We start from the raw sequence: 57,671 nt of genomic DNA on the forward strand, positions 1-57,671 counted from the left end.
AATAATCTTTAATGGCAGCTAATTTTAATTCTTTAGAAAACATAAAAGAACCCCTTAAGTTAGATTTCTCCAACTCAAGGGGTTCAGTTCACGTTGCCAAATTGGCAACGTCTTTTTATTTTTATATTATAGTCGAGCAATTCGTTGAGCTTCATCTTCTAGTCTAAAACACAAATCTAATGCGTCCTTTTTGAAGTCCTCAATAAAACTTTCTCCATTTGATTTAAATTCAGCAATTTGACGACCGCTAATACCGGTAACTGTAAATGTTACTCCATCATCAGCAAGCTTAGAAGTGTCGTAGTGACCTTCTTCAGCTTCTTCAAGATAATCTTGGAATAGATCAGCAACCGCTTGGAAGATTACTTCTTCTTCGGTTACCTTGTGTCCATCGATTAGCATACGAGCCATCTTTAATTTTACTTCGTCCATGTTTTCTGGAATTAATTCACTCATTATTAACACCATCCTTAACTGTTATTTTATCATAATCCATATTCATTTTTAGAAAATAATGCGTTAAAAATGAAATCACTTTTTCAATCATGTTATTATCTTATTATAAAGGAGTGTTCGAAATGAAAATCGGAATTATCGGTGCAGGCCCTCGTGGTCTGTTAATGCTTAACAATTTGATTCAGAACTTTGAATCATCTGATCATGACAACTTAACAATTCATCTTTTCGACCGTGCCGTTGCAGGTGGCCGTGTCTGGAAAGTCAAACAACCAATTAGTCTAATTATGAATACCCCTGCGAATGAACTTTCATTATTTGATGATGGACAAAAAAATGCACTAAGTATTGCGCAATGGTGCCAATCAGATATTTCAAAGAAGTTTATCAACAATCTAGATGTTGATAACAAAGACGAGTTACTAACAGCTGTTGATAAGATTAACGACAGAAGTTATGTCCCTCGTGCCATTTGCGGTGCTTACTGTCAATGGTTCTTCCAACAATTAGTTGAGCAAATTAAGGACAATGACAGCATCAACTTGGCTGTTCACTTCAACCAAAATGTGGACAACGTCGAAAAGGTCAAGGGTGATTCTTTCGTCGTATCTGTGGGTGATGTGGATTACCCTGTTGATAAGCTAGTATTCAGTCTAGGTCAACAAGAAAACAAGTTAACCAAAGACCAAGAATCACTTCAAAAATACGCTAAGGACTGTGGGCTAACCTACATTTTACCTGGTGAAGCTGATGAAGCAGACTTATCAACAATTACCAGTGATCAAAATGTGATTATCCGTGGAATGGGTCTTAGTTTTAATGACTTCGTATCCCGTCTAACCGAAGGCCGTGGTGGATACTTTACCGACAACGGTGACAACACTTTAACCTACCACGCATCAGGTGATGAACCTACTATCTACGCTGGTTCAAGACGTGGGGTGCCTTACTATCCTAAGGCAATTAGTCAAAAGGCATTCAACGAAAACTATCCAGCTGTCTTTTTAACCAACGAAAATGTGGATAAACATCTCAAAGATGGTCACATTTCCTTTGAAGTTTTCCACATGTTATTAAGATTGGACATCGAATATCGTTACTACAGCTTCTTATTCAGTCTAAAACATCCAGAAATCGATGTTGAAGACTTCCAAAAGAAGTTCAGAGAAACCGATAACCACAACGCTTTAATCGGTAGTTACCATCTACCAATCGAAGAAGTTTTTGATTGGGATAAGATTTTGAACCCGGTAGCCGGTGTAAAGATATCAACATTGGATAACTATCAAGAACACATCAAAACTTGGTTAAAAGAAATGATCGACGATGCACTTCTAGGCTCTAAGACCGGTCCTGTCATCGGTTCACTAGAAATGCTACGTGATCTTCGTGACAACATTCGTTACGTGTTATCCAATCACTTATTCACAAACGACGATTTGGTGCATAAGTACCTAGGTCGTTTCTCTTCTGACATGAAATTCCTATCCCAAGGTGCTCCAGCGGTTCGAAGCCAAGAAATCTTAGCATTGATGGATGCAGGTATCGTTAAGATTATCGGCCCTCAAATGCAAGTAATCGGTGCCAACCACAAGTTTATTACTCGTTCAGCATTCTACGGTGAAGAAATCATTCATGGTGATGCTTTGATTGAAGCACGTACCAATGCTCCTGTTACCAAGGTTTCTGCAAACCCGGTTATCACCAGCATGATGGATAAAGGGTTAATCAAGCCGCTCCCAATCACTTTATCTGATGGTGAAGTTGTGGAGAACTCATCTGTGGATATCGATATTAAGACTGATCAAGTGGTCGGCCAACCAAACTTATACACATGGGGATTAAATACCGAAGGTTTATACTTCGTTACCTCAGCCATTCCTCGTCCAGGTGTAAATGATTCAATCTTACGTGCCGGGGACGATATCGCAAAAGGGTTATTAGACATCCCTGTTGAAAACCCAACTATTTACATGTAACTAAAAAGCCATTCTTTTCGAATGGCTTTTTTTATTTGAGTTCTTCTTTTCTATCGATAATAAACTTTGCAAAATGCTGACTGGCTATTGGTAGTTCGTCCTTACTCTTATACACAATTGCGACCGGTCTCGTTACGTTTGGTTCTACCGGCTTACTTACGATATTGAAATCAGTGCGACGGTAAACAAGTTCGGATAGGATACTTACCCCTAGTCCTGCTTCGACCATTGCCATGATCGTGTAGTCATCTTGAATCTTGTAGCGAACGTTTGGTGTCACACCTGAACGTTTAAATGCTTCAAGTGGTTCACTGTATCCACCACCCTCAACTAGGATGAATGGGTCATCGGCAAGTGCTTCAATTGGCACAGCATCGGCGTTGGCGTATGGATGGTCAACGGGAATGAATGCATTCATGTTGGTGTTGTGGACAATCGTCTTATTAAAACCTTCTCCGTATTCAGCAGTCATGATGGCAAAATCAATTTGGTCGGTTTTCAACCAATCGATGATGGTTCCATAGTCACCCTGATTTAAAACGAAATTAATCTGTGGATAAAGCGCCTTAAACTCTTTGAAGAGGTCTGGCAACCAGTAACAACTAACACTGGTAATTGCCCCAATTCTGACCGTTCCTGATTGAAGACCATTAATAGCGTTAGCGGTGTCGATTAATCCACGATATTGACGAAGTGCTTGTCTGATGTGTGGATAAAGTTTTTCACCATCAGGTGTCAATTCGACTCCTGATCTGGAACGCTTTAGGATGTGCATATTGAATTCTTTTTCCAGATTGGACATCATTTGACTCACGGAAGATTGGGTATACCCCAGTTGTTCAGCAGCTTTGGTGAAACTCTTATTCCTTAATACTGCTTCTAGTACAATAAATCGATTCATCTTATATCATCTTTTCTTATGTAAATATTGAATTTATTAATTTTACTTATGTTGGTACTCATTATATAGTTAATAGTACAAATAAACAAGAAAAGGTGTTGATATCTATGCAAATATTTAAAAAAGAATCGGTTAGCAATTATTTAGAGGCCGATTCACGATTATCCAAGTCCTTAACCACCAAGGACTTAATCGGTCTGGGTATCGGTGCCGTTATTGGTACCGGGATTTTTATCCTTCCCGGTCATGAAGCAGCTAGTCATGCTGGACCAGCCGTCGCAATTGCTTTTTTAATGGCAGCTATCGTTTCCGGATTAGTTGGTATGGCTTATGCTGAATTCTCGTCTGCGATGCCAATTGCTGGATCAGCTTATTCATTTGGTTCCGTTGTCTATGGTGAGATTGTTGGTTGGATTTTAGGATGGGCCTTAATCCTTGAATACTTCCTAGCAGTATCTGCAGAAGCAACAGGTTTTGCGGCTTACTTCAATAACAATATTTTAGATGCTATCGGAATTCATTTACCTACAGCATTGCAAGCTAGTCCCATGGAAGGTGGAGTAATTAATATTTCAGCTGTATTGATTGTTGTAATCATTGCAGGTATTCTTCTAATGGGTTCTGAAATGTCTAAACGAGTTGAAAACTTTGCTGTGATTGTGAAAGTCGCAATCATCATTATCTTCATTATTATAGGTGCTTTCTACATTAAGACAAGTAACTATGTTCCTTTCTACCCTGCACAATTCCACTCAACTCCATTTGGTATGGGTGGTATCTTCACAGCTGCTGCAACTGTATTCTTTGCCTTTATTGGATTTGACGCACTAGCATCAAACTCTGCTGAAACAATTGATCCTGGTAAAAACGTTATTAAAGGAATCATTGGAACAGTTGTATTTGCGGTAGTTTTATATGTTGCCTTTTCAATGGTTCTTACTGGAATTGTTAATTACAAAGAACTAAACGTGGATGATCCAGCAGCTTATGCACTTCAAATCATTCATCTATCAGCATTCAATAAATTAATTACTATCGGTGCTTTGTTCGGAATATTTACCGCTATGGTAACCATGTTTATCGGTGGTTCACGTCTTGTATACGCACTTGGTCGAGACGGTCTACTACCAAAATTCATCGGTCGAGTTCATTCCAAGCATTCTGTACCCAAAAATGCAATTATCATTGCAACAATTGTTCAAGCTATCTTTGCTGGTTTGGTTCCATTGACTCAACTTGCATCACTAATTAATGCTGGAACATTGATTGCATTTGCATTTATTTCATTTGGTATAATCAAACTTCGTCGTAGAAAAGATATTAAAAACACAGGATTTAAGATGCCATGGTATCCATTCCTACCAATCGCAGCTGGTGTATTCAGCATCTTCTTCATCATCATGCTTCCAGACGTTACCAAGATCTCAGTTGGTATCTGGATTGTGATTGGATTTATCTTCTACTTTGTGTACGGAGTTCACCACTCGAAACTACAAAAACAAGACTAAACGAAAAAAGCCCTGGATTAAATCCAGCGGCTTTTTATTTTTCGTTATAAATAAATGAATTATCCGGAATACGGATTAGAGTATAACTCTTGAACTGACGTCTTGCATGTAATCCGATTCCATTCCAAAAACTGTCTTTATACGTAACGGTTACGTCGGCAACCCACGCTCTTTGGTATTTCTTGTCTAGCATCTTAGCTTCATTATCATTCCATCTAACCGCTGACTTTTGAACATTAATTTCGCTATTAGTACCAACTAGCACACTTGATGCTGAGCTTGATACTGATAAACGCTGTCCATTAACCAAATATGAGTAAGACTGATTCAAAGATGAATTATTCCCACTTTTGACCTTCACATAGTAAGAGCTGTTCCCATTGGTATCCAAAATTAATGGTTTGAAGTCACGAGAAGTGACAACATTTGATCCATTAATGTTTGGATAGAATGTCTCAAAAGACATAAATCCAATCCCAGCAAATAACACGACGATTTGTGCAATCGTCTTTAAATGGTGAGTTAATGAAAAGTCGTAGTGCCCATTTATGATTAGCCTACTTCTTCTTACCCCGATGTTATGAATAATAAAAATTGCATAAATAAACAAAATTATCCAAAGAAGTAGGCCAACTATATTCCAGGCCGATTCCATAAATCTTCTCCTTTATACTAGTAATCAAAGATACTTTACCATTTTACACTATTTTAATAAAAATACAAAATTCTTATGCTAACTATTATTATTTCAATGATGAATCGTGATTATTCACTAGTTTTATTAACTTCGCAGTGTCAGAAAATTCAGCATAATCATTAACAACAACTGTAATCACTCGATCTTTTCCTGGTTGTTGAGCTGTCGCAACTAGACATAATCCAGCGGCAACAGTATATCCCGTTTTTAATCCATCAACATGCAAACTTTCATCGTAGAATGGTCTACCAGGTAGTAAACTATTTTCATTAAATAATGTTTGACCATCAACTTTTTCATATACTTGTTTGGCATCATCAATTGCCTTTGGATAAATTGATAGGACGTGATCGGCAATGATTGCGATACTCTTGGCTGAGATCATGTTGGCATCGTCTTTGCCACCGACTTGAGCGTAACCAAACTTAGCTAAGTCACTATTTTCTAGTCCTGATGATGACACAAAGGTAGCGTCTAAATGCCATGCCTTGGCTTGTTCGTTCATCATCTTGACGAACTTAACATTAGAACCTGCTACCCATTGACCCAACGCGATTGCCGCATTGTTGGATGATTGGACTAAAGCGGCCTTAAATAAATCACTAACGGTGTACTTGTGGCCATCCTTGAACTTAAAGCCACCTAGTTCAACGTCGTCACCTAGTTTCTTTAGTCCCTTGTTACTGGTGTCGACTACTTGATTCCAGCCGTTGGTCTTTTCGGCCTTTTGAATCGCTAGATATAAGGTCATTAGTTTAGCTAATGATGCGACCTTAATCTTCTTGTCTCCGTTTTGTGAATAAATTACCTTATTCTTGGTAGAGTCTAGTGCCACAGCAGCACTCGCGTTCTTTACTTTGTCCTGTGACACCTTAATTAAGTCGGTCTTATAGGTTTGTGAATCTTGTTGGTAGTCAGGTTGATAACCTTGTTTTGAGTTTGTTATTTTGGTGTATTCTTGGCGAATAAATGAGAATGGATTATTAAATTGTTCGTATGCCCCTAATCCAATCGCCGCGACGAATATTATTGTTAGTCTTTTCACTGATTTCTTCATTCATTTTTACTTCCATTTATCATAATTTCACTATCTAAAGTTACCACGAAATCGCTGTTACGACAAGGTATCTAGCGCTTTAAAATTATTAATAAAAATATAAGTATTGCATTTAATTTTAATAAATAGTATAGTTGATTTAAATTGATAATTAATGTTTGGGGTGCCGGCATTCGGCTGAGATTCATACCCATAGTACCTGATTCAGGATAATCCCTGCGAAGGAAAACAACCCTTTTATTTTTAATGCTTTACTAATTTATAAAAATAAATTGGACTCCGAACACATATTGTTTGGGGTCCTTTTTTTCTGGAGGAAACTATGAAAAACACATGGTCACTTAGAAACATCATTTTACTTACATTAATCTCAATTATCTGTGGAATTATCTTTTTTGCCACAGGATTCTTATACAACGCAGTAAGTCTTGCACTTACTCCTTATGGTCTAGCACCTCTTGCTAACGATCTACTACTTGGACTTTGGATAATGGCAGCCCCACTTGCTGGTTTTATTTTCAAACGTCCTGGTGCTCCATTCTTAGCTGAAGTGATTGGTGCCATCGTTGAAATGTTCTTAGGTGGACAATGGGGAGTTGAAACAGTTGTCACTGGTATCGAACAAGGTATTGCAACTGAATTAGGTTTCGTTGCCACTAAATACAAACACTTTGATTGGTTAGGTGTAATTGCAACTACAATCTCAACTACTGTTATTACATTTATCTATGACTGGTTCAAGAATGGTTACAATGCTTATGCTATTCACCTACTTATCATTATGTTTATTGTCAGATTCATTTCTATTTTCATCTTTGGTGGTGTGTTATCCAAACTTATCGCCAACATGTTGGAAAAGAGTCACGTTATCAAATAATAGGAGTGTCATTTTTTGAATAACTTATCGATTAACAATTTGACATACCAATACACTGGTACTTCGAAGCCGACTTTTAAAAGGGTTAGCCTGGACTTCGAATCTAATCAAATGTCGTTGATATACAGTCCTTCTGGATCTGGTAAATCAACGCTTTTGAAGACAATCGCAGGATTTTATCCACAATACAACGACGGTACAATCAACGGCGTTATCAATTTTAATAATCAAAACATCTCAGAATTTTCAGAATGGCAATTACGTCAGACTATTTCCATGATGTTTCAAGATCCAATGCAACAATTCTGTATGACTACCGTGGAAGACGAATTCATCTTCACACTTGAAAATCTTCAGATTCAACCTGATAAAATGAATCAAATTATTGAAGATGCTCTTTCTTTTACTCATACTAATGATTTAAGAAAACGTGATTTCAAGACTCTTTCCGGTGGAGAAAAGCAAAAAGTTGCGCTAAGTATTATCGTAGCAATTAACGCTCCTGTGATTCTATTGGACGAACCATTCGCTAATGTCGATATCAAATCTCGTCTGGAACTCATTAGTCTATTGAGCCAGCTAAAAGAATCAGGCAAGATTGTCATCGGTATCGATCACGATCTTATGGGATACGAAAATCAAATCGATCAGTTAATTGGTTTTGATGAAGACGACACAACGTTTAAACCATTAGATGATGCGGCAGTTTTTAAATTATTCAATCAATTTAACGACTCCACAAATCGTCCACTAACAAGCGAAGTTGTTGGAGAAACCATAATTAACTGTTCAGATTTATCAATTGCCAACTATGACATGAATTTAATAAATCATTTAGATTTAGACTTAATTAGAGCAAAGACAACCTTAATTACCGGTCCAAACGGATGTGGTAAATCAAGTTTGTTCAAAACATTTATCAAACAGCACGATTTTGATGGTGAAATTAATTTTAACCACAAATCAATTCGCAAAATCCGTTTAAATAAATACTTACAAAACGTTGGGATGATTTTCCAAGAATCAACCAAGCAATTCATTAAAATCACTGTTGAAGACGAATTAGAACTATCCAAGAAGAATGCATTCAACAACTGGTTTAACGACAAACAAATCGCAGAATTCACTCACCGTCTTGGCCTAGACGAGTTGTCCGATCGTGTCATTTACTCTTTAAGTGATGGCCAAAAAAAGCGACTACAAATCCTAAGCATGGTTATGATGGGACACTCACTTCTTCTTTTAGACGAACCTTTTAATGGTATCAACATTGAATATATTGCCGTGGTTGTTGATTTATTGAATCAAGCAAAGCAAAATGGTCAAACTCAATTACTTATATCTCACCAAACACATGGTCTAGAAAACTTAATTGATTACCATTTAGCCTTTGATAATCACAAACTATCTTATCAGGAGGCCTTTTAATGAATCCCGTATTAAAACTACTGATGATGTTAGTGATTGCACTGGAAATCTCATTTACAACATCAGTTAGACTAAATCTAGTTATTTTTATCGTTAGTCTAATTTATCTAATCTTTTTCGCTTCTTTCAAGCGAATTATATACTTATTATTTGTTACATTAATTCCTGCGATTGGAATTTATTTCGCTCAAAAGATTAATGGTAATTATCAATATGGTATCTTATTGGTGACACGTCTATATGCGTTTGTCACCCTTGGTGGCACGTACACTTGTAAAACATCCATGGAGGATTTGGCTGGAAGTCTAGAACAAAACTTTCGCGTACCCAGCAAGTTTGCCTACGGAGTCATGGGAGCCTTTAACTTGATTGAAACTATCAAACAAGAAATTATTGATATCAAGTTAGCTGCTAAAATGAGAAACGTACACTTATCGTATGTTTCACCTACCCTTTACTTCAAGTCAATCCTGGCTGCGATGAACTGGTCCACCCTACTAGCCCAAGGAATGAATTCACATTTATTTGTTGAAGGAAGTAGCAGAACCCATTTTAAAAAAATTACAATTAAAACCACTGACTACCTAATTTTTATAGTCGTACTTATTGCTATCCAAATTATCCTGATTTTTTAGATTTTATTTTTCTGCTTATACTAAAATAAGTTATAATGTAATTGTCGGATGGATTTTGTTAGGAGGGTTCTTATGAATCGTAAATTGAATAAGATTGCTGAAGAAATTGTTACTTATCAGAAAAATAATGATATCCCAGATACATTATTGGCTTATAACCTACATTTTAGTGTAGAAGAGTTGCATGATATTAAAAGCATGCGTAGATCTCCAAATCAGGATGAAGTAAATATAATCAAACAAAAATTAGGCTAAGCAAAAAGGAACCCGAAAAATCGGGTTCCTTTTTTATTTAAAGCTCATTTTAAAAAGTTTTCTAACAATCACAAAAACAACAATTGTGATTATAACTGCCGATATATACAAGCTAATATATTCTACAAACTGATTTTTGTTACTTACAATGTTAACTTTAAACAAACCAATAGTTCTAATTTGCCATGCCCATGGTAAAATTATCCAACTTTTATCAAAAATAACTGTCTCAGACAGAGCAGATAATATAAATCCCATAAATCCAAAAATTAGAACCCCTGTCGTATTAAACATTTTAGCAATAATAAATGACATGAAATATTGTATGATTGATAAACTAGAAAAAAATATACAAAAAAGAATACAATAGTAAAAGGGTAAAAACATGACATTAAAAAACAACCGTAAAATTATCCAGTAAATAACAAAAGATAATGTTATTTCACAAAAATACAATATTATATAAAACAAAATTTGAATCTGAATGACATTTACAGGATGATATGGAGTACTTAATTCATTTTTATATTCTCCTGCCTTTACCTCTCTATCATTAAACATTGCGGCTAAAATAGAAATCATAACGGGACTGGCAATTGATATAATAATAAAAAAATCTACCATGATAGTTTGTTGTGTTTTCATATATCTATTAAGGCCTAATAAAACAGATAATAAGACTGGATAAATTATCATAGTCGCTATGTGAATATATCCAATATAGCTCCTCTTTAATTTAATAATTTCCGACATGAATATATTAAACATTGCTTACCTCCTGTTTGGTAAACAGGTAACTTTCAATAATAATCATTAATATGAAAAACAATAATGAAAACAAAATGCTTTCGATTGGAAATGATGTGATTTTATTGGTATCCATGGGAACACCGTTTACATTCATTTTTGTAATAGAAGAAACTGTTATAGAAGACCAGCTAAAAGGTATAAAACCGGCATAACTACTACCCGCACAAATGACTCCTACAATCATTCCAAAAAAAGCGATCAATATGCTAAAGAACATATTCAGTAATCTACTAATCATTAAGAAGAATGGTATCATCCACATACTGCTTATATACATAACAATAATAGCGAGAACTAAATGAGACAAGCTAACAGTACTTTGTAAAAAAGTTGATGTTAAAAAAACTAAAATTAATAATATTAAATTACCAATTAGAAACATGATATCAAGTGATATTATTCTACAAAATTCGTACTTAAATAAGTTATTGGATGAGCTTAATATCATTTTATATTGAGTAGATACATTTTCCCTATGATGTGAAAGTCCCGATATTAATGAAGATAACAAAATAATCCATAAGATACTCCATTGATTTAACAAACTTTGCAAGGCAAATGTATTATTACTGAATAAAAATGATACTAAAATGACTGACAAAACAGGTACAAATATTAATGTCCAAATAATTGAAGAACGCTTGATTTTTAAAATTTCCATATCAATTAGTCTTATCATTTTTACACCTCGCTAATCGTTTTTAGAAATAAATCTTCCAAATCTTCATCGCTATCATATTTTTTCTCAAGTCTAAGTTTTCCCTTAACAATGATTCCAATTTCATCAGCCAAATGACTCATTTCTGAGAGAGCATGACTAGAAATTAAGACAGTAATATCCTGCTGAGTGAGTTTCTTTATTAATTCTCTTAATTCTTGAATTCCAACAGGATCCAACCCGTTAGTTGGTTCATCCAAAATTAATAACTTAGGATTAGATATAAGAGCTAATCCGATTCCTAGTCTTTGTTTCATTCCTAAAGAAAAATCTCTGGATTTCTTTTTATTATTGTCTAATCCTACTTGTTTTAATACCTTATCAATTCTACTTTTAGGGACATCTCTAAGTTTGGCTACTACTTCCAAATTTTCGTATGAAGTCAAATTTCCGTAAATAGGTGCATTTTCAATTAATGATCCTATATCATTTAGAACCTCTCTATTCCAATCTTTTCCATTAAAGTAAACTTTTCCCGATGACGACTGCATCATTCCGGTTATTATTTTCATTAATGTCGTTTTTCCTGCTCCATTTGGTCCTAGCAAGCAATAAACTTTTCCCTCAGGAATATGTATAGATACATTATCTAGAGCAATTTGATTATGAAATTTTTTGGTTAAACCATTTGTTTCCAATATATTTGACATAATAATATCCCCCTTTTCTGGGTCATTATAGCATCACTTTTTCATATATTTTTATAAATTTTCCTTAATAATATAAAAAAGGAACCCGAAATATCGGGTTCCTTTTTTTATTACATATCGCCTTTTCTTCTTAGACGTTGTTCGTCTAGATAAGCATAGATGTATTCAAAACCAACTTCAACGATGTCATTTAACGGAATCTTTTGTCCGTAAATGAAGAAGTTAACTGTTTCATCCAATAGACTGAACTTCATTGATTCAGGGCCAATCTTTTCCGGGTAACCCAAGAAGTTACTGCCGGACTTTAATTGCAAGCGAATCAATTGATGCTTGTTCATGGATTGCGTCAAGATGGCGTTTAAATTATCTTCGGTACTGTCGAATTCACGAGAATCGTTTAATACCGGTTGTGATGCATTATGATCTGCGATGTTTTGATCCTTCATTAGTTGAACCAATTCAAGATAATCGTTGCCAACGGTGACTCTTTGAATGCCATTCATTCGAATGAAGACATATCCACCGAATTGTCCTGACATGTCGACCACCTTCAGGATGGCACCACTGTCGTTTAACATGATGACCTCACCGACATAGAAGAAGTGGTCATTGTATCGACAACGAACTTCGACTAGGTTGTGATGATGGAATGAATCGTTCAATAAATCGATGATGTTGTTGATTGATTCGGCGGTCTTGGCAATGTTTTGTTCCTTAACCTTTCCCATTACCTTACTCATGACACTTAGTTCACGACCTTGGAATTCAATGATCATGCTTTGGTTAAAGCCCATGGTGACCAACTCGTTTTGCATGAAGTCAAACTTGTTAATGCGTAAGAACTTAAAGGAATCATTGCTGATTTTCTTAACCATCCCTGTGTAGAAACGTTCCGCTTCATTGTCGTGAATTAGGATAACCTCTTGGTTTAAGTATGCTTGAATTAGAATTTGTGGGAACAAGTTGTTGTTGGAATCAAAGTGTAATTCGCTGGGTTTGGATTCCATTAATCCCTCGTCCTTTGCGATTAACATCTTTTCTTTGATGCTGTCTAGGTCTTCACTTTGGCGTTCCACACTCTCGATGATGGAAGTCTTCATTGCGACGTATCCATCGGCCAGACCACTGGATTCGTATGTGGCAATGATGACCTCGTCATCGTTATAAGTTTCAATATAGCCGGTGTAAAAAATATCACCAGTGTTTAAGTAGATATTCACCAGTTGTTTCTTGCTCATTGCTGCATTTAAATCTGCAATGATAGAGTTCATAAACATCCCTCACTCTATGATATTGCGTTACTCATAAATCTAGCTAACTCTTCACCAGACTTGTGCGCACTTAACGCAATGATTAATTTAATACGTGCTTTTTGTCCGTTTAGACCGTGACAGAATTCTAAGCCCATTTCTTCCAGTTGAATTCCTCCACCTTCGTAGGCGTAGATGTCTTGGGCAACCCCACTTAGACATCTGGAAACCAAAATGACTGGGATGTTTCTGTCGACTAAACGTTTTACTGAATCTAATGTTTCAGGAGGTAGGTTACCAGCACCTAGTCCTTCGATTACTAGACCGTTGGTTTGATCATTATCTAAAGCGTCAAACAAGGTGCCGTCCATGCCGGCAAAAGCCTTGATTAGATAAACGTGGTCCACTAGTGAATTAACGTTGACGACTTCACTTTGGATTAGTTCTTGGTAAAATGTTGGTTCATGTTTGGAAATAATTCCGATTGGACCAAATGTTGGTGTTCTAAAAGTCGCCACGTTGGTAGTGTGGGTCTTAGTAACGTATCTGGCGGTGTGAATTTCATCGTTCATCGCCACCAAGACACCCTTGTTCTTAGCTTGTGGGCTAGCAGCAGTTGCTGCAGCATTCAATAAGTTGTATAGACCATCTGAACCAATTTCGTTTGATGAACGCATGGCACCAGTTACGACAACTGGAAAATCATTGGCCAAAGTTAAGTCCAAGAAGTAGGCAGTTTCTTCTAGGGTATCGGTACCGTGGGTAACTACGACACCGTCGTATCCTTGCTTTCTTGCTTCCTTAATTCGATTAGCGATTTCAAGCATTCTATCAGGGGTCATATGTGGAGATGGTAAGTTAAAAATCTCCTCATTAGTAATATCGATTCCTTGATCTAATAAATTATCTTGTTGATTGGCGATTGGATTTTGTTCGTTTTGAACAACTTCCCCGCTTTCGTCTTGAGACATTGAAATAGTTCCACCGGTGTGAATTGCTAAAATATGCTTCAAGATTATCCCCCCTCGTTTGTATCAAATAGTACTTTCCATTGTACATTATATTTGTGAAAGTGAACAATTATATTCATTATAAGGATTGCTTTTTTTTAGAAATTCGTCTAATATTGAATTACAAAATTAAATCAGTTATTGCCTATATATTTACCATAATAAGGTTGGTAAGTTTCTACCCGGAACCGTAAAGTTCGGACTATAAGCAAAAAGATGAAGGTCTCTTTGCTTTTTCTAGCATTGAGGCTTTTTTATTTTTCAGGGTAATAATTAAATATTAGGAGGAATTTTGTTTGGATAATCATGAAAGCAATTTGCAACAGGTATCCCAATTTAAGGCTGCCATTTTAGGTTTCCAACACTTGTTAGCAATGTATTCAGGTGACGTTATCGTCCCATTGCTAATTGGTGCTTTCTTACACTTCAATGCAGCTCAAATGACTTACCTGGTTTCTGCAGATATTTTTATGTGTGGGATTGCCACACTATTACAACTTAAGAAGACCCCACTTACGGGGATTGGTCTTCCTGTTGTATTGGGATGTGCGGTACAAGTTATCACACCACTTGAAACTATTGGTGGTACTTTAGGTGTCGCATATATTTATGGAGCTATTATTTGTTCAGGTTTATTCGTATTTTTAATCTCAGGACTTTTCGCGAAACTACGTAAGTTCTTCCCACCAGTAGTTACTGGTTCACTAATTACCATCATTGGTTTCTCATTAGTACCAGTTGCCGTTCAAAACTTGGGTGGTGGAAACGCTTCAGCTAAGAACTTCGCCGACCCTCACGATTTAATCGTCGGTCTAATTACTATGGCCGTTATTATCTTGATTAACATCTTTGGAAAAGGTTTCTTCAGATCAATCTCTGTATTGGTTGGGATGGTAGTCGGAACTGTGATTGCTTATGCACTTGGCATGATTTCATTTGCTTCAGTCGCTCAAGCTAGCTGGTTCCACTTCCCACAACCTTTCTACTTTGGTACACCACACTTCAGTTGGTCAGCTATTCTAACCATGATTTTAGTATCACTAACTACCATGGTGGAATCAACCGGTGTCTTCTTGGCACTTGCTGATTTAACTGGTCGTAAGCTAAGTGAAAAGGACCTAGCTAACGGTTACCGTGCTGAAGGTATCGCCGCTATGCTTGGTGGTGTCTTCAACACCTTCCCATACTCAACTTTCTCAGAAAACGTTGGTGTGGTTCAACTATCAGGTATTAAGACTAAACGCCCAATCTACTACGCCGGATTATTCCTATTAATCTTAGGTCTACTTCCTAAGGCTGGTGCTGTGGCAACTGTCATTCCAAGTTCAGTACTTGGTGGTGCCATGGTTGTAATGTTTGGTATGGTTGGGGTTCAAGGTATCCGTATTTTACAAAACGTTGACTTCAACAAGAATGCGAACCTATTAATCGTTGCCCTATCAGTTGGTACTGGTATTGGTGTAACAGTTTACCCACAAATCTTCAGATCACTTCCACAAGCTGCTCAAATCATCCTAGACAATGGTATCGTTGTTGGTGGTTTCCTAGCTGTCCTATTAAGTTTCTTATTCAGCTTAACTGGTCAAATTGAATTGGAAGACTAATCAATGTAAAATGATAACCATCATGTATAATATGCATGATGGTTATTTTTTTGGAGGCAATTATGGATAATAACGAAAGATTTTACGAACCCAAAAACTCAAAAGACGCAATGCGTTTTATCGAACGCCTATTCAACTCATACAAGGACTCTCCTTTGACCCAATCACTATTGGTCTACCACCAAAAGTTGATCAATCAATTGAGAGATAATATCGAACCAGCTGCTAAGACCGAAGGCATTGAAAGCCGCGTGAAAGCAGCGCAAAACATGCAACGCATCATGGCTGACTGGGTACAAATAAAGATGGCTGGCAAACCTTACAACGGTCGTATGCATCACTTTGATTTCCAACCAGATTCAGCTCAACAAAAGTTCAAACGAAACAACATTAAACTTTCAAATAACGGTGGTCACCAATCCAGTCGCCACTAAAAAAAGCCGCTTTTAAAAGCGACTTTTTTATTTACTCTTTTTGTTTCTTACACATAACAAGATGTAGCAAAGAATTCCGGCAACGATAAAGATGAAACCATCTGTAACCGCCACGCTATCAATTCCTCGATAAAAGGCATTGTGGACAATCGATAACAATGATGAGTTATGCATCTTTTCAGCGATTTCACTTCCAGCAAATGGTCCAGCGTTTTGGAACACGTGCATCAATGAATCACCCATCTTAGATGTAACTAAGTGATCGTTATAAGTGTCGGTTAAGGCTAATCCTAATACGACTAGTCCTAGACTGGTTCCGAATTGCTTCCCAACGTTTAGTAATCCAGATGTCATCCCAATTTCCTTTGGTTCAACGGAACTAACGGCAATGTTAGATGATAGCGGATTAACGAACGCATTGGCCAAACCTAGTGTTACGAATGTAGGAATCAAACCGTACCAATGGTTTTGGTTACCCAAGAAGATTGGTAGGACAAACATCCCGACACCGGCTAAAATTAATACAAAACTGATGATTAGTCCCGGATTAATCTTAGTGGAAATCTTGCCTGAAATGGGGCCAATCACAAGTGAAAACGCACTAATCAACATTAGTTGCGCCCCACTTTGTAGTGCGGAATAGCCCATGTAGTTTTGTGATAGCACGATGATGTAGCTAAATGCTGCATAGATGGCAATTCCCAATGTTAAATTGGAAATGGCACTTCCAACTACCTGTCTGTTTTTTAGCAAACTTAGATCTAGCATTGGACTGGAAAAGTGCTTTTCCCAAACGGCAAAAATGGCGATTAGAATAACCCCAGCTGCCAACAAGGCAAATACGTGCATATCGAACCAAGAGTATCCATAGTGGGTTTCTTTTTGAATTAAGCCTAAAATAATGCAGAACATAAAGGCAAATGATAATAGCATTCCAATAAAATCGATTTTGCCACTATTGAATGTCTTGGAGGTTGGAATGTATCTGGCACTCATAAATAGTGCAATCACTCCGATTGGGATATTCATCCAAAAGATGGATTCCCAACTAAAAAAGCTAAGTAGAATTCCCCCGAACAATGGGCCAAGTGCGGTGGATAGCCCAGCGACACTTCCCCAGATTCCAAGAGCTAGTCCTCTTGATGGGCCTTCAAAGATGTCGGCAATGATACTCATGGAAAGGCTAAGCATTCCGGCACCACCGATTCCTTGAATACCACGGAAGATGATTAACCAAGTAATACTTGGTGCGACACTACATGCTAGTGAGAAAGCAGAGAACAATACCAAACTAATGATAAAAATGCGTTTTCTCCCTATTAAGTCCCCTAACTTAGAAATTAGGAACAACACGGCCGCAAACATTAATGTGTAAGCATTAATGACCCATTGCAATTGACTAAAACTACTGTTAAAGCTAGTTTGAATGGTTGGTAGAGCAACGTTTACAACGGTCACGTCCAAAAGACCCATGAAGAATCCTAGACAGACTGCGACCAATGCAAACCATTTATTTCGACTTTGCATAACAAGTCTCCTTCGTATAGTATTTCCTTCGCGCCTATCTAACGCGAGCCCACCTGTCGATATGCCTATCGATTGTTCCCGCCGAGGAATACCATACTAATTTAACTAATATAATATATTACCGTATTATTATATTTTCGACTAGTAAAAGCTATTTGCTAGCAAGTTTTCCCACCTATTTGTATAATAATCTTCTATTAAAGATTAGGTGGTGGATTGATGAATTACGACAAATACTTGGATGATTTAAATTACGAGGACGCCGATACTGTCTTGGGCAGTGTCATGAGTGCGGCTGGTTTTCCAGCAATTGAAAACATCGAGGATGCCTGTGACGTCGCCTATCTATCGGGAAACGTTTCCGATCGTAAAATCATCGAACAACATCAACCCATGTTTTATAACACCTTAGAACACCGTCTCGTGAACAAACAAGACGTTATCAACATCATTAACCAACTAAACGCAAACAAAAAGTGAAACCAAGAAATGATTTCACTTTTTATCTGATATGGTTTTAATTTTATTAAGATTAGTGATAATGTATCAGTTGTAGACAGCTAAAGGAGGGATGGAAATGAAACTATTATTAGGCGAATTTATCGGAACCTACATAATGTTATCCTTGGGATTAGTAACCAGTGTTATCATTAACTACTTCTTATTCCCCAAAGGACAAAACCGTTTTATTACCGGATTTTACTGGGGTATTAGTATCCTGCTTCCATCCCTTATAACGACTTTCTTCTTTGGGACCGCCGAATACAATCCGGTTGTATCTCTCACCCTAGCCGTTAACCACCAAATTCACTGGTGGCTAATGATCGGTGAAGTGCTTACCCAAATCCTCGGTGCCTGGCTAGCATCACTAACCGTTAAGGCCGTTTGGTCAAAATGGTTGGCTAGTCTTCCCTTGAACTTGAACTTCTATGCGACCGTCCCTCGCGACGTCAACAATTGGAAGCGTAACTTCAAGTGGGAAATCATCGGGACCTTCTTGATTATCGTTAATACAGAAATGCAAAATGACATCAATGCTCAATGGTGGATCAAGACCTTATTCTCATCATTACTAATGATGATTATCATAAGTATCGTTGCTCCAATCACTGGGGCCGCATTTAATCCAACTCGTGATTTAGTTCCTCGTTTCTTCTTTTCCAGAACTTACGATAAACGCCTATCACAATGGAGATATGCAGTGGTCCCTTTCTTAGGACCTATCATTGGTGCCATTTTAGGAATTATCTTTTCAGTTATCTTTAGTCATCTTGTTTACAAGTCATGATGGCAAATGCATTTTCACCGGTATGAACTGAAACAATTGATGAAGTATATTGAACTAATACGTTGACGTTTGGGAATTGTTCTTCCAGACGTTTTTTTAATGCCATCGCAAATTCGTCACTACCAGTGTAGCTGATACCAATGAACTTGTAGTTGGTGTTAGCGTTAGTTTCAAAGAATTGGTCTAACCACTTGGTGATGGTCTTCTTACCGCGACCCTTTAGTTGTAGCTTTAGGTCATCTGGTAGTAGTTTGAAGACAACGTGTAGGTTCATCATCTTTGAAATGATACCAGTTGCCTTACTGATACGACCACCCTTTACTAGATTTTCCAATGTACTTACACCGATGTATAGTTCGGAGTTTTCAATGTCGTGGTTCACGTGGTCGATGATTTGATCACGGGTGTAATCACCTGATTGAGCCATCTTAGCTGCTTGAACCACTAGAAAACCTAGACTTTGGTCGATGTAGTGAGTGTTAACCACTTTAACGTCGCCATCAGCAATTTCACTAGCTTGGCTGGCGGCGTGAACAGTTCCACTTAATAAATCGGTCATGTGTAGTGATAAGACAGTGTCGCCATCCTTGGTTAGTTCGTTGTATACTTCAACGAATTGACCGATTGAAGGTTGACTGGTAGTTGGAAAGTCACCCTTGGGATTGTCTTTGATGTGTTGAATTAGTTTTTGACCATCCATATCAATGCCATCTTGGTAAGCTTGAGTACCAATGTTGACGTTCAATGGGATTACTTTAATGTCGTACTTATTAACAGTTTCTTCTGGAATTAGAGCTGTTGAATCCGTCACAATTTTAATCATGTTATATCTCCTCGAATTCTTATTCTACCTATATAATAACGGTATTTTGAATATTTTTCAGTAATTATTTATCTAAATTTAGATTTAATCAAGGAAATAAAAAAAGCCACCGTATATCCGGTAGCTTTTCATGATTATTTTTCATCAATTGCGGCTTGAATCTTACCTAATAGTAAGCGACAGATTGGTCCAACAATCACTAATTGTAGTGGTAATGCTAGGCATAGGTTTAAGATCCATGCACGACCATACATTGCCCATGTGATGTTTTCAAAACCAAAGGTAACGATGATACCAAATAGTGACATTAAGGTCACCATGCCAAGTACCATCATGGTTGAAATGCATAGCGCAATCTTAATTGGTGTTTGTTCCCATTCTGGTTTGAATATATAATTGAAAAAGATAGCTTTAACGACTGGGCCAACTAACACTAAATCTAAGATGGCGGCAACTACTAATGCAAGTGGGTAGCCCACTAGTACTTCGACGATAAAACCGGTGTGAATTCCGCTGGCCATCGCGATGTTATATGCTTCCATAACGATAACCATAAGTCCGGCCATCATCCCTGTAAACATTAATTCTTCTTTAAATCCTCTAGGCATAAATATACCCCTTTCTTTTATCTCTATAATTTAGCCTAGCACATCAAAAATTTTTTCATAAGTTACAATTCTGTTACAAATTACATATCAATGCTAAACGAAAGGAGGAACCATCTTGAATCGAATCGGAATCAGAGACTTAGTCGAATTCACACTACGTAGTGGTGACCTAAACGCTCGTTTGAATAGCTCCAATACTGCGCGAAAAGGCGCCCAAATTCACCGCAAACTCCAAAAGAGCAAGTACATGCACTTTGAGAGTGAATACTATTTGGATACCAAACTCAAAATTAACGACATCGACTTTCACATCGAAGGCCGTGCCGACGGTGTCTTAATCGACGGTAAGGATGCCGAAATCGTAGAGATTAAAACGTCCGACGTTGAATTTAAGGACTTACCGGAAAGCATCATGACGCTCTACTGGGGGCAAGTGAAGGTCTATGCTTATTTCTTGATGCAAAAATTCGACGAACTAGATGCGGTCAAGCTAACCCTTACCTACGTTCAAACGCCAGATGAAATCATCACTGATAACGAAATCACCATCAGTCGAGATGAGGCCCAAAAGTTCTTCGACAACCTTATCAGCGAATACGAAGAATGGTTGAAGTTAAGAACCGATATCATCAAGGAGAGAAACAAGACCGCCAATCAAATGGCCTTTCCGTTTAAAGAATTCAGATACGGCCAACGCAACTTTTCCGCAGTCGTCTACAAAACAATCGCCAATCACAAGCACTTGTTTGCCCAAGCCCCTACTGGAACCGGGAAGACGATTTCGACACTCTTTCCCGCCGTTAAGTCAATGGGCCAAGAACTAGCCAACCGCATTTTTTACCTGACCGCTAAACAAAGCACCCGTATCGTCGCCAAGGAAGCGATGGACTTAATGATGGATAAAGGGCTAAAAGCCAAGACCATCACACTAACCGCCAAAGAAAAGATTACCTTTGAGGCCGAAAAGGATTTGAAACCAGAGGATAATCCCTACATGATTGGTTACTACGACCGTTTGAAACCGGCCATCAAGGATGTCTTGGAACACGTTGATCAAATCGACTTTGACGTCATTCAACAATACGCCGAACAGTACAAGATTGACCCGTTCGAATTCTCCCTCGACCTCAGTCAATTCTGTGACGTCATCATTTGTGACTACAACTACCTATTTGATCCACAAGTGCACCTCCAACGTTTCTTCACGGTCGAAGACCCCAGCAACATCTTCTTAATCGATGAAGCCCATAACCTGGTCAATCGTTCCCGCGACATGTACTCAGCGGCAATCTCCAACAAGGTGTTGCCCGACTTAATCAAGGCCACCAAGGACCGAGAGGACAACGAAAGACTGCATAAGGCATTGAAATCATTCCGCCGTTCATACACATTAAACGTCAAGCCGCTAACCGAAAGTGACGAAGAATACGTCCACTTGGATAATCCACCCAGTGCGTTTGTCAAACAGCTCAATAAGCTTTGTGATGTCATCTCAGATTGGCTGGGTAAGGACGAAAAAGATGAAGAATTAAACGACGCGATTGTCGATTACTACTTCACCTTGCTTAGTTTTCAACGAATCGCAGAACTATACGACGATACGTTTAAGACCAGAATGTTTTACGACCGTGACCAAAACGTTATCATCAAACTATTCTGCATGGATCCCAGCCCATTTATCGGTGAGTCACTCAAACTCGGTGGTAGTGCCGTCTTGTTCTCAGCCACCCTTTCACCAATGGACTACTATCAACGTGTCTTGGGGGATGAAGAGGACAGCCTCGTCTATGAAATCGATTCGCCGTTTAATCCAAACAACCAACAGGTGATTATTACCAACTACATTCAAACCACCTACGCCAAGCGAAAGAGCAGTATTCAACCAATTGTTGATACTATCAACGCCATGATTAGCAGTAAGAGTGGTCACTACCTCATCTTCTTGCCATCTGGTAAGTATCTAAACGATGTCGTCGAAGCGTTTGAAAAACAGAATCCAACCGTCGACGTTTTAGTTCAGGAAAGTGAAATGAGTCAAGAAGAGCGCCAATCATTCATCGATACATTTAAACGTGATGACAATGACACTTTGGTCGGCTTTGCCCTACTGGGTGGTATTTTCTGTGAAGGAATCGACCTTAAGGGTAGCCACCTCATTGGGGTCGGGATTGTCTCAGTTGGATTACCTGGATTAAATCCAGAAAACGACCTCATCAAGTACTTCTTCGATGCCGAAAACGGTCATGGCTTTGACTTTGCATACCAACTACCGGGATTAAACAACGTTTTTCAGGCGGCCGGTCGATTGATTCGAACCAACCAGGATGTCGGAAACGTCATTTTAATGGATCAACGATTCAAACAAAATCGTTACCAAAAGTTATTCCCAAGAAATTGGCACCAGGGTCAACTATCGACTGCATTTAACATCAATCAAACCAAACAAAAATTGAATCACTTTTGGCAACAACACTAAAAAAGACTTACGGAAAATCCGTAAGTCTTTTTATTAATTCATTATTTTTCGCGTGCGACACAGACACCTTCTGGAACATGAACGTCTTTTTGCACAACAGTTAACTTACCGCTGTTAGCATCACGTTCGTATAAGGTAGCGTCGTTAGTGTTTTGGTTAACAACAACCATGAACTTTTCATCGCTACTGAAGTTAAAGTCACGTGGAAAGTCACCTTCAGTGCTTGCTAGTTGAATTAGTTCAACCTTGCCATCGTCTTTAACTTCAAAGACCGCAATACTGTTGTTACCACGGTTTGAAACGTAGACAAACTTACCATCACTTGATAGACGAATGGCAGCGGCACCGTTGTGTTCTGTCCAGTCATCAGGGATAGTTGCGACGATGTGGTCTAAGTGGAAGCTACCGTCATTTTGATCGTAGTTCACAACGGCTAGCTTACTGCTTAATTCACCAACGATGAATGCAACATGTTTTTGTTCATCGAAGACAACGTGACGAGGACCAAAACCAGCTTCCATCTTCAATGTAGAAACTTCAGTTAATGCACCATCGTCTGCGATGTCGTATACGTAAACCATGTCTTGACCTAAGTCGACAACCACTAGACGGCCATCTGGAGTTAGGTCAGCATAGTGGGGATGAGCACCACTTTGTTGTTCTGGACGTGGACCCACGTTTCCTTCATGAACAACCTTGTTTAAGTAAGTTAGTGATCCGTCTTCTTCAATCTTGTATACCATTACTTCACCGGTGTGGTAGTTGGCGGTGTAGACAAATTGACGACCTTCATCAACAGTGATGTATGCTGGGTTGGTATCTTCGTTTAAACAAACGTTGATTTCCTTAGCAGGACGAGTTGAGTTATCTAGTGCTAATGCACCACCCTTACCGTTTTCGCCCTTATCGATGGCGTATAAACGGTTGGCCTTTGAAACAGCTACATAGGTTGGGTTACCGGCTTTGGCAACCAATTGTAGGTTTTGTAATTGCTTTTTGTTTTCATCTAATTCGATTTCATAGATTCCTTCACTTGTATCTCTAGTGTAAGTACCAATTAAGAATTTTTCAGTCATAATTAAATCTCACTTTCGCTTAAAATTTAATATCTCCCCTCTATTATTGCATATTTTGCCAATAATGCTAAACAGTTATTTCAAAAAATTTACCCTTGAAAAATTTTATAATGTATCTATAATTAAAAATACATAATAATATATTAGGTTTTGATGAGAAAAGTACATAACGGATGATTGCCAAGAGAGTTCATGGTTGGTGGAAATGAACGTTTCAAAGTTATCGAAAATGGTCTCTGAACCTTCGGGGGTGAATTGTTTAGCTCTCGACATTTGTGTATGTTACAACACGAAGGAATCAACAGGTTCTAGATAAGATAGTTAATGATATTAATGTATCATTTTAGCTATAAAACTAAGGTGGTACCGCGAAGCATTCGCCCTTTTTGTAAGGGCGGGTGCTTTTTTTATTTCTAAGGAGGTTTATTTATGAGTTCGCATCAGTTTTCAAAAAATCTAAAAGCCAGAAATCTTATCACCATGTCACTAGGTGGTGTGATAGGAACTGGTATCTTCATGAGTACCGGATACTCAATCCAAACTGCAGGTCCAATTGGGACCATTTTCGCCTACGTGATTGGTTCAATTCTGGTCTGTATGGTAATGGCATGTCTGGGTGAATTATCCGTTCACGATCCAAACACGGGAGCATTTCATACATACGCAAGTAAATACATAAATTCCGGTGTTGGTTTCATTACCGCCTGGATGTATTGGTTAACCTGGACAATTGCGCTGGGTTCTGAATTCATCGCCCTTTCAACGATTGGCCAACAATACTTCCCAAGCATCCCCGTTTGGGGCTTTAGCCTAATCTTCACCGTTATCATTTTGTTATTAAACATTATCAACATGAACCTATTTTCTTCCAGTGAATTCTGGATGTCATTGATTAAGGTACTTGCGTTAGTCGTATTTTTAGGCCTTGGGATTCTAATCATCTTTAAGATTATTCCAATTCACCACACCCATTTCAAACCATTCTTCGGACAACTAACCGCTAATGGGATTTTTCCAAATGGTTTAATCCCCGTTATCTCAATCGTGCTATCAGCCAACTTCGCCTTCTCAGGGGCGGAAATGATTGCCGTCGGTGCCGGTGAAAGTCAAAACCCAGAAAAGACAGTGCCACAATCCATCAAGCACACCCTAATCATCTTGGTAATTTTGTTCATCGGAACCATCGTGGCGTTGGGTTCCATCTTGCCACAAAGTGATTCATCACTCGCACAAAGTCCATTTGTAACTATCTTATCCAATATCAACATTCCATACGCGTCAGACATCATGAACCTAATCCTCTTTATCACCATCTTTTCCGGTGCTAACTCGGGAGTCTACGCTGCTTCTAGAATGCTTTGGTCACTAGCCGACAAGAACACCCTACCAAAGGGATTGGCAAAATTATCCAAAAACGGGATTCCGGTCTATGGATTAATTCTAACCATTGCCGGTGGATTATTAGCATTGTTCTCAAGCATCTACGCACCAAACACTGTTTATCTTGCATTAACCGCGATTTCAGCGTTTGCCGTTGTCTTCGTCTGGTTGGTGATTGGTTGGGCCCACTTCAACTTCAGACGCCAATTTATTAAGGCTGGTCACTCCACTAGCGAGTTGAAATACAAAGCACCACTATTCCCACTCCTACCAATTTTAGTCATCATCATCTGTTTGCTTTCATTGGTCGGAATCGCGTTTGACCCCAACCAACGTATCGCCATCATTATCGGAGTGCCATTCGCCATCATCTGCTACATCTGGCACGCATTAGTATATAGAAAGAAGGATCATCATGAATAAAGTAACTAATTGGATTAATCAACAAGACCACATCTTAATCGACAGCTCCATGTCAACCGGTTTGGAAGAACGTGGCTTAAAACTAAACTCAGACCTATGGACCGCAGCTGCCTTAGAATCACACGAAGACCTAATTGTCGACGTTCACAAAAAGTACTTTGACGCCGGGTCATCAATGACTACGACTAACACATACCAAGCCAGTGTGCCTGGTTTGGTCAAGGCCGGATACAGTGAAGATCAAGCCATCGCATTAATTAAAAAAGCCGTCGAATTAGCCGACCGTGGCCGCAATGAATCAACTAATCCTAACCCCAAGTGGCTATTGGGCGGTGTCGGCCCTTACGGTGCCTTTCTGGCCAACGGTTCAGAATACACTGGTGACTACTCATTGACCGATGAAGAATACATCGCCTTTCACGAGGGTCGTATCAAGGCCATGGTAGAAGCTGGCATCGATGTGTTAATCTTGGAAACATTCCCTAACATCAACGAACTAAAGTCAATCACCGAATACACCAAGCAATTCGATATTCCGGTGATTGTGGCGGCGTCATTGAGGGATGAATCACATCTAGCAGATGGTAGCTCACTAACCGATGTTGCGTCATTCTTGGAATCACAAGAACACGTGATTGCTTATGGTTTGAACTGTACCAAACCACAACTAGTGACCCCTGCTCTAAAGGTGTTGAAACAAAGTCACCCTGCGCACAAACCTTTCATCGCCTTTCCTAACTCTGGTGCGACCTACAATCCAGAAATTAAGGAATGGAATCACGACGATTTATCATTTGAAGAATTCGACGAACTAATTGCTCAATGGTTCGACTTAGATCTTAAGTTTGTCGGTGGCTGTTGTTGCATGACAGAAGCCCAAGAACAACACATCTACGAGAAGTTTTTCAAGTAGTTTTCTCGGCTGATTTCTTTGAAATTTAGTTTTTCTCTACTATAATAAAGGCTAGTAAATTTAAGGAGACTTATTATGCGTAGTTTTGAAGGATTAAGACCAATCATCACTGAACACTTTTATATGGATTGGTTAACAGAATTTAAGCTTCAATCAGTAATTGATTTTCAAAAGCAACAAGATGAAAAAGCAGATATCATGAGCACTTCCAACTTTATCAATGCCATCATGAACGACATCATGAGTCAAAAGGGCTTGCTATGGGGTGTCATGGATAAGGAAACTAAACATTTCGTCGGTGTCGCTGGTATCTCAAACCTACCAAGCGATGCTCCAATCGTCTACGTGAATGTTTTAAACATTTCTACTGATGCCGAATTAGAATTAATTAGACGAATTGTCCAATTCAAGCATCAATACTGGCCTGACAAGACTTCTCAATTCAACATTTCACCATTAAATGATGAAATTAAGGCCGCAATTGACGCTTTATAGTTGATTTTATTTGCTTTATTTACTTTTTAATCTTATTATTAGGATAGAATAGTTATAAAGTAATAATCAAAGGAGGTAGAGTGTTTGTCTAACGAAATGTACGAAAAGGCCTTAGAAGCCTTACGCAATAATAATGTAAGAATTACACCTCAAAGACAGATTATCCTAAAGTATTTAATTAATCATGATAATCACCCTTCCGTAGACACTATCTACGAAGCTTTGAAGCAAGAATTTTCTAACCTAAGTATTGCAACCATTTACAACACGTTACAATTATTTGAAAAGTTAGATATTATCATTGCACTACCTGCTGAAGATGGTGGAATTAGATATGATTTCTTCGGTTCTCCTCACTTCCACGCTATTTGTGATAATTGCGGTGAAATCGAAGATATCGACTTCCCTAACTATAAGCAATTAAAACAAGAACTAGCCAAGGAAGCGATGGATCAAGCCGGTTTCCAAACCAACAAGATTCATATTGAAGTCTTTGGTCTTTGCAAGAATTGCAGAGAAGAATTAACTAAAAAAGATAATTAATAACAACAAAAAAGAGTCACATTCAATCGAATGTGACTCTTTTTATTTTTCCTTTTTTAACCACGGTAGTAGTCTTCTGGGACGCGAACTAAATCACGCTTTACTAATTCTTCAGCGTTTTGAACAGTGTTCCAAGCGGCACCCTTTAACAAGTTATCCGCTACCACCCACATGTTAAAGCATCCAGGATTTTCTTGGTCTGCACGAATGCGACCAACGAAAGTTGAACGCTTGCCTTCTGCGGTAATTGGTTGTGGATATACTTGATGATCTGGATCGTCTTGTAGGACTGCACCATCGAATTGATCGATAACGCGTTGAATATCTTCCTTAGTAGCTGACTTGTCTTCTACTTCGAAGTATACTGATTCACCGTGAGAAATGGCAACCGGTACACGAACACAGGTAGCGTTAACCTTGATGCCAGTAGCATCCATGTCGTTTAACATAATCTTCTTAGTTTCGTGAACCATCTTCCATTCTTCATGAGTAGAACCGTCTTCTTCAAAGACGTCAATTTGTGGTAATAAGTTAAATGCTAGTGGATAGTGCTTCTTATCACCCTTGGTAGGTAAGATGTCTGCGCTCATTTCCTTACCATCTAGGTAGTCTTGAGCTTGGCCGTAAAATTCATTTAATGCTGATTGTCCAGCACCTGAAGCGGCTTGGTAAGTGGATACAACGATTTGGCTTAAACCAAACTTTTCAAAGACAGGTTGTAAGGCAACCACCATTTGAATGGTTGAACAGTTAGGGTTGGCAATAATTCCGCGATGGTTAGCTAATTGATCAACGTTTACTTCTGGAACAACTAGTGGGACATCTGGGTCCATACGGTATGCACTGGTGTTATCGATACATACAGCACCGCGCTTTACAGCTTCTGGTAGGAACTTCTTGGAAGTACTACCACCGGCTGAAGCTAGCACAATGTCGACTCCTTCAAATGAATCTGGAGTAGTTTCTTCAACTTCGATTTCTTCACCCTTGAATTCAATCTTAGTTCCAGCTGAACGGCTTGAAGCAAGTAACTTCAAGTTCTTAACTGGGACGGTGGAGTCCTCTAGTTGTCTGACCATTCTCATACCTACTGCACCTGTTGCTCCTAAAATTGCTACGTTATACTCTCTCATTTTTTACAAACCTCACTTTTTATCTATTTTGAATAGACATCTGTCTTTTATATGCATACACTTTATTATTAATATACTTTATTTTTCAGATTTGTCAATTCATTTTCCTAATAATTGAATAAATTTATTTAGTCGATCAAGACCGGCTGTTAGTTTTTCTTCACTAGCGGCGAAGGAAATTCTGATGTAGCCTTCACCACTCTTGCCAAACATGCGACCGGGAATTACCCCTAGGCCAACCTTTTCGGCTAGATCTAAACCAAATTGATAGTCATCTTTACCATAACTATCATCGATTTTGATGAAACAATAGAATGTTGATGTTGGCATCACGTATTCAACACCCATTTCGTCTAACCTATTTGAGACTAAGTCACGACGTTTTTGATAAATTGCCTTAGCTTCATAGGCGTCTTCTTGACCGTTTGTCATTGCTTCTAGCGCTGCGTCTTGCACGTTGTCGGCAACACAGGTCACCATGTAGGCGTTAATCATTTTAACTCGTTGCATAATTTCGCTTGGACCACATATGTATCCAAAACGCCATCCTGTCATCGCATGTGATTTTGATAAACCATTGATGTATAGCACTTGGTCTGGAATTTCGCGTGCTAATGAGTAATGGTCGTGATCAAAGGTTAATTCACCGTAAATTTCATCTGAAAGTACCCAGATTGGTGATTTTGCGATAACTTGTCCTAACTGTTTAACTTCGTCTGCGGTGTAAGATACACCGGTTGGATTATTAGGGTCGTTAATTACTAATGCAACGACACCTGGATGTTGTTTTAGGGCATCTTCTAGCAATGCTGGTGTCAATTTAAAACCAGTGTTACTGGTATCAACATCAACCGCGTGACCACCCAAGATTTCAATGATTGGTTCGTACAATGAAAAGATTGGGGTTGGAATGATAACTTCATCCCCTGGGTTCACGATTGCTTGTAGCGCTGAATAAATTGATTGAGTCGCACCGTTGGTAACCACGACTTCTTCAGCATCGTATTCTAGGTTCCAGCGGGTAGATAAGTAATTGGTAATTGCTTGTCTTAATTCGACCTTCCCAGCTTGGGCTGAGTAATGTGAGTCATTGTCGTTAATTCCTTGAATCGCAGCTTGTTTGATATGTTCAGGGGTATCTAAATCAGGTTCCCCTAAAGTTAACTTGATTAAGTCTTCGTTTTTTGAAATCGTGTCATCGAAATGACGAATTCCAGATGGTGCGATTCCGTTTAAACGGTGGTTATAAGTTCTCAAAAGCTGTGGATTGGTTCTTGGCATACAATCACTTCCTACAAAATATTTTCTAAACCATCGACTAAGCCGTGTAGTTCTGGAAGCTTTTCTAGTGCTACCCATACCCCTTGCATGAATGATTCACGATCAAATGAATCTTGTCGAATGGTTAATGCTTCACCGGGACCACCGAATAATACTTGTTCGTGGGCCACGTAACCAGGTAGTCGAACAGCATGAACGGGAACACCCTTGTAGTACATCCCTCTAGCTGGTTCATCTTCTTGGTTGATGTTGTCACCTTGTTTGGTTTCACTCATCATGTCGACTGTGTGAATGGCAGTCCCTGATGGTGAGTCAGTCTTGTCTTCGTGGTGCATCTCAATTACTTCTACATCTGAGAAGTATTTAGCAGCTTGTTGAGCAAATTGCATTAATAGGACTGCTGATAAACCGAAGTTAGCGGCGATTAGACCGTTGACGTTTTCACCGTCAGCTAGACTGATTAGTTCTTGTTTTTGGTCTTCTGATAATCCACTGGTCCCAACGATTGGTGAGATTTGATGTTCAATTGCGTATTTGATGTTATCGAAGACAACGTTTGGTTGAGTGAAATCAATCCAGACATCGTAGTCACCTTCGATTGCATCTAAACTGTTAAAGACTTTAACATCGTCAGATAGGTTGTAGTCACTTGGGTTCACGTCAGTTTTAGTGGTTAGAATCCCTGTGATGTCGTATCCTGGTTTATCCGCTAGTAAATGAACCACCTTTTGGCCCATTGATCCGGTTGCTCCTGCTAGAAAAATATTCATTAGTTTCTCATCTCCAAACCTAAATCATGTAGTAATGCGTCTTCTGGTAGTTCCAAATGACGCGCTAAGTTTCTGCGTTCTTCGTCATCCAATGGCAAGATTGGTAGACGGCATCCACCAACTGCAAAACCTTGTGCGTTTAACACGGCCTTAACTGGTGATGGTGATGGATACATGAATAATGCATTCATACGTGGGGTTAACCATCTTTGTAGTTCACCGGCATGACGGTAATCTCCGTTTTCTAATGCTTCATACATTTCACGCATTTGAGCGCCATAGATGTGTGAAGCTACGGAAATGATTCCATCTGCGCCGATAGCCTTGGCGAATAGTGATTGAGCATCTTCACCACTGTATACGTGGAAAACATCTTCGGTATGGTCAACCAAGTATTCTAGGTCTTCCATTGATGTACATTGCTTTACACCGATGATGTTTTGGTGGTGTGATAGTTCAACGACTGTGTCGTTAGCCATGGTTACTCCGGTTCTGCCAGGGATGTTGTAGATGTAAATTGGTAGTGTTGCTTGATCAGCAACTGAGGTAAAGTGAGCAATCATTGAACGTTGGTCGGGCTTGTTGTAGTAAGGAACAACTACTAACAAGGCGTCGATACCGTCGATGGTTTGCACTTGGCGGTTAAATTCGATGGTCGCTTCTGTGTTGTTACTACCGGTTCCGGCGATTACGTATGCGCTATCGCCAACCATTTCACCGAATCGAGTGTATAGTTCAATCTTTTCTTCAGTGGTAAGTGTTGGTGTTTCACCTGTGGTTCCACCAATCACAAATCCACGACTGCCATTTTCTAGACAGTGTTGAGTGACTCTTTCTAATGCAGCGTAATCAATGTTGCCATTGTCATCAAACGGTGTGATGATGGCGGTCATAATATCAATATTTTGTGTCATTTTAATCGTCTTCTCTCATTTCGAATTCTAAAAATGAACTAATTGCGTTAATGCCCTTTTCAATGCAGCTTTCATCAGGATTGAAAGTGTCGGTGTGAAGTGCTGATGTGTTACCAACACCTAGCCAAAACATGGTTCCATCGAAGTGATGAAGAATGTAACCGAAGTCTTCTCCGGTCATTGCTGGCATTGTGACTGTGAAATCCACATCTGGATTTGCTTGCATAAAGTTCATAAAACGGTCGGTCAACTTTTGGTTATTGTTAACTGGGTAGTAACCACCTTGGTTGATATCAACCTTCACTTGGCAGTTGAACCCAACTTCAATTCCCTTACATATTTCAATAATTCTGGTCTTAACAGTTTGAATCATTTCTTGGTTCAAACCACGAATTGTTCCTTTAATATCTACCCTACCGGCAATTACGTTTCTGATGGTTCCACCGTTGATTTGGCCAAAGGTTAGTACTGCTCCTTGGATTGGATCAACGTTTCTTGAAACGATGGTTTGTAGTTGGGTGATTAGCATTGCTGAAGCCACCACCATGTCGTTTGCTTGGTGTGGATAAGCAGCGTGCCCACTCTTACCGATTAAGGTAATGTCGACTTCACTGGTTCCGGCAAACAAGGTTGGATAACAGCATCCAATGGTTCCGGCTGGTAGTTCTGGCGTGTCGTGTAATCCGTAGAATTCATCGACATGCCAATCACCTGAAAATAGGTTACTGTCGACTGCTACCTTGGCGCCACTTTCACTTTCTTCAGCTGGTTGGAAGAAGAAAATCAAGTCGTCAACTGGTTGGTGTTGAGCAAAGTGTTCCAACAACCCGATTGCAACCGTCATGTGGATATCATGTCCACAGGCGTGCATCACATCATCGTGCTTTGATGAAAACTCTAACCCAGTTTTTTCACTAACCGGTAGGGCATCCATATCACAACGGTAACCAATGGTTTTACTTGAATTGCTTCCGTGAACCTTTACCAAAATCGCAGTTGGTAATTGTTCTGGAGTAAAAACTTCCATATTATCTGTAGCAAATTCGTTGATTAATTCTAATAGGTATTGATGGGTTTGACTTTCGTGCATCGCCAATTCTGGAATCTGATGCAAGTGGCGTCTCACCGCAATTAAATCTAAGGTCATATCATCACAACTTTCTTAGTGCGTCTTCTAATTGAGTCTTTCCCTTGGTTTGATCGTCAATATCTTTAATTTTTCGTGCTGGGTTTCCGGCAACTAATGTGTTTGGTTCAACGTCGTGTAAAACAATTGATCCGGCTGCAACAACGGCACCTTCACCAACGTGAACTCCTTCGATTACAACGGCGTTAGCACCGATTAATACATTGTCGTCAATGCGAACTGGAGTAGCTGAAGCTGGTTCGATTACACCTGCTAGGACTGCACCGGCACCGATGTGACTGTGCTTACCAACGATGGCACGTCCTCCCATGACAACTCCCATATCAATCATGGTGTCTTCACCGATTTCACAACCGATATTAATAACGGCACCCATCATGATAACGGCACGGTCACCAATCTTAACTTGGTCTCTGATAGTAGCACCGGGTTCGATACGAGCGTTAACGTTTTTGATGTCTAATAATGGTACGGCTGAATTTCTAGCATCGTTTTCCAATTCGTATTCAGTCACTAAATCTGACTTCAAAATTGGTTCGATGTCTTTCCAGTCTCCGAAGACGGTTGCGCTTTGATCATTTCCGAATACCTTTACTGATTGTGGAAAATCAATTTGTGCAATTCTTCCATTAATATATGCCTTAACTGGTGTCTTCTTTTCTGCGTTTTGAATGTAGCTAATAATTTCTTGTGCGTTTAGTTCTGCCATAATAATTAATCTCCTAATTCTAAGTTATTATCTAGTTCGTATAAGTTTTCAAATGATTGACGCTTTGTTACTAATTGAGCCTTACCCTTTTCAACAAAGACAATCGCTGGCTTTAGGTTCAAGTTGTAGTTGGAAGCCATTGAGTATCCGTAAGCTCCGGTATCTAAGACAGCGACAACGTCACCGGCGTTTAGACTTGGCACGGATGCGTTCTTGATTAAGACGTCTCCTGATTCACAGTACTTACCAACTAAGCGAACCTCTTCAACTGGTTGTGCGCGTGGGTTGTTTGCTGAAACAACTTCGTATTCTGCATCGTATAACATTGGTCTGATGTTATCGCCCATTCCTCCGTCGACTGCGACGTATGGCTTGATTCCGTCGACTCTCTTTTGTGATCCAACGGTGTAAAGGGTTAAACCGGCTGAACCGACAATGCTTCGACCTGGTTCAATCCAGATAGCTGGAATTTGTAGGTTATATTGACAGGCTTGTTCCTTAATGGTGTTGATGATACTTTCAACAAACTTTTCAGGAGCTAGATAGCCGTCGGTTGAAACATATTGAATTCCAAATCCGCCACCCAAGTCCAAGACTTCAGTAGTGAAGTCGTATTCTGTGTTGAACTTGTTAGCTAGTTGCATCATCTTAACAGCTAATGCGTTGAAACCATCTGGTGATGAAATTTGTGAACCGATGTGAGCGTGAAAACCTAATACGTGAACTCGTGGGTTCTTATGTAGTAGTTCAAACCCTTCTTCAACCTGGCCAGATGCAAGATCAAAACCAAACTTGCTATCGACCTGACCTGTTTGGATAAATTCATGAGTATAAGCTGTAATTCCTGGAGTAATTCTCATGATGACGTTGGTGGTTTCATCCAACTCTTCAACGACTTGGTTGATTAGTTCGATTTCATGGAAGTTATCAACCATGATGACACCGACGTGATTTTGAATTGCTAGTCTTAATTCTTCTAAAGACTTGTTGTTACCGTGGAAACTCATCTTTGCTGCTGGGAAACCGGCATGCAAAGCAACTGCAATTTCACCTCCGGAAACAACATCGATATGTCCGCCCTCTTGGTTCACCAATTGATACATCGCTGTATTGGCGAATGCCTTACTGGCGTATGAAATTTCGTAATCAATATCGTTTTGTTCAAAAATCTTATTGAATTGATGGAATTGATCACGGATAGCTGAAACGTTGTAAACCATCAATGGAGTACCAAATTGGTGAGCAAGTTCAACTGCATCGCAACCATCTATCTGCAAATGTCCATCTGCATTAATGTCATTATCTGTAATTTGATTTGTCATAATAAACAGCCTTTCTAATCGAATGATCTTTAGGTCGTTTTAAACTCGACAGATTGAAAACAAAAAAGGTTCTTTTGGATGAGTGGGCACACTATCCAAAAGAACCTTTAAAATTTTTATTAATCAATTTCTAATTTTAGGATTCAATTGTCGAAAGCGCTCCACAAGACATATTTTCTTGTGACAGTCCGTGCATTCTTCACACACGTCCCAGAAAATGATCTCTGCAAAAAATCATTAACTTCGGCAAGTTCACCTTTCAATAAAGCTCGTAGTCATTGCAGTGACTGACTTTATCTACTAATCTCGCTTGCGACCTCTTCGATTACTTTTAATAATATTCTAATAGTTGGATTACGTCAAGGAGTTTTTTAAATAAAATTTTTAAAGTTTTTTTTTACCATATGAGCGACTTAAATTTCGTTAAAATTTCAAAAATGATAGCTTGTCTAATTATTTTTTAATGTTAAAATACAAATCAATAATTTAAGATTGCGAGTTGATTTACATGTCCAAGTTAGTAAAATTTGGTGGAAGTTCACTAGCCAATAGCGAACAATACGCCAAGGTTATAAACATCATTTCAGAAGATGAGCAACGTAAAGTCGTTGTCGTTTCCGCTCCCGGAAAACGCTTTGATGATGATGTCAAAATCACAGATTTATTAATTCAATACGCAACCCAAGTAATCAACAAGGAAGACTATCAAGCTACCCTAGATGAAATCATTAGCCGTTACGCTGAAATTGCGAACGCCTACGAAGTTGATGAAGGTGAATTTGCCGGCATCAAGGACACATTCACCAACCTAGCAAAGAACGATTACAAAGACGACGAATACCTAATGGCCGCATTCAAGGCCAATGGTGAAAGAATGAACGCTAAGTTGATGGCAGCGGTATTAAACAGTCGTGGAATAAAGGCTCGTTTCGTCGATCCTAAGGAAGCTGGAATCGTTTTAGACGACATTAATCCAAACGCAGCTAACCTACTTGATGAGACCTATACCAATTTAGAAAACTTCGAATATTCTGACGATGAAAAATTAGTTTTCCCTGGTTTCTTTGGATACACCAAGGAAGGAAATATCGCTACATTCGCTCGTGGTGGTTCAGACATCACTGGTTCAATTGTCGCTACTGGTTTACATATTGATGTATACGAAAACTTCACCGACGTTAGTTCCATCTATGCGATTAACCCCCACCTAGTGGATAACCCATACCCAATTACTAAGATGAGTTATCGTGAAATGCGTGAATTGGCCTACGCAGGTTTTTCAGTCTTTAATGACGAAGCAATCATTCCCGCCATCAAGGGTCACGTGACCATCAACGTTAAGAATACTAACCGTCCAAACGACAAAGGAACATTGATTGTCCCAGAAGACGAAGTAAAGCATTCACACGTCATCACCGGGATTTCAGCCGATGATCGTTTCTCAGCTTTATACCTTCACTCATACCTATTAAACAAGCAAATTGGTGCTACCTTAACCATCCTTTCCATTTTCAAGAAGTACGGGATTTCATATGAACACATGCCATCAGGGATCGATGACTTGACTATCATCTTCGATAGAAACCAAGCTTCCGATGACACTATTCATGCCTTATGTAAGGAAATTTCAGAAGCCATCCATCCTGACAAACTAGAATGGATTCACAACTACGCACTAATCATGGTAGTTGGTGAAAACATGGCCGTATCAGTTGGTTCAATCAGCCAAATCATCAAGCCATTAGCCGAAAAGAAGATTCCAATTAACATGATTAACCAAGGTGCTTCCAAGATTGCGATTATGATTGGAATCGACCAAGAATACACAGATGAGGCTGTTGTAAGCATCTACAACCAATTCTTCAAGGAGGATTAATATTATGACAAAGTTACATTATGTACACGGTTCAGAGAACCATTTCTTCTTATTGGATGTCGATGAACTAAAAGATTCACTAGATGACACTCAATTAAGTCATCTAGCCCAAAAGCTAGCACAAAGCGACGTTTTACCATACTCAGATGGTTTGTTAGTCGTTGATCACTCAGACCATGCTGAATGCATCGGTCAAATGAAGGTCTTTAACTCTGACGGAAGCGTTGCTTCAATGTGTGGTAACGGTCTTCGTTGTGTTGGCCGTTACTTAGCCGAAAAATTCAACCAAACTGACTTTAAGGTCCAAACCATGCAAGCAGATTTAAACGTCCACGTCTTTGACGACATCGCAAAGGGTGTTTCATGGGTCGGCGTTCAAATCGCTCCAGTTAAATTTGCACCCGCAGATTTACCCTATACCAATTTAGATTTTGACCAAATTATTAACGAAGAAATTCCAGTATTTAGTGACCATCTAAAGTTCACTTCAATGGCTGTTCCTAATCCACACCTAATTAGTTTTGTCGAAGATGATAACGATTTAGAAGAACCCCTATTCAATCTAGGAACTTATCTAAACCAACCAAACGACTACTATCCAGACGGCGTCAACGTTAACTTCGCCAAGATTTTAGGTAAGAACAAGATCTTCGTTAGAACTTTCGAACGTGGTGTTGGTTTCACCAACGCCTGTGGAACCGGAATGTCTGCCACTTCAATGGCATTTGCGATGAACTACCCCGAATTAGTCGACGTTAACGAACCAATCGACGTCTTCAATCCCGGTGGTAAGGTCCAAACTAGAGTCCACACCGAACCCGACAACCGTTGGATTCAACTAATGGGAAACGCGACATTCGTTGGTTACATTGAAGCAGACGAAGTCGACTTATTATCTCAACCAATTCAAAACAACTTAAAAGAATCCGGTGAAGAAGCTGATTACCTCGCTTTCATCGATACCATTAAGCAATAAAAAAAGACTAGCTGATGCTAGTCTTTTTTAGTCTTTAAAGTATAAATGTTCATGTAGTTCGCATTTCGGATTAAACTGTGCAAAGCAATATGGACAGACCTTATCTTGGTATTGTTGAAAGGTTAGTTTGTGTTTACAACGGCCGCACATGACCGGCTTAGTATCCTTGGTACTAATTGGCACAAAGTCGTGATCAACCACTAAATTATGGCATTGATAACACGCAAAGTATTGGTGACACTGACCACATTCCATGGCCGCAATGTCGTGAGGCTGATGGTAGTGAATGCAGCGACCATCACTATCTAATTGAATTCCGTAAATCATCGAATCATCTCGATTTCTGTTTATTTATTATTTGATTCTGGTTTTTTTAACAAATACTGCTCGTATAAATGATTGTTCTTACTCAAGAAGTTAATCTCGGTGGTCTTATTAATTCTAATTGTCGTATTACAGTTCTCGTGCTCATTTAAATCAGCAAGGTACTCGGATTCATTGAGCGTCATGACGTTGTCGGTTAATAGGACAATCTTGCCATGCTCGACGTATTCGCCCTCTAATACGCAAACGCTTATCACCTTTTCGGCCTCAAAGCAGTTCAATAAGACCTGTTGGATTGTGTTGGCGTTAAATGTATCCCACTGGTTCATTAAATGATAAGGATCGTATAAATCACTTTCCATATTCTGTTCAATATAGGAATTCAGCATGTCGGTATAAGCAGTTTCATACCTTATTTCTAAAATGTCACTTTTTAAAAATGCTGTCACTGTGTCTAACGCACCATTCAAATCGATGGTCTTCACAACAACAAAATCACCTAAGTCTTTTAAAAAATAACCTAATGAAAAGCTGTCTAATTCATATCCATCCCTGGATTTGAAGTACCATTCAGCTAATCGGCTATCTCCGATATATTCATCGTTTGTGACTATGTCCATGGCGACACCTTCTTTTTATCATTTACGATACTATACTCCATAATTTTTCTTTTGTCGCTCATCTGATACAATTAATATTATCAATTAAAGGAAGTGTACATATGAATCGCAAACAGTTTTTCATCATCCTGTCAGTGGCATTAGTTTCCTTTCTAGGAACCGTTGACATGAGTATCGTAAATACCGCTTTACCGCAGATATCTAAAGACCTACATATTCCAATGAACCAAGCAGAATGGATATCTTCAGCCTACTTAATTCTTATCTGTATGTCGCTTATTTTATTCGGTAAACTAGGGGATCAAATCAGCAAGGCGAAAATATTTCAACTTGGAACTTTAATCTTTACCATCAGTTCACTAATCTGTGGACTTTCGGAAAACTTAATTATCTTATTGATTGCTCGTTGTCTACAAGGGCTAGGTGCTTCCATGACCATGGCAACTAATTTGGGAATTATCACCGAATCGGTACCGTTTAACCTTCGTGGTCGTGCATTAGGAATCAACACCACCATCGGTCAGCTAGGATACATTGCCGGTCCTGCCGTTGCCGGAATTATTCTTTCCATCGCTAATTGGAACTGGATTTTCCTATTCAACGTGCCAATCGGCATCTTTGCCTACGTCTTTGGTGAATTCGTCTATCAAAAGAAATCAATGAAGGAACGCCAAGTCATTCATATCGATTGGCCAGGCTTCATTATTTTGGCCGTCTTAATCGGTTTATTCTTTATTGGTATATTTACTGGTCAACAAATTGGCTTCGCTAATACCAGCGTTATTTTGGCATTTATCGCTAGCCTAGTTCTACTAATCGCATTTATCGTAGTAGAACGTCGTGTTGACGATCCAATTCTAGCATTGAGCCTATTTAAGAACCCCGGTTTTTCAATCAGTATCATCGCTTTGATGTTCATGTACATCATCATCTACTTCAATAACGTCTTGCTTCCTTTCTACATTCAAGACACCTTAAAGTTCTCACCATCACACACCGGACTACTAATGAGTGTCCTACCGGTGGTAAACGTCTTTACCGCCTACTTAGGTGGTGTGCTATGTGATAAGTATGGTGCTGTCATTATGTCACTTCGTGCTTCACTTTTTTTTGTGGCTGCCGAAGTCATTTTTGCCATCATGCAACCTAACTGGACATTAATGGTCATGCTATTAGGATTCGTGGTCTTCTCCACTGCCAACGGTTTATTCCAAAACAACCCAATGGTAATGGAAAACGCAACCAAGGATCAACAAGGCATTGCCGGTTCAATCTTAGCGTTAAGTCGAAACATTGGTTTCACCCTGGGATTATCAATCTCGACATCAATCCTATACGGTGCAATGAGCTTTAAGAACGGAAAAAAGATTACCACCTACCCATTTGGTAATGATTCCCTATTCGTTTATGGAATGCACTTCACCTACTGGGTTGCAGCAGTAATCATGTTAATTGTTACTGTCATGTTAATCTGGCTATTAAAACACAATCAAAATAAATACGCATAATAAAAAAGCTAGTGAGTAAATTCTCACTAGCTTTTTTGTTTGGAATTAACCTAAGAAATGTCTTAGACGTCCCATCTTTTCAATTAAGATTTCACGAACTTCTTGGTCATCAATACGAACTAAATCGTTTGCTAACTTAGCGTGTTCTTTTTCTTCTTCGTTAGTAGGGCCAGCCTTGATGTCGAATGCATCTTCGATGGCTTGGATATCTTCTTTAACACCCTTCCATGCAGCATTCTTTTCGATTAATGACTCTAGAGCATCAGCACTGTAGTACTTCAAGACATGAGCAAAGTCATGCTTCATGTTTGGATAGTATTGCTTCAATGCTCTGATTTCATCATCAGTTAATTGGCTTAACACACGACCAGTACCTAATACTTCAGGTGGAACCCCAACTGAGTATAGTGAACCAGTAAATGTGATGGCTCTTGGCATCTTGTATCCATCAACATCTCTAGAGTATCCGATGATACCAACGTGTTGGTGTCTATCACGACGCTTAGGGAATGAATCAAAGACTGATTGTAAGTCGTTGATTAGTGGATCTAGAGTTTCATGGTATTGTTTTGCCGCCTTATCAGCAACTGATAACAATGTCTTTTGGTCATCGTCGTTGATGATTCTAAAGGCATTGTGTTGTAGACCATCACGTAACTTAGCTACAGCTGGTTTTACAACAGTTTCTAAGTCAAAGTCATATCTGAATGCTGATTGGATGGTAGCAGTCTTTAGACCTGGGAATTCTTCTAGGTATCTGTCGACCATTAGTGGAGATAGTCCCCCTCTAAAGATGGCACTACCAGTACCTGCGATTGGGTATACATCGATCCCTGTTTCGTTTTCGAATTCACCTAATTTAGTTAGGGCTAACTTGTTACCAATGATACTGTTTAAGAAACCATTTGATAAAGCTGAATCTGATCCGGCTAAGAACACACGTAGGTATGTTAAGTCTTCGCCAAATTCGTCTTTGTAAATTTCAACGTACTTCTTCAAAATGTCTGGAGCGTTAAATTGAGCTTCAAAACTTTCGAATAATGGAATCATTCTTAAGCGGTCGTTGTTTTCGTGACCATTTTCAAATTCCTTTGATTTGAAGTGAGCTAAGCTTGAGAATTTTTCTTCCATGTTAACCAATTGTTCAGCTGTTCTAGCCATTGGTAAGATTGCTTCGAACAATGGACGGTCTTTGAAACCTAAGTCTTGAGCAAAATCTTCAGCTAATAAGATAGTAGTCATAGCTTGCATTAAGCTGTAACCAGTTTCTTCCCAGATGTTTGGTAAACGGAAAGTTAAGAACTTGTCGTTACCAAGTGGATGTTTACTGAAGTAATCGTAATGTTCAGAATACAAGCGATCAATTACGGAAGAGTCAGCATGTTTTCCTTCCCAATCCCACATATATTCATCTGCATCTAATGTGGAATAGTTTTGATACGCTTCGTTAATTTCATTGAATGCGGACACGAACTTGTCGTTATCGTTCTTAAAAAATGGAACGTTAGCGTTGTCCGGGTGTTGAGTCCCCATGATGTTTGGAATTCTTCTGTCCATGTTAATTACCCCTTTATTTCATAAAAATTTGTAATCGTTTTAGCGCTTCTAAAATAACTTCTTTAGATGAAGCATATGACAATCTAATGTAACCTTCTCCACCAGGTCCAAATGCACTACCTGGAATAACACCAATCTTAGCTTTCTTAGCTAATTCTAGTGCAAAGTTTTCATCGTCTTTACCGTATTGTGCTGGAATCTTGGCGAACATGTAGAATGCTCCCTTTGGTTCTGGCATTGAGAAACCTAATTCAGTTAAACCTTTGTATAAGATATCTCGTCTTTCTTGGTAAATCTTAGCCATTTCAACTGGATCATTTTCACCGTTGATCAATGCTTCAGCCGCCGCAACTTGGGCAGAATTTGTAACTGATGTAACTACGAACGCGTGAACCATTCCAACCTTCTTAATGAATTCTGCTGGTCCACAAATGTATCCAACTCGGTAACCTGTCATCGCATGTGATTTTGATAAACCACTTAGATAAATTGTTTGTTCAGGTAACATGTTGGCAATTGAGTAGTGCTCTACTCCATATGTTAAGTCGCTATAGATTTCATCTGATAAAACATACATCGGATGTTGTTTAATTACTTCTGCAAGTCCGGCTAAGTCTTCTTTAGAATATTCAACTCCGGTCGGATTACTTGGATAGTTCAATAGTAAGGCCTTCACTGAGTCACCATGTTCATCTAGGATGGCCTTTAGTTTTTCTGGTTTTAAGATGAAGTCGTCTTCAGATACATCGACCTTAATGACTTCTCCACCTAGGATTTCGATAATTGGGAAGTATAAAGCAAAAGTAGGTGTTGGAACGATTACCTTATCTCCCTTATTAATAATTGTTTGAAATGTTGAGTATAAGGCTTCTGTGGCACCAACTGTCACAATCACTTCACTATCAGCATCATATTTTAAATCGTACTTATTTGATAAATGATTGGAGATTGCATCTCGCAATTCTTTTTTACCAGTTTGATCAGCATAATGGGAATCGTTATTCTTAATGCTATCGATTCCTGCTTGTTTAACGTGTTCTGGAGTATCCAAGTCTGGTTCTCCAATTGTCAATTTAATTAAACCATCAATGGAAGAAATCTTTTTATCAAAGCTTCTAATTCCTGATGGAGCTAATGCATTCAATCGTTGGTTATGTCTACCAACAAGTGATGATGATAAGTTGGGCATTACAATTCCTCCTAAATATGCAAAAAAGGACCAATTGATTGTTTCTAATCAATTAGTCCAATTTTCAATGAGCATCATATTGTTAAATACTATAATATAACTTCATTAAAATTACAATATAATTTTTAATCATTTTCTAATTTTATCGATCATATAAGATATTGATATATCAATATCTCAGATAAATATTTTGTTAGTTATTGAAAAAATAATTGTTCGGTAGTACCTTAAAAATGAAGGGTTTACTTTATAAAAAAAGTGAATTATAATTATTATTAATTAATAACCATTCTAAACTAGAAAGGGCCTTCAATATGAAAAAACAAACTTTAGCACAACGTATTAATATCATTCGTGCCGGTGTGATGGGTTCTAACGACGGAATCCTATCGGTTGCCGGTATTGTTATCGGTGTTGCCGGTGCCACTAGCAACACCTTCTCAATTTTTATTTCAGGGATTGCCGGCATGATTGCCGGAACCGTTTCAATGGCCATGGGAGAATATGTCTCAGTTAATTCTGAAAGTGATTCTCAAAAGAACGCCGTTGAAAGACAAAAGGTTGCCTTAAGAGACAACTATGACTCAGAATTCAAAATCGTCAAAGAAAAGTACATGAATAGTGGTATCTCAGACGAACTGGCTACTAAAGCCACTACCGAAATGATGAACAAAGACGCTTTGGTGACAACCGTTCGTGAAAAATACGGTTTCAACGTCAACCAATTCACCAGTCCATACGCGGCTGCCATCGCGTCAATGATTTCATTTCCAACCGGATCAATCCTACCGCTAGTCGCTATCTCCCTTTTCCCTGCTAACATCAAGGTTGTAGCAACATTTATCGCGGTTCTAATCGCCCTATCGCTGACCGGGTACGCCGCCGCAATGTTGAGTAACGCCAACCGTTTGAAATCAACATTAAGAAACGTCGCATCCGGAATGTTAACCATGCTAGTAACCTATCTAATCGGTTTGCTAGTCGGAAGTCTAGCCTAGGGAGGAATAACAATGGAAAAGAAAAAACAAACCGCCACAATGGACGAAAAGCTAAACACCCTTAGAGCTGGGGTATTGGGATCTAACGATGGAATTCTTACCGTCGTTGGTGTCTTGTTCTCAGTTGCCGTGGCCACACCAAACATCTTCACAATTTTTATCGCCGGGTTATCAGACCTATTAGCCTGCGCCTTCTCAATGGCATCCGGTGAATACGCATCCGTTAGTTCACAACGTGACGCCGAAAGCTCATCGGTAGAAAAGGAACGTTACCTATTAAAGAACGATCTAGCAGGTGAAAAGAAGATTGTTCAAGAATTCTACATGAGTCGTGGAATTACCGAGGAAACCGCCAAAGAAATCGCCGATGAATTGATTGCTAAAAAGCCATTGGAAACAATGGTTAGCATCAAGTACAACATCGAGTTAAACCACTACATGAATCCGTGGTCTGCAGCATTCTCATCCCTATTTTCAGCCGCACTAGGTGGATTATTCCCACTTCTTGCAATGAGTCTAACTACTGGAATTTACCGCTGGCCAGCGACGATTTTAGCAGTTATCGTCTCAGTTGGTCTAACTGGTTTTATGAGTGCCAAACTGGGTGACGGTAAGGTTAAGGTCGCAGTAATCAGAAACATTATCATTGGAATTCTAACCATGATCATTCACTATGCCATGGGGAAATTAATGAACGAATTCTAAAATAAAAAAGCCCAAGCATCTTCGCTTAGGCTTTTTTATTTACTTTAAATAGTTAATTGCAATTTGTTTATATAGACGTATGAATGAATAAAATGATTCTAAATCAACGTATTCATCCGTTTGGTGCGCAGTGTCATTTCCGGGGCCTAGGATGATAACATCCAGGTCTTGATTACGTTCCTTAAATTGAGAAGCATCGGTTCCCATTGATAAAGTCTTCAAATCAAGTTTGTTGCCCAGGATTTCTTCACTGGCAGCTTGAGCAGCGTTCACAATTGATGAATGTGCATCGTTTTTGACTGGATAACCACTGAAGTTTACTTCTAGTTCTAGGTTATAGCCATCCTTTTGGTTAAATGAATCAATCAATTCTTGCAAATCAGCAATGATTTGATCGTTATTTAATTGTGGAATGGTTCTAACCATGACCTTTTGATAGGCAAAGTCAGGAATTGAGTTAACCTGTTTACCACCCTCAAAGATATCAGGTGTGTAGATGGTCTTACCCAAAGTATCATCCTCACCGGTTTGTTTAACAAAGTATTGCTTTTCTGCCTGGCGATAGTTGATAAGGTTATCAATCGCATCGATTCCTAATTCTGGTGTAGAGCTGTGAGCTGCCTTTCCGACACTCTTAACGGTGTAAATAAGTGCTCCCTTGTGAGCATAGACAATATAATGGTGGTTTTGATTGCTTTGTCTTTGACCGGTTGGTTCACCAATCACGATTGCATCGACGTCATCAACATCCCCTCTCTTTGAAAGGAAGTTGGCACCACCCTGGGTTAATTCTTCAGAGATGGTTGCTAGAAATCTTAGTTGACCGGATAAGTCAGCATGTTCTTCTTTTAACTCGATTAAAGCAATGACCTGAGCTGCTAGACCAGACTTCATGTCAGTCACACCACGACCATAAATCTTGTCGTCTTCGACATATGGAATAAATGGATCGTGGGTCCAATCGTCCAAGTTGTTTTCGTGAACGGTATCCTCATGACCAGCAAAGGCCAAAACCTTTTTCGAAGAACTACCAATGTGAGCAACTAGATTACTTCTATTATCAAATTGGTCCACAATTTCACTTGCGATTCCGTGCTTTTTAAATAGTTGGCTTAAATAATCTGCGATGTCTCTTTCGTTGGCATCTACCGTATTAAAGGCGACTAGGTCCTTTAATACCTGTAATTGTTCTTCTTTTTCCATTAGTATCTACCTTCTTATTTTGCGTTTTCGTGATCAGTTAATCTGGCTAAGATATCACCGATAATTTGAATGACGAATACCAAAATCAAAATTAAGATTAATGATACAAAGGTAACGTCATTTTCATATCTTTGGTAACCAACCATGACGGCTAGGTTACCAAGTCCACCACCGGCAACGGTACCAGCCATTGCAGTTAAACTGATTAGACTAATTAATGTTACCACGGATGAACGAATAATTTTAGGTAATCCTTCCTTTAGATATACTCTAAAAACAATTCCCCATGTTGATGAACCCATGGCTTGGGCTGATTCAACGATTCCACTATCCACGTCTAGTAGTGCGTTTTGCACTTGTCGGGCGTAGAAAGGAATGACGGCGATTACCAATGGAACGATACAAGCGGTGGTACCGATTGCAGTTCCAACGATAATTCTGGTGAATGGAGCAATCACAGCTAATAGAATAATGAAGGGAATGGCACGGAAGAAGTTCACAATCTTATCTAGAACAGTGTAGAAGGGAATATTTTCACTGATTCCTTCTGGTCCAGTTAAGACTAGTAAAACACCGATAAACAAACCGATTATTCCACCAATTAGTGCTGTTACGAATGTCATGTACAATGTTTCGATTGTGGCTTGTTCAAAGTCTGGAATCATTGTCATCACGTTTGGTAAGTAATGTGTTAAAAATGAACTCATCTGCTATCCCTCCTTACTATTTCTGATTTTTTCTTGATCCAAATTGATGTTGGTTAAATGAACATCCTTTGAAGCAAGGTATTCTTTGATTTCTTTGATAGTTGATTCTTCAGCATCGATTGCGATAATCAAGTTACCTAATGGCACGTTTGAAATGAATTCAATGTTTCCATATACGATGTTAGCGACGGCACCAAACTTTTGATACAAATCAACGATGATTGGTGTTTCAGTAGAAGCACCGATGTAATGCAATCTGAATAGTTGTTGATTACGTGATAATTCAACAAAATGTTCTTGAGCACTTAGTGTGTCTACTGCTTCTTTCACGTTGTTGGTGGTATCGATAAAGTCTTTGGTTAATTGTGTCTTAGGGTTACTGAAGACCTCTAAGATACTTCCTTTTTCGACCACTTTACCAGTGTCCATGACAGCTACCTTATTACATAGTGACTTAACTACGTCCATTTCATGGGTAATTAAGACAATCGTAACTCCTAGTTCTTTGTTAATCTTCTTTAGTAATTGCAAGATTGCTTGCGTGGTCTTTGGGTCCAACGCACTGGTTGCTTCATCACTAATTAGGATTTGTGGATTATTTGCCAAAGCTCTGGCAATGGCCACTCTTTGTTTTTGTCCACCAGATAGTTGGGCTGGGTAGAACTTTTCCTTCCCATTTAGACCAACTAGATTGATCAAACGTTGAACACGTTTTCTTCTTTCTTCATTTGAAGTCTTAGTTCCAACCATTGGGTATAGAATGTTATCTTCAATTGTTCTTGCGTTCATTAAGTTAAAGTGTTGGAAAATAAATCCAATGTTCTTTCTTAATTGACGAATTTGCGCATGGCTAAATTTATCAATATCTTTGTTATCGATAATCACTTTTCCGGCACTTGGTTTTTGCAGGTGGTTAATTACTCGTACTAGAGTACTCTTACCAGCCCCTGAATAACCAACGATACCGTAAGCGTCACCCTTTTCAATTTGTAGCGATACGTCTTGTACCGCCTTTGAAACTTGGTGTTTTTGCTTAAAGGTGACATCGATGTGCTCTAGACTAATTTGTGCCATAGTTTCACCTCTACCTCTATTTTGTTTCTAAACCTTACTTGTTGAAGTTGATGTCCCATGCAGGAATGTCTTCACCCTTGTAAAGTTTCTTTAAAAGATCCTTAGTAGCTTGAGTTTGGTAAGCTTTTACAACCTTCTTGTAGTACTTGTTGTTAGCTTCACTCTTGTTAGCTGAGATGATGTTGATGTATGGGATTGAATCCTTGTTAGTTGGTTCCTTAAATAGAACATCCTTTGAACTTAGGTTTGAATCTAATGCAAAGTTACCGTTAACAACAGCAGCGTCTTCGTCAGATAGAGCTCTTGGAGTTTGGGCAGCATCTAGAGGAACAATCTTTAGGTGCTTCTTGTTTTCACTAATGTCACTTGGAGTTGGTAGTGAAGTGTTCTTTAGCTTGATTAGACCGGCACTAGCAAGTAGCTTTAATCCACGAGCTTCGTTAGTAACGTCGTTTGCAACAGCAATTGATGCGCCATCTTTAAGATCCTTTAGGCTTGAAACCTTCTTGGAGTATAGAGTTAATGGAGTAAAGATAGTCTTACCAATAGCAACAATCTTAGTGTGGTGAGCAGTGTTCCAGTTGTCTTGGAATGCGTAGTTTTGGAATGCGTTAATGTCTACTTCTTTGTTAGTTAAAGCATTGTTTGGTTGTGAGTAATCAGTAAATTGAACTAATTGTAAATCAACGCCTTCTTTTTTAACACGTTGTTGAACAGCTTTCCAAACACGTGTGTCTCCACCCATGATACCAATCTTAACTGTGTGTCCTGAATCCTTACCACAACTTGCTAAAAGGGTTAGTGGTAATACCAATAAAAATGTAAAAGCCAATAATAATTTCTTGTAATTCTTCTTCATAAGAATAACCTCCTAAAAAATATAAATGTATGTAACGGAATTTTTAACTTAGCCAACAAAAAAACTCCGCTTCTAGATTAAATCTAGAAACGGAGTTCCGTGGTACCATTCTAATTCAGCGGAAGCTTGCACTCCCACCCTCAATAACGTCTATATAAACGCGTGCAATTAATAATGGTTGCCACCCCATCATCGCTTAATTATCAGCGATGCCAAATTACAGGCCATATTCATTATCTTCTGATTCATTCACTTTCAGCAAACGTGAACTCTCTGCGCAATCATTGGATAACTACTCTCCTGATCATCTTGTTTTATTCGTATCGGTTAAGTTGTTTTATATACTACACCCATTTTCTAATATTGCAACATATTTTTATCATTATTTTCTAATTTAATATTTTCTTAATAAATAAAAAGGAGCCTAATTGAGGCTCCTTTAGTGTTTTATAGCAATCTTACATTCTGAGAAAATAGTAATTCAATGATTAAAATTAACACATCTACGGCTACGAAGAAACCGATGAATGCGAAAAATGTTAGACGAATTGCTTGTAGACGTTTCTTTAAAACATCCCCGGTAAATTCACCATGTTTCTTTTCTAGGCTAGGTAGTTTTAACCCTAGGAAGATGTAAATTGCTTCTAGTACAAATAACACGATGATCAAGTAGTTGTTGGCCATTTCTGGGAAGATGATGCTTAACACAAATGCTGTAGCGACGATTGCTAAGATTACGTATTGACCAGTAATGACGTTAAGCTTCTTTTCACCAGACTTAAATGCTTCGATTTGTTTCTTATCTCCGCCAAATGAATCAAGTGTCTTTTGGTTGATGGTTTTATTCAACTTGTGAATCTTTGGTAGTGTTTCGTAGGCACCGAATAGTAATAGTGCGATTACAACAAAAAATAAAATTAAATAAATAACAGTATCCATTATCAGTCCTGCTTTCTTTATGTAATGACTTTATTATGTCATTTTTTATTTAATAAAAAAAGCTGAATGTTTCCATAACAGCTTTTTTTAATACTATCTTAAATATTTATCAAACCATTCATAGATGTCTGATAGACGTTTGATTCGAAGGTTTGGTAATCCGTTTCTTGAGAATCCGTGGAATGATTGTGGATAACGAATGTAGTCCACAGGTGTTCCGGTTTGCTTGATCGCTGTGAATAGCGCTTCACTTTGGTTAACCGGACAACGCATGTCGAATTCACCATGTTGAATTCTAGTGGGTGTCTTGACGTTGTGGGCGTACTTCAATGGTGAGCAATCCCAGTAGTATTCCAATCCGCCCTCATCGTATAGATCCTTGCCAAGTTCTTTTCTAATGAAACGAACTCCGATGTCGGATGTTCCATATAATGAGTGCCAATCAGATACAGGTCGTTGCACAATCGCAGCGTTGAAACGGTCGGTGTGACCAATTGCCCAACTAGACATGAATCCACCGTATGATCCACCGGCAATGAAGGTGTTTTGTTCATCTAGGTCGGCGAACTGACTCAAGGCAGCGTCTAGACCAGATTGAACATCGGCAAAGTCTTCCTTACCGTATCTACCGATGACGCCGGTTTCGAATTCTTGACCGTAACTGGTAGAACCACGAGGGTTGACGTAGACGATGGCATAACCACGACTAGCTAGGACTTGGAATTCATGGAAGAAACTTTCACCGTAGTTAGCTTGTGGACCACCGTGGACATATAGAATTACTGGAAGATGGTTAGAACTACCGGTGTACTTCAATACCCATCCTTCAACAGTAGTCTTACCGTCTTTGGATGGTGTTTCAAAAGGTGTCACGTCAGCGTAATCATGTTGGGCTGAGAAGTTGGCGTTAGGGTCAAACTTCACGTCTAGTTGTTGGTCAACTAGTTGGACTAATTGACTTGGTGTATTTGGTGTTGAAAGGCTGAAGTAGATCTCACCATCGATGGCGGTTAGGTCAACGACATGACAGTGGCCTTCAAATAACTTGGTGATATCGTGACCGTTGTATTCAAAGACAACGCTGTGGCCGTGAGTCACGCCACTAAAGACAAAGTTGGTGTCTGACATCCAAACTAAATGACTACCCTCATTTTGAATAAAGTCGGCGGTAATTGAACCGAATACTTCACCCTCGAAGTCCTCGGTAGCATCGGTTAACTTATCGCTTACTTCATCGTAGATGTATAACTCATTGACGGTTGCGTTTGGATACTTGGCATCATTTCCGACAACGGCGATTTTTTTACCGTCTGGTGAATAACTAGCGTAGCTAAATTCACCCTTGGCGATACTTGCTGTAACTTGTTTTTCCGTATCCTTGGTCAAGTCAACATCGTAGACCGCCCTAGTTTCATCTGATTCGGTTTCTAAGGTTGGATTAGTTGGTTTGATTACCAACAAGCGATTTTGTTTGGCATTGGCATCTTGCAAACTCAAGTCGTACTTGGAGCTGTAGACAGCGTTTCTTTGGTTCATCTTAATGTTGTAACGGTAGATGGTATCAGTAGCTTGATCATCGACCCACCCAATGCCGTCATGACGGTTATCAAAACGGTGGACCCTTCTAGTTTCTGGGAACTTGGCGGTTTCAAACTTAGCGGGCACCTTACTATCTGATGATTGATAGAAAACGGTTTGGCCATCTTTTCCACTAACCAGTTTGGATATCTTAGCATCCTTGGTAAGTTGTTCGGCACTACCACCGGATAGTGGCATTCTCATTAAATCACCATTATGTAGATAGACTAGGTAATCGCCCACTTGCACGGGGCTGACGTTCTTGCCACCATCGGTCCATTTCTTTACTTCATTCTTGTTGTTAATGCTGATAATATCAGCAAAATAGGTATTTTCTTGCTTGTCGACACGGTTTAAAACAGCGAAAATATTTCCATTAATAGCAGTAACTTGGGTAATGGATTTCAATTCAAATAAGTCATTTGATTCTATTTTTTTATTCATTAACAACGCCTCTTTTCAATTTAAGTCTAGTATTAATTTTTATCGGCATAAATGCAATAAAAAAGCCCTAACAATGTTAGGACTTTGTTTGTTTTTGATTTTTAAATTGCTCGGTAATGACAAACGATGTAATTGGAATCGTGATGATAACACCGATTAGCGAGAATAAGATGATGATGAACTCGGCATCAAAGACCTTGTCGTTTAAGATGTCACCCAGTGAGTAGGATAATCCGTGGAACCAGACAAATAATGATAATGATCCACCGAATAGTCCAAAGAATAAGGTATTCAATGTCGTTCCAATAATTTGTTTTCCTACATAGACCCCATCGAAGAACAAACGGTTAGGTTTGATTTCCGGATGTTGTTCCTTAATTTCATCCAAACCAGACGCAATCGCCATGGTTGCTTCGGCAATCGCACCCAGTGTACTTAGGATGGCTGTGGAAATCGCAATATCGATAAAGCTAATTCCGATTGGTAGAGATAGCCCTTCTAAGTCATCACTATCTTCTAGACCGAATCCTTGCACCTGTGCCCAGTGTTCGACTGGCACAATCAATAAGACAAGCGCTAGTAGCACCAATACGGAAGCGATAAAGGCTAGACGACTGGTTTCATCATTGGTCCCACTCAAGAAGATGGTCAAGGCCAATAGAATCACTCCGGCAATCAAAGTGACGACGATTGGTGGGAAGTGAAATGCCATCAAGACAATCGCGAAGAATAAGAAGCCAAAGTTAAGCACCAAACTTAGAAATGATTGAAAACCCTGTTTACCCCCTACCAATACCATTAGTACTAATAGGACAAGGCCTAACGCGATAATTGCACTCATTATTTACGCCTCTTTTCTGCAAAAAAACTGGTTAATCCACTGGCAACCGGAACTGCTAGGACAATTCCAATCCCACTGATTAGACTTTGCACCATCCCCAACGACATATTCATTGAAAATGAGTATCCCCAACTATTGCCATTCTTTAAGAATAGAAGAGTCATCGACAAAGTTTCACCCATAAAGATGAAGAATAAGACGTTAATTAGTGGTCCCATGATGGACTTACCGATGTTTCGACCTGACAAGAATAGTTGCTTTCTTGAGACGTCAGGACGTTCCATTTTCAACGCAAATAATGAAGAAATGATATCGGTTGATTCATCCATCACCGCTCCTAATGAACCAATAATGGTTTCAGCTAGGAACAATGGACGTGGTGGCTGAGTGACATATTGCATCGATTCGTAGAAAATCCCCTTTTCATGCGTAAAATGAAAGACAATTAAACTGATTAGAATCGACAAAAAGGTACATGCGACCGTTGAGCCGAGTGTCACAAACATTTGACGGTTCCACCCAATTACTAGCCAAAGAGTTATGGCAGAAAATAGCACCGCTAATATGGAGAAAATCCATAGGACGTTGGATCCGTTGTTAAAACCATCAAAGTATAGTGCCACCATGAACAAGATGGTGTTAATGATGATACTTCCGATGGCCGTAATTCCCGCCATTTTAAGGAAGATAAACATCAGAGCGATTGCTAGATAAATTAAAAAGACGACCGGTGTGTCTCGTTTGGCATCTCTAATTGTGCTTTCACCCTGTCCGTGTAAGACCACAAAGGCTTTTTGGCCGACTTTGTATTTCTTATCCATCGCCTTAGAGTCTGTATATGTATTGTTTAACGTGATGTGTTCACCCTTGTGTTTACCGTTGGTGATTACCCCGCTTAGTTTTTGTACATAGCTGTGATCAACATTTTGAAAAGTATCGACCTCCTTAGTCTTGCTAAGTTCTTCGACTTTTTGAATCTGCATAATTGGTTGAGTATATAAAAAGTCATCGTGACTGACAAAAAACATTAAAATTACCCCAATTAATGCAAAAATCCCCACCATTTTGATGGGGAATTTTTTCAATAAATTACCCAAAATAATTCCTTCTTAATTATCAAATTTTGAACCTAAAAATTCCAGTTTAGGTCATTTTAACACACTTTAATTAAATAAATCTTAAATGGCTCCATCATGCAAGCTTATGCCGTTTAAAGCCGGCAAATCGGCATTTTGCGAATGTAACTTATTTGACACATAACATTTTTCTTTGTAATAATATTACCTATGCTTTAAACAAACTACAATTTCAAGGAGGAAGATCATGACCAAAAAAGTTGAAGTTAAACATCTAACCAAGATTTTCGGTCGTCATGTTGGTCGTGCCAAAGAAATGATCAACGAAGGAAAATCCAAAGATGAAATTTTAGCTAAAACTAACAGCGTGGTTGGTGTTCACGATGCCAACTTCGATGTTAACGAAAATGAAATCTTTGTTATCATGGGACTTTCCGGTAGTGGTAAGTCTACTTTAATTAGAATGTTGAACCGTTTATACGAACCAACTGATGGTGAAATTCTATTAGACGGGGAAAGCATTACTAAATTCGATAAGAAAGAATTACGTGAATTTAGACGTAAGAAGATGAGTATGGTATTCCAAAACTTTGCTCTATTCCCTAACAGAACCATTATCGAAAACACCGCTTACGGTTTAGAAATCCAAGGAGTCGATAAAGAAACTAGACATCAAAAAGCACATGAATGCTTAGAACTAGTTGGATTACAAGGATATGATGATAGATACCCTAATGAATTATCTGGTGGACAACAACAACGTGTCGGATTAGCTCGTGGTTTAGCTAATGACCCAGAAATTCTATTGATGGATGAAGCATTCTCAGCATTGGATCCACTTAACAGAAAAGAAATGCAAGACGAATTGCTAGATTTACAATCACACCTAAAGAAGACTATCATCTTCATCTCACATGACTTAAACGAATCACTACGTATTGGTGACCGTATTATGATCATGCGTGATGGTGAAATTGTTCAAATCGGTTCACCAGAAGACATCTTACAACACCCTAAGAATGATTATGTTGAAAAATTCATCGAAGGTGTGGACAGAACTAAGATTCTTACTGCTAGCCGCGTTATGATTAGACCAGATGTTATCAACATCGAAAAAGACGGTCCAAGAACCGCTCTAAGATTAATGAAAGACAACCACAACTCAAGTGTTTACGTTGTTGATTCAGAACACCACTTCAAGGGATTAATTGATGCTAAGGATGTTATCAAACAAATCGAAGATGACAAGCGTGACTTAGAATCAATTCTTAGAACCGACGTTCCAACAACTACACCTGATACACCTATCAAGTCACTATTAAACGACATTTCCAAGACTTCAGTACCATTCGCGGTATTGGACGACAATGATCGACTACTAGGAATTATCATTAGAAGTTCCGTATTAGGCGCAATTTCTGGAAACGAGGTGCAAAATAATGGCTAATTTATTTTCTTTAACTATGCAACCAATTCCATTTGCAGATTGGATTAACAGTTTTGTTAACTGGTTAACTCAATTCGTTGGTTTCTTCAACGGTATCACTGATTTCATTGGTGCAATCGTTAACTCATTCCAATGGGTATTTGATTTACTACCCGTTTGGTTATTCATCATCTTAGTTCTAGGTATTACTTACTGGGCATTACATGACAGCAAGCACTGGGGACTAATGATCTTCGAACTTATCGGTCTTGTATTAATTTACAACCAAGGTTACTGGAGAGATATGACTCAAACATTAACACTAGTTCTTACTTCTAGTTTAATCATCGTTGTTATCGGTATTTCTTTGGGAATCTGGATGGCAAAGAGCCATACTGTTAAGGTAATCGTTAAACCAATCCTAGACTTTATGCAAACAATGCCTGCATTCGTTTACCTAATTCCTGCCGTTGCTTTATTCGGTATCGGAATGGTACCCGGGGTTATTGCTTCTGTTATCTTCTCACTACCTCCAGTAGTTAGAATGACTAACCTAGGAATTGAACAAGTTCCTACTGATTTAATTGAAGCTGCCGATTCATTCGGTTCAACTGGTTGGCAAAAGCTAATCAAGGTTGAATTACCAATTGCTAAGAACACATTAATGTCTGGTGTTAACCAAGGTATGATGCTTGCTCTATCAATGGTAGTTATCGCTTCAATGATTGGTGCCGTTGGTCTTGGTTCAGAAGTTTACTTCGCCGTAGGTAGAAACAACGCTGGTTCTGGTTTCACTGCTGGTTTTGCAATCGTAATCCTAGCAATCATCCTAGACCGTGTTACTCAAGCCTTTAACAAGAACAAAAAACACTAATTAGGAGGATTTAAATGAGAAAGAAAACTAGATATGTTTTAGCAACATTAACCATGTTTCTTATGGCAACAGTTCTAACTGCTTGTAGTAGTTTAACTTCTCCATATAATCCTCATAAGAAGTTAGGTCCTCAAATCAACTACACCATCACTGGTATTGATGCTGGGGCCGGTATTATGGCTTCTACACAAAATGCGTTAAAGGAATATCCTTTAGCACAAAACAAGTGGCAACTACAAACTAGTTCAACTGCTGCAATGACTTCTACATTAGCTAAAGCAATTAAGTACAAACAACCAATCGTAGTTACCGGATGGCAACCACACTGGATGTTCAAGAAGTTCCCTCTTAAGTTCCTAAAGGATCCTAAGAATGTTTACGGTTCTTCAGAACAAATCCACACAATTGCTAGAAAGGGTCTAGCCAAGGATAATCCTGGTGCTTACAAGATTCTAAAGCAATTCCACTGGACTCCATCTCAAATGTCAGACGTAATGCTACAAACTAATGCTGGTGTTGATCCTAAGGTCGCTGCTGATAACTTCATCAAGAAGAACCCTAAGTTATACCAAGAATGGACTAAGGGTGCTCCTAGAGGTAATGGTAAAGCAGTTAAGTTAACTTACGTTGCTTGGGATTCAGAAATCGCATCAACTAATGTGATGGCTGAAGTTCTAAACAAGATGGGTTACAAGGCAACTATCCAAGCACTAGAAATGCAACCAATGTGGGCATCAATCGCAACTAACGCTGCCGATGCCTCACTATCAGCTTGGTTACCTAACACTGCCGGTTTATACATGAAACAATACAAGGATAAAATCGATGATGTTGGTCCAAACTTGAATGGTGCTAAGGTTGGATTGGCTGTTCCTAAGTACATGAAGAACATCAACTCAATCGAAGATTTAATCAACAAATAATAATAAAGAAAAGCTATTCTATTAACTTTAGAATAGCTTTTTTATATACTAGGGATATAGCAAAAAAATAAACGTAAATGAGGTGTCAAAATGAGTAATGACAAGATTAACGAATCACTAATCAAAGACGACTTCTATCAAGCCGTTAACGGTGAATGGGTTAAGAATGCAACCATTCCATCAGACCACTCTTCAACCGGTGGTTTCATGGACCTAGTCGATAACATCGACAAAACTTTAATGAATGACTTTGACGCCCTACTTGATGGATCAATGCAACCATCAAATGACGATATGCAAGAATTCAAGAAGTTATACGATTTAGCAATGGACTTTGATAAGCGTGAACAAGATGGTGCTAAACCACTAAAAGCCACCCTTCAAAGAATCGAAGACGTTAAATCATTCGACGATTTAAATCAGCAACTATCTGATTGGACTCTATCTGGTTTGCCCCTACCATTTGGTTTCGGCATTGAAGCAGACATGAAGAACGCCAAGTACAACGCATTGTACGCAAGCGGTGCTTCAACCTTCCTACCAGATAAGACCTACTATGATAAACAAAACCCGGCTGGTGCCAAACTAATGCCAGTGTTCCGTGACATGATGCAAAAGCTATTAACTATGGTTGGCTACGACGAACAACAAGCTAAAAACATCGTCGATGCCGCTGAAGACTTCGATAGAACCATCGCAACACACATCAAGTCAGCCGAAGAAAATGCCGACTTCACTAAGATGTACAACCCAATGAGCTACAGTGATCTAGCTAGTCAAATTGAAAAGTTTGATATGGATGACTACGTTACTGGTCTAATTGGCCAAGTGCCTGATCAAGTCATCGTGACTGAACCAGACTACTTCAAGGCATTCA

The 57,671-nt window shown here is 38.9% G+C and carries 56 protein-coding genes, 3 riboswitches and 2 other annotated features (1 of these 61 running past the window's edge); of the genes, 24 read left to right on the forward strand and 32 right to left on the reverse strand.

Going from position 1 to position 57,671, the window contains the following annotated elements; all coding sequences use genetic code 11:
* Positions 1-126: 126 nt before the first annotated feature.
* Positions 127-456: a hypothetical protein gene (locus RZ78_RS05505; protein WP_054450426.1), complete on the reverse strand. Its 330-nt coding sequence runs from the start codon at positions 454-456 to the stop codon at positions 127-129.
* A 122-nt stretch (positions 457-578) separates the two neighbouring features.
* Here RZ78_RS05505 and RZ78_RS05510 point away from each other — a divergent pair, with 122 nt between their 5' ends.
* On the forward strand, positions 579-2,435 hold the full coding sequence (locus RZ78_RS05510; RefSeq protein WP_054608366.1) for an FAD/NAD(P)-binding protein: 1,857 nt from the start codon (positions 579-581) through the stop codon (positions 2,433-2,435).
* Between the two features lie 31 nt (positions 2,436-2,466).
* Here the strand turns inward: RZ78_RS05510 and RZ78_RS05515 are convergent, their stop codons facing one another.
* Entirely contained in the window at positions 2,467-3,336 is an 870-nt protein-coding gene (locus RZ78_RS05515; RefSeq protein ID WP_054604950.1) for a LysR family transcriptional regulator, read from the reverse strand.
* Positions 3,337-3,443: 107 nt separating this feature from the next.
* On the opposite strand from RZ78_RS05515, the gene RZ78_RS05520 reads away from it, so the two are divergent.
* A complete protein-coding gene (locus RZ78_RS05520) occupies positions 3,444-4,844 on the forward strand; it encodes an APC family permease (protein ID WP_054608367.1) in 1,401 nt (466 codons plus the stop codon).
* Between the two features lie 34 nt (positions 4,845-4,878).
* On the opposite strand, the gene RZ78_RS05525 is transcribed toward RZ78_RS05520, so the two are convergent.
* Positions 4,879-5,499 carry an LVIS_2131 family protein gene (locus RZ78_RS05525; RefSeq protein WP_054608368.1) on the reverse strand — a complete coding sequence of 207 codons (621 nt, stop codon included), beginning with the start codon at positions 5,497-5,499 and terminating at the stop codon, positions 4,879-4,881.
* A gap of 88 nt (positions 5,500-5,587) precedes the next feature.
* A complete protein-coding gene (locus tag RZ78_RS05530; RefSeq protein ID WP_054608369.1) occupies positions 5,588-6,598 on the reverse strand; it encodes a D-alanyl-D-alanine carboxypeptidase family protein in 1,011 nt (336 codons plus the stop codon).
* A gap of 149 nt (positions 6,599-6,747) precedes the next feature.
* Positions 6,748-6,842, forward strand: a riboswitch (TPP riboswitch).
* 78 nt (positions 6,843-6,920) lie between these two features.
* On the opposite strand from RZ78_RS05530, the gene RZ78_RS05535 reads away from it, so the two are divergent.
* The 4 genes from RZ78_RS05535 to RZ78_RS05550 all read left to right on the forward strand — a co-directional run bounded on the left by RZ78_RS05535 (position 6,921) and on the right by RZ78_RS05550 (position 9,793).
* The gene (locus RZ78_RS05535; protein WP_054608370.1) at positions 6,921-7,475 is read left to right on the forward strand and encodes an ECF transporter S component; all 555 of its coding nucleotides are present in this window, start codon (positions 6,921-6,923) and stop codon (positions 7,473-7,475) included.
* A gap of 15 nt (positions 7,476-7,490) precedes the next feature.
* Positions 7,491-8,903, forward strand: coding sequence for an ATP-binding cassette domain-containing protein (locus RZ78_RS05540; protein ID WP_054608371.1), 1,413 nt, complete (start codon positions 7,491-7,493; stop codon positions 8,901-8,903).
* Positions 8,903-9,538 (forward strand): energy-coupling factor transporter transmembrane component T family protein, encoded by a 636-nt coding sequence (locus RZ78_RS05545; protein WP_054608372.1) that lies wholly within the window; start codon positions 8,903-8,905, stop codon positions 9,536-9,538. The genes RZ78_RS05540 and RZ78_RS05545 overlap by 1 nt, the downstream gene beginning before the upstream one ends.
* A gap of 72 nt (positions 9,539-9,610) precedes the next feature.
* Positions 9,611-9,793, forward strand: a complete 183-nt coding sequence (locus RZ78_RS05550) for an LBP_cg2779 family protein (protein ID WP_041153004.1) — start codon at positions 9,611-9,613, stop codon at positions 9,791-9,793.
* A 33-nt stretch (positions 9,794-9,826) separates the two neighbouring features.
* Here RZ78_RS05550 and RZ78_RS05555 read toward each other — a convergent pair whose 3' ends face one another.
* From RZ78_RS05555 to RZ78_RS05575, 5 genes are all read right to left on the reverse strand, one after another.
* Complete coding sequence (locus RZ78_RS05555; protein WP_054608373.1) at positions 9,827-10,561, reverse strand: hypothetical protein; 735 nt, start codon at positions 10,559-10,561, stop codon at positions 9,827-9,829.
* Complete coding sequence (locus RZ78_RS05560; RefSeq protein WP_054608374.1) at positions 10,554-11,282, reverse strand: hypothetical protein; 729 nt, start codon at positions 11,280-11,282, stop codon at positions 10,554-10,556. Before RZ78_RS05560 ends, RZ78_RS05555 begins: the two co-directional genes overlap by 8 nt.
* Before the next feature lie 2 nt (positions 11,283-11,284).
* A complete protein-coding gene (locus RZ78_RS05565; RefSeq protein ID WP_054608375.1) occupies positions 11,285-11,971 on the reverse strand; it encodes a lantibiotic protection ABC transporter ATP-binding subunit in 687 nt (228 codons plus the stop codon).
* Between the two features lie 110 nt (positions 11,972-12,081).
* Complete coding sequence (locus tag RZ78_RS05570) at positions 12,082-13,242, reverse strand: hypothetical protein (RefSeq protein WP_054608376.1); 1,161 nt, start codon at positions 13,240-13,242, stop codon at positions 12,082-12,084.
* A gap of 14 nt (positions 13,243-13,256) precedes the next feature.
* Positions 13,257-14,237: an asparaginase gene (locus RZ78_RS05575; protein ID WP_272946488.1), complete on the reverse strand. Its 981-nt coding sequence runs from the start codon at positions 14,235-14,237 to the stop codon at positions 13,257-13,259.
* A gap of 119 nt (positions 14,238-14,356) precedes the next feature.
* Positions 14,357-14,456, forward strand: a riboswitch (purine riboswitch).
* A gap of 71 nt (positions 14,457-14,527) precedes the next feature.
* On the opposite strand from RZ78_RS05575, the gene RZ78_RS05580 reads away from it, so the two are divergent.
* Together RZ78_RS05580 and RZ78_RS05585 are read left to right on the forward strand one after the other, a co-directional pair.
* Positions 14,528-15,835, forward strand: coding sequence for a nucleobase:cation symporter-2 family protein (locus RZ78_RS05580; protein WP_053791992.1), 1,308 nt, complete (start codon positions 14,528-14,530; stop codon positions 15,833-15,835).
* A gap of 62 nt (positions 15,836-15,897) precedes the next feature.
* Entirely contained in the window at positions 15,898-16,269 is a 372-nt protein-coding gene (locus RZ78_RS05585) for a hypothetical protein (RefSeq protein ID WP_053791993.1), read from the forward strand.
* A 27-nt stretch (positions 16,270-16,296) separates the two neighbouring features.
* On the opposite strand, the gene RZ78_RS05590 is transcribed toward RZ78_RS05585, so the two are convergent.
* On the reverse strand, positions 16,297-17,796 hold the full coding sequence (locus RZ78_RS05590) for an MFS transporter (RefSeq protein WP_054608378.1): 1,500 nt from the start codon (positions 17,794-17,796) through the stop codon (positions 16,297-16,299).
* A 219-nt stretch (positions 17,797-18,015) separates the two neighbouring features.
* Here RZ78_RS05590 and RZ78_RS05595 point away from each other — a divergent pair, with 219 nt between their 5' ends.
* Both RZ78_RS05595 and RZ78_RS05600 read left to right on the forward strand, forming a co-directional pair.
* The gene (locus RZ78_RS05595; RefSeq protein WP_054608379.1) at positions 18,016-18,276 is read left to right on the forward strand and encodes a hypothetical protein; all 261 of its coding nucleotides are present in this window, start codon (positions 18,016-18,018) and stop codon (positions 18,274-18,276) included.
* A 97-nt stretch (positions 18,277-18,373) separates the two neighbouring features.
* Positions 18,374-19,084, forward strand: a complete 711-nt coding sequence (locus RZ78_RS05600; protein ID WP_054608380.1) for an MIP/aquaporin family protein — start codon at positions 18,374-18,376, stop codon at positions 19,082-19,084.
* Here RZ78_RS05600 and RZ78_RS05605 read toward each other — a convergent pair.
* Both RZ78_RS05605 and RZ78_RS05610 read right to left on the reverse strand, forming a co-directional pair.
* Positions 19,059-19,907 (reverse strand): DegV family protein, encoded by an 849-nt coding sequence (locus RZ78_RS05605; protein ID WP_054608381.1) that lies wholly within the window; start codon positions 19,905-19,907, stop codon positions 19,059-19,061. The genes RZ78_RS05600 and RZ78_RS05605 overlap by 26 nt on opposite strands.
* 134 nt (positions 19,908-20,041) lie before the next feature.
* Positions 20,042-20,515, reverse strand: coding sequence for a DUF2798 domain-containing protein (locus tag RZ78_RS05610; protein ID WP_054608382.1), 474 nt, complete (start codon positions 20,513-20,515; stop codon positions 20,042-20,044).
* 112 nt (positions 20,516-20,627) lie between these two features.
* Here RZ78_RS05610 and RZ78_RS05615 point away from each other — a divergent pair, with 112 nt between their 5' ends.
* Entirely contained in the window at positions 20,628-22,991 is a 2,364-nt protein-coding gene (locus RZ78_RS05615) for an ATP-dependent DNA helicase (RefSeq protein ID WP_054608383.1), read from the forward strand.
* Between the two features lie 41 nt (positions 22,992-23,032).
* On the opposite strand, the gene RZ78_RS05620 is transcribed toward RZ78_RS05615, so the two are convergent.
* Positions 23,033-24,067, reverse strand: a complete 1,035-nt coding sequence (locus RZ78_RS05620; protein WP_054608384.1) for a lactonase family protein — start codon at positions 24,065-24,067, stop codon at positions 23,033-23,035.
* Between the two features lie 141 nt (positions 24,068-24,208).
* Positions 24,209-24,455: a binding site (T-box leader), on the forward strand.
* Positions 24,456-24,496: 41 nt separating this feature from the next.
* On the opposite strand from RZ78_RS05620, the gene RZ78_RS05625 reads away from it, so the two are divergent.
* The 4 genes from RZ78_RS05625 (at position 24,497) to RZ78_RS05640 (ending at position 27,821) form a co-directional block, all read left to right on the forward strand.
* Positions 24,497-25,870: an amino acid permease gene (locus tag RZ78_RS05625; RefSeq protein ID WP_054608385.1), complete on the forward strand. Its 1,374-nt coding sequence runs from the start codon at positions 24,497-24,499 to the stop codon at positions 25,868-25,870.
* On the forward strand, positions 25,863-26,783 hold the full coding sequence (gene mmuM / locus RZ78_RS05630) for a homocysteine S-methyltransferase (protein ID WP_054608386.1): 921 nt from the start codon (positions 25,863-25,865) through the stop codon (positions 26,781-26,783). The genes RZ78_RS05625 and mmuM overlap by 8 nt, the downstream gene beginning before the upstream one ends.
* A gap of 75 nt (positions 26,784-26,858) precedes the next feature.
* Positions 26,859-27,278: a hypothetical protein gene (locus RZ78_RS05635; RefSeq protein ID WP_054608387.1), complete on the forward strand. Its 420-nt coding sequence runs from the start codon at positions 26,859-26,861 to the stop codon at positions 27,276-27,278.
* 84 nt (positions 27,279-27,362) lie between these two features.
* The gene (locus RZ78_RS05640) at positions 27,363-27,821 is read left to right on the forward strand and encodes a Fur family transcriptional regulator (RefSeq protein WP_054608388.1); all 459 of its coding nucleotides are present in this window, start codon (positions 27,363-27,365) and stop codon (positions 27,819-27,821) included.
* Positions 27,822-27,877: 56 nt separating this feature from the next.
* On the opposite strand, the gene RZ78_RS05645 is transcribed toward RZ78_RS05640, so the two are convergent.
* The 7 genes from RZ78_RS05645 to lysA form a co-directional block, all read right to left on the reverse strand.
* The gene (locus tag RZ78_RS05645; protein ID WP_054605781.1) at positions 27,878-28,954 is read right to left on the reverse strand and encodes an aspartate-semialdehyde dehydrogenase; all 1,077 of its coding nucleotides are present in this window, start codon (positions 28,952-28,954) and stop codon (positions 27,878-27,880) included.
* A gap of 99 nt (positions 28,955-29,053) precedes the next feature.
* Positions 29,054-30,235 (reverse strand): aminotransferase class I/II-fold pyridoxal phosphate-dependent enzyme, encoded by a 1,182-nt coding sequence (locus tag RZ78_RS05650; protein ID WP_054608389.1) that lies wholly within the window; start codon positions 30,233-30,235, stop codon positions 29,054-29,056.
* Positions 30,236-30,246: 11 nt separating this feature from the next.
* Positions 30,247-31,005: a 4-hydroxy-tetrahydrodipicolinate reductase gene (gene dapB / locus RZ78_RS05655; protein ID WP_054608390.1), complete on the reverse strand. Its 759-nt coding sequence runs from the start codon at positions 31,003-31,005 to the stop codon at positions 30,247-30,249.
* Positions 31,005-31,919, reverse strand: a complete 915-nt coding sequence (dapA, locus tag RZ78_RS05660) for a 4-hydroxy-tetrahydrodipicolinate synthase (protein WP_054608391.1) — start codon at positions 31,917-31,919, stop codon at positions 31,005-31,007. Before dapA ends, dapB begins: the two co-directional genes overlap by 1 nt.
* Position 31,920: 1 nt before the next feature.
* A complete protein-coding gene (locus tag RZ78_RS05665; protein ID WP_054608392.1) occupies positions 31,921-33,066 on the reverse strand; it encodes an N-acetyldiaminopimelate deacetylase in 1,146 nt (381 codons plus the stop codon).
* A gap of 4 nt (positions 33,067-33,070) precedes the next feature.
* Positions 33,071-33,775 (reverse strand): 2,3,4,5-tetrahydropyridine-2,6-dicarboxylate N-acetyltransferase, encoded by a 705-nt coding sequence (gene dapD / locus RZ78_RS05670; protein ID WP_034532610.1) that lies wholly within the window; start codon positions 33,773-33,775, stop codon positions 33,071-33,073.
* 5 nt (positions 33,776-33,780) lie between these two features.
* Positions 33,781-35,097, reverse strand: coding sequence for a diaminopimelate decarboxylase (gene lysA / locus RZ78_RS05675; protein WP_054608393.1), 1,317 nt, complete (start codon positions 35,095-35,097; stop codon positions 33,781-33,783).
* A 145-nt stretch (positions 35,098-35,242) separates the two neighbouring features.
* Positions 35,243-35,427: riboswitch (Lysine riboswitch) on the reverse strand.
* A 178-nt stretch (positions 35,428-35,605) separates the two neighbouring features.
* Here lysA and RZ78_RS05680 point away from each other — a divergent pair.
* Both RZ78_RS05680 and dapF read left to right on the forward strand, forming a co-directional pair.
* Positions 35,606-36,973: an aspartate kinase gene (locus RZ78_RS05680; RefSeq protein ID WP_054608394.1), complete on the forward strand. Its 1,368-nt coding sequence runs from the start codon at positions 35,606-35,608 to the stop codon at positions 36,971-36,973.
* A 4-nt stretch (positions 36,974-36,977) separates the two neighbouring features.
* Positions 36,978-37,949 (forward strand): diaminopimelate epimerase, encoded by a 972-nt coding sequence (gene dapF / locus RZ78_RS05685; RefSeq protein ID WP_054608395.1) that lies wholly within the window; start codon positions 36,978-36,980, stop codon positions 37,947-37,949.
* A gap of 27 nt (positions 37,950-37,976) precedes the next feature.
* On the opposite strand, the gene RZ78_RS07460 is transcribed toward dapF, so the two are convergent.
* Entirely contained in the window at positions 37,977-38,276 is a 300-nt protein-coding gene (locus tag RZ78_RS07460; RefSeq protein WP_081006924.1) for a CHY zinc finger protein, read from the reverse strand.
* A 20-nt stretch (positions 38,277-38,296) separates the two neighbouring features.
* Complete coding sequence (locus RZ78_RS05690; protein ID WP_054608396.1) at positions 38,297-38,893, reverse strand: hypothetical protein; 597 nt, start codon at positions 38,891-38,893, stop codon at positions 38,297-38,299.
* 101 nt (positions 38,894-38,994) lie between these two features.
* Here RZ78_RS05690 and RZ78_RS05695 point away from each other — a divergent pair, with 101 nt between their 5' ends.
* On the forward strand, positions 38,995-40,401 hold the full coding sequence (locus RZ78_RS05695) for an MFS transporter (protein WP_054608397.1): 1,407 nt from the start codon (positions 38,995-38,997) through the stop codon (positions 40,399-40,401).
* Between the two features lie 45 nt (positions 40,402-40,446).
* Here RZ78_RS05695 and ppcA read toward each other — a convergent pair whose 3' ends face one another.
* Together ppcA and RZ78_RS05705 are read right to left on the reverse strand one after the other, a co-directional pair.
* Positions 40,447-41,958: a phosphoenolpyruvate carboxylase gene (gene ppcA, locus RZ78_RS05700; RefSeq protein WP_054605790.1), complete on the reverse strand. Its 1,512-nt coding sequence runs from the start codon at positions 41,956-41,958 to the stop codon at positions 40,447-40,449.
* A 13-nt stretch (positions 41,959-41,971) separates the two neighbouring features.
* The gene (locus RZ78_RS05705; RefSeq protein WP_054608398.1) at positions 41,972-43,147 is read right to left on the reverse strand and encodes an aminotransferase class I/II-fold pyridoxal phosphate-dependent enzyme; all 1,176 of its coding nucleotides are present in this window, start codon (positions 43,145-43,147) and stop codon (positions 41,972-41,974) included.
* A 314-nt stretch (positions 43,148-43,461) separates the two neighbouring features.
* Between RZ78_RS05705 and RZ78_RS05710 the strand changes: the two genes are divergently transcribed.
* Positions 43,462-44,145, forward strand: a complete 684-nt coding sequence (locus RZ78_RS05710) for a VIT1/CCC1 transporter family protein (protein WP_054608399.1) — start codon at positions 43,462-43,464, stop codon at positions 44,143-44,145.
* Between the two features lie 12 nt (positions 44,146-44,157).
* A complete protein-coding gene (locus RZ78_RS05715) occupies positions 44,158-44,850 on the forward strand; it encodes a VIT1/CCC1 transporter family protein (protein WP_054608400.1) in 693 nt (230 codons plus the stop codon).
* A gap of 39 nt (positions 44,851-44,889) precedes the next feature.
* Here RZ78_RS05715 and RZ78_RS05720 read toward each other — a convergent pair whose 3' ends face one another.
* From RZ78_RS05720 to RZ78_RS05755, 8 genes are all read right to left on the reverse strand, one after another.
* Positions 44,890-46,053, reverse strand: coding sequence for an ArgE/DapE family deacylase (locus tag RZ78_RS05720; protein ID WP_054608401.1), 1,164 nt, complete (start codon positions 46,051-46,053; stop codon positions 44,890-44,892).
* A 14-nt stretch (positions 46,054-46,067) separates the two neighbouring features.
* Complete coding sequence (locus tag RZ78_RS05725) at positions 46,068-46,760, reverse strand: methionine ABC transporter permease (protein WP_034532587.1); 693 nt, start codon at positions 46,758-46,760, stop codon at positions 46,068-46,070.
* Between the two features lie 3 nt (positions 46,761-46,763).
* Entirely contained in the window at positions 46,764-47,834 is a 1,071-nt protein-coding gene (locus RZ78_RS05730; RefSeq protein ID WP_054608402.1) for a methionine ABC transporter ATP-binding protein, read from the reverse strand.
* A 34-nt stretch (positions 47,835-47,868) separates the two neighbouring features.
* On the reverse strand, positions 47,869-48,693 hold the full coding sequence (locus RZ78_RS05735) for a MetQ/NlpA family ABC transporter substrate-binding protein (protein ID WP_054608403.1): 825 nt from the start codon (positions 48,691-48,693) through the stop codon (positions 47,869-47,871).
* Positions 48,694-48,775: 82 nt separating this feature from the next.
* Positions 48,776-49,010, reverse strand: a binding site (T-box leader).
* A 130-nt stretch (positions 49,011-49,140) separates the two neighbouring features.
* Positions 49,141-49,632, reverse strand: coding sequence for a hypothetical protein (locus RZ78_RS05740; RefSeq protein ID WP_054608404.1), 492 nt, complete (start codon positions 49,630-49,632; stop codon positions 49,141-49,143).
* Positions 49,633-49,725: 93 nt separating this feature from the next.
* The gene (locus RZ78_RS05745; RefSeq protein ID WP_054608405.1) at positions 49,726-51,654 is read right to left on the reverse strand and encodes a S9 family peptidase; all 1,929 of its coding nucleotides are present in this window, start codon (positions 51,652-51,654) and stop codon (positions 49,726-49,728) included.
* A 76-nt stretch (positions 51,655-51,730) separates the two neighbouring features.
* Positions 51,731-52,495 (reverse strand): YibE/F family protein, encoded by a 765-nt coding sequence (locus RZ78_RS05750; protein ID WP_054608406.1) that lies wholly within the window; start codon positions 52,493-52,495, stop codon positions 51,731-51,733.
* On the reverse strand, positions 52,495-53,523 hold the full coding sequence (locus tag RZ78_RS05755; RefSeq protein WP_237756987.1) for a YibE/F family protein: 1,029 nt from the start codon (positions 53,521-53,523) through the stop codon (positions 52,495-52,497). The genes RZ78_RS05750 and RZ78_RS05755 overlap by 1 nt, the downstream gene beginning before the upstream one ends.
* 295 nt (positions 53,524-53,818) lie before the next feature.
* Here RZ78_RS05755 and RZ78_RS05760 point away from each other — a divergent pair, with 295 nt between their 5' ends.
* From RZ78_RS05760 to RZ78_RS05775, 4 genes are all read left to right on the forward strand, one after another.
* Positions 53,819-55,018, forward strand: a complete 1,200-nt coding sequence (locus RZ78_RS05760; protein WP_054608407.1) for a quaternary amine ABC transporter ATP-binding protein — start codon at positions 53,819-53,821, stop codon at positions 55,016-55,018.
* Positions 55,011-55,871, forward strand: a complete 861-nt coding sequence (locus RZ78_RS05765) for an ABC transporter permease (RefSeq protein ID WP_054608408.1) — start codon at positions 55,011-55,013, stop codon at positions 55,869-55,871. Before RZ78_RS05760 ends, RZ78_RS05765 begins: the two co-directional genes overlap by 8 nt.
* 14 nt (positions 55,872-55,885) lie before the next feature.
* Positions 55,886-56,794 (forward strand): glycine betaine ABC transporter substrate-binding protein, encoded by a 909-nt coding sequence (locus RZ78_RS05770; RefSeq protein ID WP_054608409.1) that lies wholly within the window; start codon positions 55,886-55,888, stop codon positions 56,792-56,794.
* Positions 56,795-56,884: 90 nt separating this feature from the next.
* A protein-coding gene (locus RZ78_RS05775; RefSeq protein ID WP_054608410.1) for a M13 family metallopeptidase crosses the window boundary here: on the forward strand, positions 56,885-57,671 show its 5' end (the start). It continues 1,136 nt past the right edge of the window; the window shows 787 of its 1,923 coding nt (coding positions 1-787); its start codon is at positions 56,885-56,887; its stop codon lies beyond the right edge, outside the window.

The sequence above is a fragment of the Apilactobacillus kunkeei genome (genome assembly GCF_001308195.1).
GTDB classification, from domain to species: domain Bacteria; phylum Bacillota; class Bacilli; order Lactobacillales; family Lactobacillaceae; genus Apilactobacillus; species Apilactobacillus kunkeei_C.

Coding starts and splice junctions, on each gene's coding strand:
- RZ78_RS05535 (WP_054608370.1), top strand. CDS start 6,921: ATGAAAAACACATGGTCACTTAGAAACATCATTTTACTTACATTAATC.
- RZ78_RS05765 (WP_054608408.1), top strand. CDS start 55,011: ATGGCTAATTTATTTTCTTTAACTATGCAACCAATTCCATTTGCAGAT.
- RZ78_RS05620 (WP_054608384.1), bottom strand. CDS start 24,067: ATGACTGAAAAATTCTTAATTGGTACTTACACTAGAGATACAAGTGAA.
- RZ78_RS05735 (WP_054608403.1), bottom strand. CDS start 48,693: ATGAAGAAGAATTACAAGAAATTATTATTGGCTTTTACATTTTTATTG.
- RZ78_RS05730 (WP_054608402.1), bottom strand. CDS start 47,834: ATGGCACAAATTAGTCTAGAGCACATCGATGTCACCTTTAAGCAAAAA.
- RZ78_RS05510 (WP_054608366.1), top strand. CDS start 579: ATGAAAATCGGAATTATCGGTGCAGGCCCTCGTGGTCTGTTAATGCTT.
- RZ78_RS05715 (WP_054608400.1), top strand. CDS start 44,158: ATGGAAAAGAAAAAACAAACCGCCACAATGGACGAAAAGCTAAACACC.
- RZ78_RS05600 (WP_054608380.1), top strand. CDS start 18,374: ATGAAACTATTATTAGGCGAATTTATCGGAACCTACATAATGTTATCC.
- RZ78_RS05555 (WP_054608373.1), bottom strand. CDS start 10,561: ATGTTTAATATATTCATGTCGGAAATTATTAAATTAAAGAGGAGCTAT.
- RZ78_RS05645 (WP_054605781.1), bottom strand. CDS start 28,954: ATGAGAGAGTATAACGTAGCAATTTTAGGAGCAACAGGTGCAGTAGGT.
- RZ78_RS05705 (WP_054608398.1), bottom strand. CDS start 43,147: ATGCCCAACTTATCATCATCACTTGTTGGTAGACATAACCAACGATTG.
- RZ78_RS05755 (WP_237756987.1), bottom strand. CDS start 53,523: ATGTTTTTTGTCAGTCACGATGACTTTTTATATACTCAACCAATTATG.
- RZ78_RS05530 (WP_054608369.1), bottom strand. CDS start 6,598: ATGAAGAAATCAGTGAAAAGACTAACAATAATATTCGTCGCGGCGATT.
- mmuM (WP_054608386.1), top strand. CDS start 25,863: ATGAATAAAGTAACTAATTGGATTAATCAACAAGACCACATCTTAATC.
- dapF (WP_054608395.1), top strand. CDS start 36,978: ATGACAAAGTTACATTATGTACACGGTTCAGAGAACCATTTCTTCTTA.
- dapD (WP_034532610.1), bottom strand. CDS start 33,775: ATGGCAGAACTAAACGCACAAGAAATTATTAGCTACATTCAAAACGCA.
- RZ78_RS05665 (WP_054608392.1), bottom strand. CDS start 33,066: ATGACCTTAGATTTAATTGCGGTGAGACGCCACTTGCATCAGATTCCA.
- RZ78_RS05625 (WP_054608385.1), top strand. CDS start 24,497: ATGAGTTCGCATCAGTTTTCAAAAAATCTAAAAGCCAGAAATCTTATC.
- RZ78_RS05760 (WP_054608407.1), top strand. CDS start 53,819: ATGACCAAAAAAGTTGAAGTTAAACATCTAACCAAGATTTTCGGTCGT.
- RZ78_RS05720 (WP_054608401.1), bottom strand. CDS start 46,053: ATGGAAAAAGAAGAACAATTACAGGTATTAAAGGACCTAGTCGCCTTT.
- RZ78_RS05695 (WP_054608397.1), top strand. CDS start 38,995: ATGAATCGCAAACAGTTTTTCATCATCCTGTCAGTGGCATTAGTTTCC.
- RZ78_RS05750 (WP_054608406.1), bottom strand. CDS start 52,495: ATGAGTGCAATTATCGCGTTAGGCCTTGTCCTATTAGTACTAATGGTA.
- RZ78_RS05725 (WP_034532587.1), bottom strand. CDS start 46,760: ATGAGTTCATTTTTAACACATTACTTACCAAACGTGATGACAATGATT.
- RZ78_RS05515 (WP_054604950.1), bottom strand. CDS start 3,336: ATGAATCGATTTATTGTACTAGAAGCAGTATTAAGGAATAAGAGTTTC.
- RZ78_RS07460 (WP_081006924.1), bottom strand. CDS start 38,276: ATGATTTACGGAATTCAATTAGATAGTGATGGTCGCTGCATTCACTAC.
- lysA (WP_054608393.1), bottom strand. CDS start 35,097: ATGACAAATCAAATTACAGATAATGACATTAATGCAGATGGACATTTG.
- RZ78_RS05740 (WP_054608404.1), bottom strand. CDS start 49,632: ATGGATACTGTTATTTATTTAATTTTATTTTTTGTTGTAATCGCACTA.
- RZ78_RS05520 (WP_054608367.1), top strand. CDS start 3,444: ATGCAAATATTTAAAAAAGAATCGGTTAGCAATTATTTAGAGGCCGAT.
- RZ78_RS05585 (WP_053791993.1), top strand. CDS start 15,898: ATGGATAATAACGAAAGATTTTACGAACCCAAAAACTCAAAAGACGCA.
- RZ78_RS05545 (WP_054608372.1), top strand. CDS start 8,903: ATGAATCCCGTATTAAAACTACTGATGATGTTAGTGATTGCACTGGAA.
- RZ78_RS05595 (WP_054608379.1), top strand. CDS start 18,016: ATGAATTACGACAAATACTTGGATGATTTAAATTACGAGGACGCCGAT.
- RZ78_RS05560 (WP_054608374.1), bottom strand. CDS start 11,282: ATGATAAGACTAATTGATATGGAAATTTTAAAAATCAAGCGTTCTTCA.
- RZ78_RS05590 (WP_054608378.1), bottom strand. CDS start 17,796: ATGCAAAGTCGAAATAAATGGTTTGCATTGGTCGCAGTCTGTCTAGGA.
- dapB (WP_054608390.1), bottom strand. CDS start 31,005: ATGAATATTTTTCTAGCAGGAGCAACCGGATCAATGGGCCAAAAGGTG.
- RZ78_RS05680 (WP_054608394.1), top strand. CDS start 35,606: ATGTCCAAGTTAGTAAAATTTGGTGGAAGTTCACTAGCCAATAGCGAA.
- RZ78_RS05650 (WP_054608389.1), bottom strand. CDS start 30,235: ATGCCAAGAACCAATCCACAGCTTTTGAGAACTTATAACCACCGTTTA.
- RZ78_RS05525 (WP_054608368.1), bottom strand. CDS start 5,499: ATGGAATCGGCCTGGAATATAGTTGGCCTACTTCTTTGGATAATTTTG.
- dapA (WP_054608391.1), bottom strand. CDS start 31,919: ATGACACAAAATATTGATATTATGACCGCCATCATCACACCGTTTGAT.
- RZ78_RS05505 (WP_054450426.1), bottom strand. CDS start 456: ATGAGTGAATTAATTCCAGAAAACATGGACGAAGTAAAATTAAAGATG.
- RZ78_RS05635 (WP_054608387.1), top strand. CDS start 26,859: ATGCGTAGTTTTGAAGGATTAAGACCAATCATCACTGAACACTTTTAT.
- RZ78_RS05770 (WP_054608409.1), top strand. CDS start 55,886: ATGAGAAAGAAAACTAGATATGTTTTAGCAACATTAACCATGTTTCTT.
- ppcA (WP_054605790.1), bottom strand. CDS start 41,958: ATGGACAGAAGAATTCCAAACATCATGGGGACTCAACACCCGGACAAC.
- RZ78_RS05565 (WP_054608375.1), bottom strand. CDS start 11,971: ATGTCAAATATATTGGAAACAAATGGTTTAACCAAAAAATTTCATAAT.
- RZ78_RS05550 (WP_041153004.1), top strand. CDS start 9,611: ATGAATCGTAAATTGAATAAGATTGCTGAAGAAATTGTTACTTATCAG.
- RZ78_RS05605 (WP_054608381.1), bottom strand. CDS start 19,907: ATGATTAAAATTGTGACGGATTCAACAGCTCTAATTCCAGAAGAAACT.
- RZ78_RS05690 (WP_054608396.1), bottom strand. CDS start 38,893: ATGGACATAGTCACAAACGATGAATATATCGGAGATAGCCGATTAGCT.
- RZ78_RS05610 (WP_054608382.1), bottom strand. CDS start 20,515: ATGCCTAGAGGATTTAAAGAAGAATTAATGTTTACAGGGATGATGGCC.
- RZ78_RS05745 (WP_054608405.1), bottom strand. CDS start 51,654: ATGAATAAAAAAATAGAATCAAATGACTTATTTGAATTGAAATCCATT.
- RZ78_RS05570 (WP_054608376.1), bottom strand. CDS start 13,242: ATGAACTCTATCATTGCAGATTTAAATGCAGCAATGAGCAAGAAACAA.
- RZ78_RS05710 (WP_054608399.1), top strand. CDS start 43,462: ATGAAAAAACAAACTTTAGCACAACGTATTAATATCATTCGTGCCGGT.